54 protein-coding genes, 1 tRNA gene and 2 riboswitches (1 of these 57 running past the window's edge) are annotated in these 55,578 nt (G+C 64.1%); of the genes, 26 read left to right on the top strand and 29 right to left on the bottom strand.

The annotated features are described in order from the left end of the window. Nucleotides 1-17 precede the first annotated feature (17 nt). The 4 genes from ACFVSJ_RS17530 to ACFVSJ_RS17515 form a co-directional block, all read right to left on the bottom strand. Nucleotides 18-500 carry a carboxymuconolactone decarboxylase family protein gene (locus ACFVSJ_RS17530; protein ID WP_387438219.1) on the bottom strand — a complete coding sequence of 161 codons (483 nt, stop codon included), beginning with the start codon at nt 498-500 and terminating at the stop codon, nt 18-20. Between the two features lie 101 nt (nt 501-601). Next, nucleotides 602-1,666 carry a PLP-dependent cysteine synthase family protein gene (locus ACFVSJ_RS17525; protein ID WP_387438218.1) on the bottom strand — a complete coding sequence of 355 codons (1,065 nt, stop codon included), beginning with the start codon at nt 1,664-1,666 and terminating at the stop codon, nt 602-604. Next, nucleotides 1,660-3,231 (bottom strand): aromatic amino acid ammonia-lyase, encoded by a 1,572-nt coding sequence (locus tag ACFVSJ_RS17520; RefSeq protein ID WP_387438217.1) that lies wholly within the window; start codon nt 3,229-3,231, stop codon nt 1,660-1,662. The genes ACFVSJ_RS17525 and ACFVSJ_RS17520 overlap by 7 nt, the downstream gene beginning before the upstream one ends. 2 nt (nt 3,232-3,233) lie before the next feature. Beyond that, nucleotides 3,234-4,562 carry an NtaA/DmoA family FMN-dependent monooxygenase gene (locus ACFVSJ_RS17515; RefSeq protein WP_387438216.1) on the bottom strand — a complete coding sequence of 443 codons (1,329 nt, stop codon included), beginning with the start codon at nt 4,560-4,562 and terminating at the stop codon, nt 3,234-3,236. Nucleotides 4,563-4,737: 175 nt separating this feature from the next. Then, a riboswitch (SAM riboswitch) is annotated at nt 4,738-4,851 on the top strand. Between the two features lie 13 nt (nt 4,852-4,864). On the opposite strand from ACFVSJ_RS17515, the gene ACFVSJ_RS17510 reads away from it, so the two are divergent. Genes ACFVSJ_RS17510 through ACFVSJ_RS17495 form a run of 4 tightly spaced genes read left to right on the top strand, consistent with a single transcriptional unit; the run spans nt 4,865 to nt 7,362 of the window. Continuing rightward, complete coding sequence (locus ACFVSJ_RS17510; protein ID WP_387438215.1) at nt 4,865-5,125, top strand: DUF1737 domain-containing protein; 261 nt, start codon at nt 4,865-4,867, stop codon at nt 5,123-5,125. Next, nucleotides 5,122-5,532: a rhodanese-like domain-containing protein gene (locus ACFVSJ_RS17505; protein WP_387438214.1), complete on the top strand. Its 411-nt coding sequence runs from the start codon at nt 5,122-5,124 to the stop codon at nt 5,530-5,532. Before ACFVSJ_RS17510 ends, ACFVSJ_RS17505 begins: the two co-directional genes overlap by 4 nt. Nucleotides 5,533-5,534: 2 nt before the next feature. Continuing rightward, on the top strand, nt 5,535-6,743 hold the full coding sequence (locus ACFVSJ_RS17500) for an O-succinylhomoserine sulfhydrylase (RefSeq protein WP_387438213.1): 1,209 nt from the start codon (nt 5,535-5,537) through the stop codon (nt 6,741-6,743). Between the two features lie 10 nt (nt 6,744-6,753). Beyond that, entirely contained in the window at nt 6,754-7,362 is a 609-nt protein-coding gene (locus ACFVSJ_RS17495; RefSeq protein WP_387438212.1) for a hypothetical protein, read from the top strand. On the opposite strand, the gene ACFVSJ_RS17490 is transcribed toward ACFVSJ_RS17495, so the two are convergent. Next, complete coding sequence (locus ACFVSJ_RS17490) at nt 7,359-8,546, bottom strand: glutamate--cysteine ligase (protein ID WP_387438211.1); 1,188 nt, start codon at nt 8,544-8,546, stop codon at nt 7,359-7,361. The two genes, ACFVSJ_RS17495 and ACFVSJ_RS17490, sit on opposite strands and share 4 nt — an antisense overlap. 236 nt (nt 8,547-8,782) lie before the next feature. Between ACFVSJ_RS17490 and ACFVSJ_RS17485 the strand changes: the two genes are divergently transcribed. Beyond that, nucleotides 8,783-9,607: an endonuclease domain-containing protein gene (locus tag ACFVSJ_RS17485; RefSeq protein ID WP_387438210.1), complete on the top strand. Its 825-nt coding sequence runs from the start codon at nt 8,783-8,785 to the stop codon at nt 9,605-9,607. A 107-nt stretch (nt 9,608-9,714) separates the two neighbouring features. On the opposite strand, the gene ACFVSJ_RS17480 is transcribed toward ACFVSJ_RS17485, so the two are convergent. Both ACFVSJ_RS17480 and ACFVSJ_RS17475 read right to left on the bottom strand, forming a co-directional pair. Continuing rightward, on the bottom strand, nt 9,715-11,238 hold the full coding sequence (locus ACFVSJ_RS17480; RefSeq protein WP_387438209.1) for a UDP-N-acetylglucosamine 1-carboxyvinyltransferase: 1,524 nt from the start codon (nt 11,236-11,238) through the stop codon (nt 9,715-9,717). A 126-nt stretch (nt 11,239-11,364) separates the two neighbouring features. Next, complete coding sequence (locus tag ACFVSJ_RS17475) at nt 11,365-12,093, bottom strand: siderophore-interacting protein (RefSeq protein WP_387438208.1); 729 nt, start codon at nt 12,091-12,093, stop codon at nt 11,365-11,367. 102 nt (nt 12,094-12,195) lie between these two features. On the opposite strand from ACFVSJ_RS17475, the gene ACFVSJ_RS17470 reads away from it, so the two are divergent. Together ACFVSJ_RS17470 and ACFVSJ_RS17465 are read left to right on the top strand one after the other, a co-directional pair. Next, nucleotides 12,196-14,319 carry a penicillin acylase family protein gene (locus ACFVSJ_RS17470; RefSeq protein WP_387438207.1) on the top strand — a complete coding sequence of 708 codons (2,124 nt, stop codon included), beginning with the start codon at nt 12,196-12,198 and terminating at the stop codon, nt 14,317-14,319. 56 nt (nt 14,320-14,375) lie between these two features. After that, the gene (locus ACFVSJ_RS17465) at nt 14,376-14,969 is read left to right on the top strand and encodes a GNAT family N-acetyltransferase (RefSeq protein WP_387438206.1); all 594 of its coding nucleotides are present in this window, start codon (nt 14,376-14,378) and stop codon (nt 14,967-14,969) included. A 6-nt stretch (nt 14,970-14,975) separates the two neighbouring features. Here the strand turns inward: ACFVSJ_RS17465 and ACFVSJ_RS17460 are convergent, their stop codons facing one another. The 3 genes from ACFVSJ_RS17460 to ACFVSJ_RS17450 are packed head-to-tail and all read right to left on the bottom strand — an operon-like array spanning nt 14,976 to nt 17,937. Further along, entirely contained in the window at nt 14,976-15,770 is a 795-nt protein-coding gene (locus tag ACFVSJ_RS17460) for an energy-coupling factor transporter transmembrane component T family protein (RefSeq protein ID WP_387438205.1), read from the bottom strand. Beyond that, a complete protein-coding gene (locus ACFVSJ_RS17455; RefSeq protein ID WP_387438204.1) occupies nt 15,767-17,317 on the bottom strand; it encodes an ABC transporter ATP-binding protein in 1,551 nt (516 codons plus the stop codon). Before ACFVSJ_RS17455 ends, ACFVSJ_RS17460 begins: the two co-directional genes overlap by 4 nt. Then, nucleotides 17,317-17,937: an ECF transporter S component gene (locus tag ACFVSJ_RS17450; protein ID WP_387438203.1), complete on the bottom strand. Its 621-nt coding sequence runs from the start codon at nt 17,935-17,937 to the stop codon at nt 17,317-17,319. Before ACFVSJ_RS17450 ends, ACFVSJ_RS17455 begins: the two co-directional genes overlap by 1 nt. Before the next feature lie 78 nt (nt 17,938-18,015). After that, nucleotides 18,016-18,151: riboswitch (TPP riboswitch) on the bottom strand. 229 nt (nt 18,152-18,380) lie between these two features. Here ACFVSJ_RS17450 and ACFVSJ_RS17445 point away from each other — a divergent pair. Together ACFVSJ_RS17445 and ACFVSJ_RS17440 are read left to right on the top strand one after the other, a co-directional pair. After that, entirely contained in the window at nt 18,381-19,067 is a 687-nt protein-coding gene (locus tag ACFVSJ_RS17445) for an NUDIX domain-containing protein (RefSeq protein WP_387438202.1), read from the top strand. Between the two features lie 36 nt (nt 19,068-19,103). Further along, on the top strand, nt 19,104-19,364 hold the full coding sequence (locus tag ACFVSJ_RS17440; protein WP_387438201.1) for a DUF4235 domain-containing protein: 261 nt from the start codon (nt 19,104-19,106) through the stop codon (nt 19,362-19,364). Nucleotides 19,365-19,451: 87 nt separating this feature from the next. Here ACFVSJ_RS17440 and mnhG read toward each other — a convergent pair whose 3' ends face one another. From mnhG to ACFVSJ_RS17410, 6 genes are read right to left on the bottom strand one after another with little or no spacing between them, the layout of a single operon-like run. Beyond that, nucleotides 19,452-19,835, bottom strand: coding sequence for a monovalent cation/H(+) antiporter subunit G (gene mnhG, locus ACFVSJ_RS17435; RefSeq protein ID WP_387438200.1), 384 nt, complete (start codon nt 19,833-19,835; stop codon nt 19,452-19,454). After that, on the bottom strand, nt 19,825-20,103 hold the full coding sequence (locus ACFVSJ_RS17430; protein WP_387438199.1) for a monovalent cation/H+ antiporter complex subunit F: 279 nt from the start codon (nt 20,101-20,103) through the stop codon (nt 19,825-19,827). The genes mnhG and ACFVSJ_RS17430 overlap by 11 nt, the downstream gene beginning before the upstream one ends. Then, complete coding sequence (locus ACFVSJ_RS17425; RefSeq protein WP_387438198.1) at nt 20,100-20,663, bottom strand: Na+/H+ antiporter subunit E; 564 nt, start codon at nt 20,661-20,663, stop codon at nt 20,100-20,102. Before ACFVSJ_RS17425 ends, ACFVSJ_RS17430 begins: the two co-directional genes overlap by 4 nt. Then, the gene (locus ACFVSJ_RS17420) at nt 20,660-22,228 is read right to left on the bottom strand and encodes a Na+/H+ antiporter subunit D (RefSeq protein ID WP_387438197.1); all 1,569 of its coding nucleotides are present in this window, start codon (nt 22,226-22,228) and stop codon (nt 20,660-20,662) included. The genes ACFVSJ_RS17425 and ACFVSJ_RS17420 overlap by 4 nt, the downstream gene beginning before the upstream one ends. Then, nucleotides 22,225-22,725 (bottom strand): Na(+)/H(+) antiporter subunit C, encoded by a 501-nt coding sequence (locus ACFVSJ_RS17415; RefSeq protein ID WP_387438196.1) that lies wholly within the window; start codon nt 22,723-22,725, stop codon nt 22,225-22,227. Before ACFVSJ_RS17415 ends, ACFVSJ_RS17420 begins: the two co-directional genes overlap by 4 nt. Continuing rightward, nucleotides 22,722-25,709 (bottom strand): Na+/H+ antiporter subunit A, encoded by a 2,988-nt coding sequence (locus ACFVSJ_RS17410; RefSeq protein ID WP_387438195.1) that lies wholly within the window; start codon nt 25,707-25,709, stop codon nt 22,722-22,724. Before ACFVSJ_RS17410 ends, ACFVSJ_RS17415 begins: the two co-directional genes overlap by 4 nt. Nucleotides 25,710-25,906: 197 nt before the next feature. Here ACFVSJ_RS17410 and ACFVSJ_RS17405 point away from each other — a divergent pair, with 197 nt between their 5' ends. The 3 genes from ACFVSJ_RS17405 (at nt 25,907) to ACFVSJ_RS17395 (ending at nt 29,061) form a co-directional block, all read left to right on the top strand. Then, nucleotides 25,907-27,310 carry an MFS transporter gene (locus tag ACFVSJ_RS17405; RefSeq protein ID WP_387438194.1) on the top strand — a complete coding sequence of 468 codons (1,404 nt, stop codon included), beginning with the start codon at nt 25,907-25,909 and terminating at the stop codon, nt 27,308-27,310. 65 nt (nt 27,311-27,375) lie between these two features. Next, nucleotides 27,376-27,858, top strand: a complete 483-nt coding sequence (locus ACFVSJ_RS17400; RefSeq protein WP_387438193.1) for a cation:proton antiporter regulatory subunit — start codon at nt 27,376-27,378, stop codon at nt 27,856-27,858. Nucleotides 27,859-27,861: 3 nt separating this feature from the next. Further along, a complete protein-coding gene (locus ACFVSJ_RS17395) occupies nt 27,862-29,061 on the top strand; it encodes a cation:proton antiporter (protein WP_387438192.1) in 1,200 nt (399 codons plus the stop codon). Between the two features lie 132 nt (nt 29,062-29,193). On the opposite strand, the gene ACFVSJ_RS17390 is transcribed toward ACFVSJ_RS17395, so the two are convergent. Both ACFVSJ_RS17390 and dcd read right to left on the bottom strand, forming a co-directional pair. Continuing rightward, nucleotides 29,194-29,793: a hypothetical protein gene (locus tag ACFVSJ_RS17390; protein WP_387438191.1), complete on the bottom strand. Its 600-nt coding sequence runs from the start codon at nt 29,791-29,793 to the stop codon at nt 29,194-29,196. 490 nt (nt 29,794-30,283) lie between these two features. Next, nucleotides 30,284-30,859, bottom strand: a complete 576-nt coding sequence (gene dcd / locus ACFVSJ_RS17385) for a dCTP deaminase (protein ID WP_387438190.1) — start codon at nt 30,857-30,859, stop codon at nt 30,284-30,286. A 119-nt stretch (nt 30,860-30,978) separates the two neighbouring features. Between dcd and ACFVSJ_RS17380 the strand changes: the two genes are divergently transcribed. Beyond that, entirely contained in the window at nt 30,979-32,889 is a 1,911-nt protein-coding gene (locus ACFVSJ_RS17380; RefSeq protein ID WP_387438189.1) for a CAP domain-containing protein, read from the top strand. Nucleotides 32,890-32,892: 3 nt separating this feature from the next. On the opposite strand, the gene ACFVSJ_RS17375 is transcribed toward ACFVSJ_RS17380, so the two are convergent. Next, nucleotides 32,893-33,336, bottom strand: a complete 444-nt coding sequence (locus tag ACFVSJ_RS17375) for an SRPBCC family protein (RefSeq protein WP_387438188.1) — start codon at nt 33,334-33,336, stop codon at nt 32,893-32,895. A gap of 194 nt (nt 33,337-33,530) precedes the next feature. Between ACFVSJ_RS17375 and ACFVSJ_RS17370 the strand changes: the two genes are divergently transcribed. The 3 genes from ACFVSJ_RS17370 to ACFVSJ_RS17360 all read left to right on the top strand — a co-directional run bounded on the left by ACFVSJ_RS17370 (nt 33,531) and on the right by ACFVSJ_RS17360 (nt 35,800). Further along, on the top strand, nt 33,531-35,078 hold the full coding sequence (locus ACFVSJ_RS17370) for a D-alanyl-D-alanine carboxypeptidase family protein (RefSeq protein ID WP_387438187.1): 1,548 nt from the start codon (nt 33,531-33,533) through the stop codon (nt 35,076-35,078). A 69-nt stretch (nt 35,079-35,147) separates the two neighbouring features. Further along, nucleotides 35,148-35,221 (top strand) — tRNA-Gly (locus ACFVSJ_RS17365). Between the two features lie 105 nt (nt 35,222-35,326). Further along, on the top strand, nt 35,327-35,800 hold the full coding sequence (locus ACFVSJ_RS17360; RefSeq protein WP_387438186.1) for a nuclear transport factor 2 family protein: 474 nt from the start codon (nt 35,327-35,329) through the stop codon (nt 35,798-35,800). A gap of 23 nt (nt 35,801-35,823) precedes the next feature. Here ACFVSJ_RS17360 and ACFVSJ_RS17355 read toward each other — a convergent pair whose 3' ends face one another. Further along, nucleotides 35,824-37,209: an MFS transporter gene (locus ACFVSJ_RS17355; protein WP_387438185.1), complete on the bottom strand. Its 1,386-nt coding sequence runs from the start codon at nt 37,207-37,209 to the stop codon at nt 35,824-35,826. 157 nt (nt 37,210-37,366) lie between these two features. On the opposite strand from ACFVSJ_RS17355, the gene ACFVSJ_RS17350 reads away from it, so the two are divergent. From ACFVSJ_RS17350 to ACFVSJ_RS17340, 3 genes are all read left to right on the top strand, one after another. Next, nucleotides 37,367-38,221, top strand: a complete 855-nt coding sequence (locus tag ACFVSJ_RS17350; protein ID WP_387438184.1) for a LysR substrate-binding domain-containing protein — start codon at nt 37,367-37,369, stop codon at nt 38,219-38,221. Between the two features lie 104 nt (nt 38,222-38,325). Next, on the top strand, nt 38,326-38,892 hold the full coding sequence (locus tag ACFVSJ_RS17345; protein ID WP_387438183.1) for a GNAT family N-acetyltransferase: 567 nt from the start codon (nt 38,326-38,328) through the stop codon (nt 38,890-38,892). Between the two features lie 87 nt (nt 38,893-38,979). Continuing rightward, on the top strand, nt 38,980-39,753 hold the full coding sequence (locus ACFVSJ_RS17340; protein WP_387438182.1) for a sugar phosphate isomerase/epimerase family protein: 774 nt from the start codon (nt 38,980-38,982) through the stop codon (nt 39,751-39,753). Nucleotides 39,754-40,160: 407 nt separating this feature from the next. On the opposite strand, the gene ACFVSJ_RS17335 is transcribed toward ACFVSJ_RS17340, so the two are convergent. From ACFVSJ_RS17335 to ACFVSJ_RS17315, 5 genes are all read right to left on the bottom strand, one after another. Then, on the bottom strand, nt 40,161-40,604 hold the full coding sequence (locus ACFVSJ_RS17335) for a hypothetical protein (RefSeq protein ID WP_387438181.1): 444 nt from the start codon (nt 40,602-40,604) through the stop codon (nt 40,161-40,163). A gap of 110 nt (nt 40,605-40,714) precedes the next feature. Continuing rightward, the gene (locus tag ACFVSJ_RS17330; RefSeq protein WP_387438180.1) at nt 40,715-41,230 is read right to left on the bottom strand and encodes a DUF4265 domain-containing protein; all 516 of its coding nucleotides are present in this window, start codon (nt 41,228-41,230) and stop codon (nt 40,715-40,717) included. Nucleotides 41,231-41,326: 96 nt separating this feature from the next. Next, entirely contained in the window at nt 41,327-41,884 is a 558-nt protein-coding gene (locus ACFVSJ_RS17325) for an ankyrin repeat domain-containing protein (RefSeq protein WP_387438277.1), read from the bottom strand. A gap of 530 nt (nt 41,885-42,414) precedes the next feature. Beyond that, on the bottom strand, nt 42,415-43,128 hold the full coding sequence (locus tag ACFVSJ_RS17320) for an alpha/beta hydrolase (RefSeq protein ID WP_387438276.1): 714 nt from the start codon (nt 43,126-43,128) through the stop codon (nt 42,415-42,417). Nucleotides 43,129-43,210: 82 nt separating this feature from the next. Next, nucleotides 43,211-44,248, bottom strand: coding sequence for a LacI family DNA-binding transcriptional regulator (locus ACFVSJ_RS17315; protein WP_387438179.1), 1,038 nt, complete (start codon nt 44,246-44,248; stop codon nt 43,211-43,213). Between the two features lie 195 nt (nt 44,249-44,443). On the opposite strand from ACFVSJ_RS17315, the gene ACFVSJ_RS17310 reads away from it, so the two are divergent. The 4 genes from ACFVSJ_RS17310 to ACFVSJ_RS17295 all read left to right on the top strand — a co-directional run bounded on the left by ACFVSJ_RS17310 (nt 44,444) and on the right by ACFVSJ_RS17295 (nt 48,226). Beyond that, entirely contained in the window at nt 44,444-45,613 is a 1,170-nt protein-coding gene (locus ACFVSJ_RS17310; RefSeq protein ID WP_387438178.1) for a Gfo/Idh/MocA family protein, read from the top strand. Beyond that, on the top strand, nt 45,613-46,827 hold the full coding sequence (locus tag ACFVSJ_RS17305; protein WP_387438177.1) for a dihydrodipicolinate synthase family protein: 1,215 nt from the start codon (nt 45,613-45,615) through the stop codon (nt 46,825-46,827). The genes ACFVSJ_RS17310 and ACFVSJ_RS17305 overlap by 1 nt, the downstream gene beginning before the upstream one ends. Next, nucleotides 46,824-47,666, top strand: coding sequence for a sugar phosphate isomerase/epimerase family protein (locus ACFVSJ_RS17300; RefSeq protein ID WP_387438176.1), 843 nt, complete (start codon nt 46,824-46,826; stop codon nt 47,664-47,666). Before ACFVSJ_RS17305 ends, ACFVSJ_RS17300 begins: the two co-directional genes overlap by 4 nt. A 386-nt stretch (nt 47,667-48,052) precedes the next feature. Next, nucleotides 48,053-48,226 (top strand): hypothetical protein, encoded by a 174-nt coding sequence (locus tag ACFVSJ_RS17295; protein ID WP_387438175.1) that lies wholly within the window; start codon nt 48,053-48,055, stop codon nt 48,224-48,226. 21 nt (nt 48,227-48,247) lie between these two features. Here ACFVSJ_RS17295 and ACFVSJ_RS17290 read toward each other — a convergent pair whose 3' ends face one another. From ACFVSJ_RS17290 to ACFVSJ_RS17280, 3 genes are all read right to left on the bottom strand, one after another. Then, nucleotides 48,248-48,451 carry a hypothetical protein gene (locus ACFVSJ_RS17290; protein ID WP_387438174.1) on the bottom strand — a complete coding sequence of 68 codons (204 nt, stop codon included), beginning with the start codon at nt 48,449-48,451 and terminating at the stop codon, nt 48,248-48,250. Next, entirely contained in the window at nt 48,435-49,532 is a 1,098-nt protein-coding gene (locus ACFVSJ_RS17285; protein ID WP_387438173.1) for a YihY/virulence factor BrkB family protein, read from the bottom strand. Before ACFVSJ_RS17285 ends, ACFVSJ_RS17290 begins: the two co-directional genes overlap by 17 nt. A gap of 87 nt (nt 49,533-49,619) precedes the next feature. Continuing rightward, nucleotides 49,620-50,834 (bottom strand): ROK family protein, encoded by a 1,215-nt coding sequence (locus ACFVSJ_RS17280; RefSeq protein ID WP_387438172.1) that lies wholly within the window; start codon nt 50,832-50,834, stop codon nt 49,620-49,622. 138 nt (nt 50,835-50,972) lie between these two features. Between ACFVSJ_RS17280 and xylA the strand changes: the two genes are divergently transcribed. The 3 genes from xylA (at nt 50,973) to ACFVSJ_RS17265 (ending at nt 54,724) form a co-directional block, all read left to right on the top strand. Next, nucleotides 50,973-52,160, top strand: coding sequence for a xylose isomerase (xylA, locus tag ACFVSJ_RS17275; protein WP_387438171.1), 1,188 nt, complete (start codon nt 50,973-50,975; stop codon nt 52,158-52,160). Nucleotides 52,161-52,240: 80 nt separating this feature from the next. Next, nucleotides 52,241-53,671: a xylulokinase gene (locus tag ACFVSJ_RS17270; protein ID WP_387438170.1), complete on the top strand. Its 1,431-nt coding sequence runs from the start codon at nt 52,241-52,243 to the stop codon at nt 53,669-53,671. A 69-nt stretch (nt 53,672-53,740) separates the two neighbouring features. Beyond that, the gene (locus ACFVSJ_RS17265) at nt 53,741-54,724 is read left to right on the top strand and encodes a LacI family DNA-binding transcriptional regulator (RefSeq protein WP_387438275.1); all 984 of its coding nucleotides are present in this window, start codon (nt 53,741-53,743) and stop codon (nt 54,722-54,724) included. Nucleotides 54,725-54,748: 24 nt separating this feature from the next. Here the strand turns inward: ACFVSJ_RS17265 and ACFVSJ_RS17260 are convergent, their stop codons facing one another. Beyond that, nucleotides 54,749-55,578, bottom strand: partial view of a LacI family DNA-binding transcriptional regulator gene (locus ACFVSJ_RS17260; protein ID WP_387438274.1) — the 3' portion only. 163 nt of this gene lie beyond the right edge of the window; the window shows 830 of its 993 coding nt (coding positions 164-993); the start codon falls outside the window, past its right edge — the gene reads right to left on this strand; the stop codon is at nt 54,749-54,751.

Here is a 55,578-nt window from a genome sequence, read left to right as displayed (position 1 = left end):
CGTCCTCGGCGTGTCAGCTACTGCTTGGCCGCACGGACCGGGTGCTCACTCAGGATAGAGAGCCGGTTGAAGGCGTTGATCCCGATGGCCGCCATGCAAATCACGCTGATTTGTTCGTCCGAGTAGTACAGGCGGGCTTCGGCGAAGAGCTCCGCACTGGGTCGCGACGAGCTCATCCGGGTGATCTGTTCGGCGATCTTCATGGCCACCACTTCCGGGGCCTCGAACAACTCCACTTCCCGGTACACGGCAACCAAAGACAGCCGTTGTTCAGTCTCGCCAAACTTCAAGGCCCGGCGGTGGTGCAGGTCCAGGCAGAACGCGCAGCCGTTGATCTGTGAGCACAGATAGTTGATGAGTTCCAAGGTCCTGCGGGGGATGCCGTGGCGGTCTGCTTCATCTACCAATTGCTGGGAATACTGTGTGAGAGTCGCATAAAGGTCGGGCTGTTGTTTGTCCAGATAACCGGCAAGGCGGGGCGTTGATTCCTGTTGGGGCATGTTTGGAGCCTAACGCAACGAACAGTGAGAGAGCGTCCCCACCAAACCGGCCATACGTGAGAGAGCGTCCGCACCAAAGGGGCGATACGTGAGAGAGCGTCCTACTCGCGGGGGCCGGGGGTGTCGGCGGCGAGGTGGATGTGGTTCTCGGCCAGCCAGTGCGGGTTGAAGGCCTTGCTTAAGTAGTTGGTGCCGGCGTCGGGGGCTATGGCCACCACCACGGAACCCTGCGGCGCCGCCCGCGCCACCCGCAAAGCCGCGGCCACGGTCAGCCCTGAGGACGGACCCAGGGACAGCCCCTCCTCATCAAGGAGCCGGTGAACCACGGTGTAAACCTCGTCGTTGGGGATCCGCAGGAAGCGGTCCACGATCGAACGGTCGAAGATCTTGGGCCACTCAGCCTGCGGCCACGAGTTGCCAACGCCGTCCACCAGGATTTCCCCGGGGTGTCCGCCACTGTAGGCAGAGCCATAGGGATCGGCGCCCACCACTTCAACATGGCCACCAGGACGCAAAGCCGCCACTTGCTCCTTCAGATACCGTCCGTTGCCGCTGATGGTCCCGCCCGTACCTATCCCCGCTACGAAGTGCGTGATCAGGCCACCCGTCTGTTCCCAGATCTCCGGCCCTGTGCCCTCAAAGTGCGCCAAAGGATTCGCCGGGTTGTCGAACTGCATGGGCCGCCAGGCACCGGGCGTCTCAGCCGTGATGCGGGCAGCCACGGCACGAGCGTTCTCCGGAGATTCGGACGGGGCGTTCCAGTCCGTCAGGATCACGCGGGCACCGTAATTGTGCAGCGCCGCAAGCTTTTCCTGCGAGATGGTGTCGCCCGTAACCACCACCACCGGGTGCCCGGTGAGATGCCCGATCAGCGCCAGGCCGATCCCGGTGTTGCCCGACGTGCTCTCCACGATGGTGGCCCCGGGTTTCAGTTCCCCGGAACGCTCGGCCGCCCGGACCATGCTCAATGCTGTCCGGTCCTTGATGGACCCTCCGGGGTTCTCCGATTCGAGCTTGACGTGGATGCTGCTGCCCAGGCCCCTGCCCAGGTTCTCCAGCCTCACCAGAGGAGTGTTGCCCACTCTGTCCAACACGGACGCGTCGAGCCCATCGGGCGCGGTCTCCGCTGCGTGCACGCCATGCTTCCGTGCAGTGATGGTCACCATGCCGCGTCTCCTTCCTCAAACTCCCCCGGTACCCCGGGCCCGACCAGCAGTTCCAGCTCCCGACGCGCGCTCTCCACGAGTTCAGAAGCGGACGGCCGGTCAGCGAGCACGTCGGCCAGGCGACCCACGACGGCGGCAGTCCCCTTCCCGAGCGGTTGCGCGGCCCCCGCTTCGAGCAGCAGGTACGACGCCGTCAGGGCCTCGATCGCCAGCAGTTTTTCGACGGCGTCCAGCGACTTTTCGAGTTGCTGCAGCGCGAGCGGCGCGAGAGTCGAATGGTCCTCGACGTCGGCGGACAGGGTGGGCGCCCCGAGGGTGGCCGGCGCTGCAAGAAACTTGAGTTCGGCCAGCAACCCGGCGGCCGAGTACCAAAGCAGCCCGGGCAGCTCTTCCTGTGCCAGACCCGAGCCCGCTGCCGCAGCGGCCAGGTGCTTTGCCCTGATGGCTCGCTGCGGCGGATACAGCTTGGCGATCCGGCGTTCGCTGGAAATCCCCACGTGGGCCAGTGCCAAGCGAAGCCCCTCAAAGGACAATGCCAGCTGCATCGGCTGGAAGTTCCCGCCGGACACCATCTGTCCCGACTCAACGTCAACCAGGGGATTGTCACCGCGGCCGTTCAACTCCACATCGAGCGCCGAACGAAGCTGCGAAACAAGGGACCGGAATGCCCCGTGTGTTTGCGGCGCCGCCCGGAAGGACAACGCATCCTGCACGGATACCTCGGGGCGAACATCTTCGAGCCACCCACCGCTCAGAAGGCCACGGACAGCGGCAGCCGATTCCCGCTGCCCGTCCACCGCCTTGGCCGCCTGGATGGCCGGCGAAAAGGGGCTGAGGTTGCCGCCGCCGTCGTACCTTGCAGTGGTCTCCAGTGACAAGGCGAGGGCGACGTCGGACAACGTGGCCATCCGCTGCAGCCGCACCAAAGCCAGCGCTCCGGCTCCGACGGAATAGCTGTTGGCGCTCACCAGGGGCAGGGCCTCTCCGGCCGCGAGCGTGAGCGGTTGCAGGCCGGCGTCGGCGAGCGCTTTTGCGCCGGGAACTACGGTGCCGTCAGCGTCCAGGGCTTCGCCCTCACCGATGGCGACGGCGGCGACGGCGGCAAGCTGGGTGAGGTCCGACGATCCCACTGAGCCCACGGCCGGGATGGCCGGGTGGACACCGCGGTTCAGGAGTTCGGCGTAGAAAGCTGCCGTCTCCGGGCGCACGCCGGAACCTCCGCGCGTGAAGCCGATCAACCGGGCGAGGATCACGGCACGGGCGGCACTACGGTCCAGAAACGTACCCACACCACTGTTGTGGTACCTGACCACTTGCACTTGGTAGGCGAGGACTGACTCTTCCTCCACAACGGTGTCCCGGCCTGAGCCAAGGAGGGTGTTGAGTCCGTATACCCGCTGTCCGGACGCTGCTGTCGCTTCTACGATCTCGCGTGATCGGCCGATCAAAGTCAACGCATCATGGTTGAGTTTCACGTGAAACGCAGGATCCGCAGCCACCTGTGCCACGCGTTCGATCGGGACGGCCGCCGTCCCGATCACCAGCGTTTTCGGCTCGGGAGTCATGGTCAGAAGTCCAGGAGGTTTTGGCGGAAACCTCCGTTGCCGTAGCTGGTCCTCAGCAGCCCGCGGCGCCGCAGCTCCGGGGTCAGCTTGTCCAGCACGCCGTGGACCGTCACGGGATCGACGAATCCGGAGAACAGGAAACCATCGCCGCCCACCGCCGAACCGGTCTCCTCCAGGTAGTCGGCGATCTCCCCAACCGTGCCGATGATGGAGTCGCCCGCACCGCCGCTGCGTGCCTGCAGGATCTGGCGCAGCGTGGACCCGGGAGGGGCTGCCTTGGAGAAGTGCTCAAGGGTGCCCTGGTTGCTGTTGGTACTCAAGGTGGGGAGCGGCTCGTCGAGGTCGAACTGCTTGAAGTCGATCACCGAGAGGTAGGAGATCGAGTTGAGCTGGCTGTCGATGTCCCGCTGCGTGAGCTCACGCCGCTGGGCGCGCAGTTCCTCCGCCTCCGCCGTGGAACCCACCACGGTGGGCTTCAACACGAAAAGGACCTTCACGTCGTCGGGGTTCCTCCCCGCCTTCGCCGCCTCCTCCCGGATGGAGTCACGGTAGGCCTTCATGCCGTCCACGCCGCGGGCCAACGCGATCGCTACGTCCGCGTTTCCCCCGGCGAACGCCTTGCCGCGGGGCGAGGCGCCTGCCTGCACCAGCACGGGCTCCTCCGGCAACGGCGCGGTGTTGAGCGGTCCCCGGACTTTGAAGAAGTCCCCCTGATGGTTGATGGGGTGCACTTTGGTGTGGTCGGCGAACCGCCCGGCCTCGACGTCTTCGAGCACCGCGCCCGGTTCCCAGCTCCGCCACAGCCGCCTAACGACGTCGACGAACTCCTCGGCCTTCTCGTACCGCAAGTCGTGTTCGATCTGCTGGTCAAGCCCGTAATTCTGCGCGGCGAGGTCGCTGCCGGACGTGACCACGTTCCAGCCAAGCTGGCCCTCGGAGAAGTGCTGCAGCGTCGCCAGCAGGCGCGCCGCGGTGAAGGGCGGGTAGAAGGACGCGCTGACGGTCGGCACAATTCCGAGGTGTTCGGTGGCGGAAAGCAAATATGGCACCAGCGCCAGGGGATCGTGCTTGGGAGCGAAGGACGCGTGCGCCAAGGACACTTCGGCGGTACCTCCGTAGGTGTCCGGAACAGTCAGGGAGTCCTCGATGATGAACAAGTCCAGGCCGGATCGCTCGAACGCCCTCACGGCTTCCTGGTACAACGCGGGCTTCTTCCAGTCATAACCCAGCCCGTAGCCGGGAGTCCCCCAACCCTGGACTCCGAAGCCGTGGCCCACGAACCATCCAAAATGAAGCATGGGCTTGAGTGTAGAACTGCTGTGTCCGTTCACCGCGACCTGATTTCATGCGAAGTTACAGGGGGTCGTACTGCGTCAATTATGCTCCCCGGAGGTCACATTTGGGTCCCGTCTTCAGCGGCCCTGCAGGGTACCGGTTACGCAACATGACGACGGCGGCGCAGTCCCCAAATGCGGCGATGGCGCCACGGATGTTACGTTTTTCTTGAGTAATGAGCACCAGCGTTAAGCCCTGACTTGCTGGTCGGCAACCCTCTCCCGCGGCGGGGTGCCTCAGGTGACTACTCGGCGTATTCGACACTTCGAACTGCAAGCGTGACTGAGGAGCACCACGAATGCCTGAACCCACTGAAGAAAAGCTTTCCTACCGCCTGATCACGGGTCCCGACACCCGTGAATTCTGCGAGCGCATCAGCAATGCCCTGGCCGAGGGCTACGTACTGCACGGCAATCCCGCGGCCACCTTCAACGGCACCGACGTCATCGTCGCCCAGGCCGTGATCCTGCCTGCCGCCGTCGCCAGTTCCGACGCCGCAGTAGCCAGCGCCGTGGACGAGTTGGAGAATTACGAGGAAGTATTCGAGGGCCACGCATGAGCTACGCCGGTGACCTGACCCCGCAGGATGCGTGGGCAAAGCTTGAAGACGGCGCCATCCTGGTGGACGTCCGGACCGAGGGCGAATGGGCCCACATTGGCATTCCCGACACCAAGGCCACAGAGAACGATCCGTTGTTCATCCAGTGGAACCTGGCTGGTGGCATCCCGAACTCCCGCTTCATCGAGGACCTGCAGCAGCAGGCTCCCGAAGGCGACGGCGTGGAACTTGTTTTCATCTGCCGCTCGGGCCAGCGCTCCATCGCAGCCGCCATCGCCGCCACCCAGGCCGGATTCACGGCCTACAACGTCCTTGAAGGCTTCGAGGGGGAACCTGACCGTTACGGCGAACGAACCGTGAATGGCTGGAAGAACCGTGGCCTGCCCACCAACCTGGGGAACGACTAAAAGTGACTTTCAACCCTGACGCCGCCGGCTGGAGCCCAGACACCCAGGCCGTTCGCGGTGGCCTTGACCGTACCAATTTCCAGGAAACAGCCGAGCCTGTTTTCCTGAACTCAGGCTTCGTCTACGAATCAGCCGCCGCAGCCGAACGCGCCTTCACAGGCGAGGACGAACGCTTCGTCTACTCCCGTTACGGCAACCCGACCGTCGCCACGTTCCAGGAGCGCCTGCGCCTGCTTGAGGGCACCGAAGCATGCTTTGCGACGGCGTCCGGCATGTCCGCAGTGTTCACGGCCCTGGGTGCCCTGCTGGCTGCCGGCGACCGCGTGGTTGCCGCCCGCTCACTCTTTGGCTCCTGCTTCGTCATCCTCAACGAGATCCTGCCGCGCTGGGGCGTGGAGACTGTCTTCGTTGACGGACCGGACCTTGAGCAGTGGCGTGCAGCGCTCTCCGAGCCGACCACCGCCGTCTTCTTCGAATCGCCCTCCAACCCGATGCAGGAAATCGTGGACATCGCGGCCGTCAGCGAACTGGCGCATGCCGCGGGGGCGACCGTCGTCGTCGACAATGTCTTTGCCACTCCCCTGCTGCAGCGCTGTGGAGACCTGGGCGCCGACGTCATTGTGTACTCCGGGACCAAGCACATCGACGGCCAGGGACGCGTCATGGGCGGCGCGATCCTGGGCACCAAGGAATTCATCGACGGCCCGGTCAAGCAGCTCATGCGGCACACCGGTCCCTCGCTGTCCTCGTTCAACGCCTGGGTCCTCACCAAGGGACTGGAGACCATCGGGCTCCGCGTGAACCACAGCTCCGCTTCGGCGTTGAAGATCGCCGAATGGCTGGAACAGCAGCCTGCCATCAGCTGGGTCAAGTACCCGCTGCTGAGATCCCACCCGCAGTACGAGCTCGCCACCAAGCAAATGAAGGCCGGCGGCACCGTGCTGACCTTCGAACTCTCGCCGTCCGGCGGCCGTACTGCCAAGGAATCCGCGTTCGCGCTCCTCGATGGACTCAGCGTCATCGACATCTCCAACAACCTGGGCGACTCCAAGTCCCTCATCACCCACCCGGCCACCACCACTCACCGTGCCATGGGTCCGGAAGGTCGCGCGGCCATTGGGCTCTCTGATGGAGTGGTCCGTTTGTCCGTGGGCCTCGAGGACGTGGACGACCTCATCCTGGATCTGGAGAAGGCCCTCAAACAGGTCTAACCTTCATGCCATGAGCGGGAAGTATCCCTATCGCCGTGCCGGAGCGGTCATCGTCGCCGGCACGGTGGTGTGGTTCGTGGGAATCTCGCCGGTCAGCCGCGTCTACCTCACGCCCGATGCCGCAGACCGGCTGCGTATGCTCCAGGCCGGCCGACGCGGTTGGATCGTGGGGCAACACCTGGCAGCTGCGGGAACCGTCGCAGTGCCCTTCGGTTTCATGGCGTTCGCGCGTGCTGTCCGGGGCACGGTTGCTTCACGCCGTGCGGCCAGGAAGTGGGCCGTTGCCGCGGCCGCCGCATTGCTCGCGGGAGCACCGGCCTTTGTCTACAGCCTCTCGCGGCGGGCCTCCGATCTGGAGCGCTTTGCTCGTTACGAGGGATCAAACGCGCCGTTCCTGGTGTACTCCGGGCTGCACGTTGTGGCCCTCGCCGCCCTCGGGGGCAGCCTGCTTTCCGCACCTGCAAAGCGCTGGATCGGCCTCACGGCTGCGGCCAGCGCCCCCGTTTTCGGCGGCATCCTCCTCGCCAAGAAGGACATCCCACCCTTGGTGTTCTACCTCGTTGAAGGAGCCACGGGTGCCTATCTGATGACCTGGGAAGACCCGGAAACCCAGAGCTAGGGCCGGCGGACCCGGGTCAGTATCGGCGCCGGATCCCGGCGGGCCTCCGCCGATGATCCTCGAACCGTCGCCCTCGCGGCATGTCCGACGACGGCGGCCAACGCCTCGGGTGAAGGCGGACTTCCGGTCTGGTTACGGTGTTGCCGGTGGAAACGGACTGCTGCTTCGCGCTGCTCGTGAGCGCCGTTTCCCCGTTCCAGGATGTCCGCTACCCCGGACTTGACCAAGCCCAGCTCGCCTTGGTCATCAAGGACCGGGCTCAGGTAATCGACCAAAGCCCACACCACCTCGGCAGCAGGTTCCGGACGGAATTCGCCAAAATCCAGCAGCTCGCCGCGGAGGCCAACGTTGCTGGCTTGCCAACTGGCCATGCGCAGCAAGGCCGTCGGCACTGAGGAAGGCTCCACGCCGTCGAGCATTTCCAGCGACGCCGTCTCCACCAAGGCCCGCACCAGCACGGCGATCAGGGCTGCGTCCTCGGCCCGGAGGCAAACGTCGGCAACGCGCACTTCAACAGTGGGATGGTTGCGGGAGATACGGGCATCGAAGTAGATCATGCCCTCATCCAGCAGCACGCCCGTGTCCAACAGCCTGTTGACCATGCGCCGGTAGGCCGTCAACGAACCGAACACGGCGGAGGGGCCGGACGTGGGCCATCTGTTCCAGGCCTGGATCCGGTAACTGTCGAACCCCGTATGGCGTCCCTGCCAATAGGGCGAATTCGCACTCAGGGCCGTCAAGACCGCGAGCTTGTCCCGGATATGGTCCAGGACCACCACCCCTTCTTCCGGGGATTCCACCGAGGTGTGGACATGGAAGCCGCACGTCAGTTGCTCGTGGGCCGTCAGGCCGTACCGTTCCAGCATTTCGGCGTAGCGGGGGTCGGGCGTGGTGTGCGTGGTCGACGCCAAGGGCGAAGTTGCCAGGGCGGCCACCCGGGCACCGTGCTTCCGGGCAGCCTCGTTCGCCATGGCCCGGCCGCGCCGGATCTGGTGGAGGAGCTCCGCGTAGCTGTGGCACGGCCGGGTTTGGGTCTCGATCTGTTCAAGCTTGAGCTCGTAGCTGAGTCCAGTGCCCGCTGGCTGGGGTTGGTTCCCGTTGAGCAAGGCATCCGCGAGGGCCAAGGGCTCGCCCGTCACGGGATCGACGATGAGCAGTTCTTCCTCAACCCCGAATGTCCGCATGCTCCATTCTGCGCCTCGGAGAGGTCGGGGCACAGGCCCGTTGTTCCCTTGAAACAGCGTCAAAACAGGCCGCACGCAGATTTTGCTGGATCATTCGACTCGCTCCCGCCTAGACCCGCGGAATGACGGGACTCCCACAGAGCAGCAGACGAATGATCCAGCAAAATTTCCGGCCACTATCCACATAGCGCGATCGACCCGCGCAGGTGGAAGCCCGGACATGGCTAGCTGGCTGTATGAACGCGCTGGAATTCATGAGAGCAGTGGGCGGAGTGGCCAGAGTCGGCCTGATCAGGGCCCAGGGTTTCAAACTTTTGGAGGTTGCCAAGCTTGATGGCGCTTATCAGCCGCGACAGGGTCTATGGGCTCTCCCGTCTGCAGACCCGGACTTCCTGGCGGCTCTGTCCAACAACAGCTATCTGACCTGTGCAAGCGCGGCAGTCCGCTACGGGCTGTGGCTGAGGAACAAGCCTCAAAAGCTCCATCTGGCGACCAAGCACAACCGGGGCAACGGATTCGTACGGCACAGCGGTCTGCGGTTTGGGCCGGAAGCACAATTCCCCATGGCTTCCGTAGAAGACACGGTCTTGCACGCTCTAACCTGTCTGTCCACCGAAGATGCAATCGCCGCAGCCCAGTCGGCGATAAAGAAATTTGGCCTGTCGCGGGATGTGCTCCGAAGCGAGCTGACGGCAAAGTACTTCGGCACTGCGCGGGACAGACTGGACATGGCGGACGGGCTCTCGGAATCGTTGCCTGAAATCAGCGCCCGGCTGCTTTTCGAATCCGAGGGTCTGACCTTCAGGCGCCAGGTCCGCATAGAAGGCGTAGGGCGGGTGGATGCGCTGATCGACGAATGGCTGATCGTGGAGGTCAATGGCTACCAGTTCCACAGTTCACGGGAGGCTTGGCGGAAGGACATGGCCCGGCTCAACGCTGCCCAAGCGCTTGGCTACCACGTCCTGAGCTACGCCCCGGAGCAGATCTGGCATGCGCCGGATTACGTCATGGCGGAAATCCGGGGATTCCTGGCCCGTGGAAGGCCGTACCACTACAAGTAGGGCGAACATTTTGCTGGATCATTCGCCTCGCTCCCGCATGGACCCGCGGAATAACAGGCCTCTCCCAAGGCAGCAGATTAATGATCCAGCAAAATCTCGGGGCCAAGCTAGTCCTGGAAGTACTCCACCTTCGCGCCGATCGTGTTCAAACGCTCGGCCAGGTCCTCGTAGCCGCGCTCGATCACGTAGATGTTGCGCAGTTCCGAGGTACCCCGCGCGGCTAGCATGGCCAGGAGCAGGCAGGCGGCCGGACGGAGGGCAGGCGGGCAGCCAATCTCCGCAGCACGCCACTTGGTGGGTCCGTTGACGTAGATCCTGTGCGGGTCAAGGAGCTGCACCTGGGCGCCAAGCTTGTTGAGTTCCGTCAGGTAGATCGCCCGGTTTTCGTAGACCCAGTCGTGGATCATGGTCTGGCCCTCGGCGTTGCCCGCGATCACGGCGAAGAACGGCAGGTTGTCGATGTTCAGGCCGGGGAAGGGCATGGGGTGGATCTTGTCCTGCGGAGCACGGAGTTCCGAGGGCTTGGTGGTGACGTCCACCAAGCGGGTACGGCCATTGCGGGCCTTGTACTCGCCGGAGATCTCCAGCTTTTGGCCCATCTGTTCCAGGGTAGCCAGCTCGATTTCCATGAACTCGATGGGCACGCGGCGGATGGTTACCTCGGAGTTGGTGACGATGCCCGCGGTGATCAGGGACATGGCCTCGATGGGGTCCTCGGACGGGAAGTATTCGATGTCAACATCTATGGCAGGCCGCCCGGTGATCCGCAGGGTGGTGGTGCCGATGCCCTCGATGCCCACGCCAAGTCCCTGCAGGTAGAAGCAGAGATCCTGGACCATGTAGTTGGGGCTGGCGTTGCGGATCACAGTGGTGCCCTCGCGGTGCGCGGCGGCCATGATCGCGTTCTCCGTCACGGTATCGCCTCGTTCGGTCAGCACGAACGAGCGGTGGTGCGCGTCAGCGGGAGGTGCCGCCACGGAGTAGAAACCGGACTTGGCCTCGACCGTGAGTCCGAACTCGCGGAGCGCCTGCATGTGGGGTTCCACGGTGCGCGTTCCGAGGTCGCAACCGCCGGCGTAGGGCAGTTGGTATTCGCTGGTTTCATCCAGGAGCGGGCCCAGCAGCATGATCACGCTGCGCGTGCGGCGGGCCGCGTCCACGTCCATGGATCCAAGGTCCAGGACCTCGGGCCGCCGGATCCGCAGGTCGCTGCCGTTGAGCCAGGTGCATTCGACGCCGATGGACGTCAGCACCTCGACGATGCGGTTGACCTCTTCGATCCGTGCCAGGCGCCGGAGCGTGGTGGTGCCGCGGTTGATGAGGCTGGCACACAAAAGCGCGACGCCCGCGTTCTTGCTGCTGTTGACGTCCACTTCTCCGGAGAGTGTGCGGCCACCCTCCACCCGGAGGTGGGTCATCTGGGGCCGGCCCACTTTGACGATGGACCGTCCGAAGATTGCTTCCAGTCTTTCGATCATCCGGAGGCTCAGGTTTTGCCTGCCTTGTTCCATCCGGGCAATGGCGCTCTGGCTGGTTCCCAGCTCTGAAGCGAGTTGTCCTTGCGTCCAGCCTTTTTCGCTGCGGGCATTGCGGAGCAGGAGGCCTACGTGTTCTGGCGTAGCTTGCGTCATACCCAAGAAATATCACAAATGATCTATGCACCGCGTTCAAAACGCCGATTCAAGGACAAACATCACACCGTACCCGGCTCGTGCGATATGAAGCACGACGGCGGTAGTCACCACGGCGTGCAGGCGTCAGGCCCGCCAGTACCCCAACGCATCAATCCGGTGCTTGTCCACGCCTACCACCTTACGCAGATGCTTCACGATCGCCCTGGTGCTGGAGGCTTCAGAGGCTATCCAGAAGAAGTCCTCCGGGGACGTAGTCTCTGCCGTCAACGAATCACAAACTTCCGCTACCAGCGCCGCACCGTCACCTTTGCGCGGAACCCAGGTGACGACGTCGGGCCCTGCCGTACGCACCTCCAGCGAGGTGTCGGCGTCGTGCTGGTATTCAAGCCACAACGTCGCGCGCGAGTTGGCGCCGGATGCGGACCGGGCGTCGAGAAGAGAGTTGATGGCCGGGATGGACGCGGGGTCGCCCACCACCCAAAGGCGCCGCGGCGGGGGTGCCGGGAACGCGAAGGAACTGCCCTGGACCGTCGCTTCAATGGTGGAACCCGGCTGCACGGAACGGGCCCAATGGGCGGCGATGCCATCATGCATGGCGAAGTCCATGCTGAACGTTCCGGCGCGGGAGTCCGGATTCACCAAGGTGTAGGCGCGCTGGTGTCCCTTGCCGGCGTCGTCGAACCACAAGCGGATCCACATGGTGGGGTGCGGTTCGCTGTCGATCAACAACCCACCGTCGAGGACGTGGATGCGCAGGAAATCCGGAGTGATTTCCTCGCGCCCGGTGACCTCCAGCGTGAAGTCCTTGGCGCCCATCACTTTGAGGACGACGCCTTCCCAACTGCGCTTCACGCAACACTCCTTCACGAACGCCGCCGATTTTGATGAACCCGACGCAAGCACCTATCTTGAACTTAAGTAAGCCTAACCTAAGCTCGAAAGCAGTCCCTGATTATGACGTCTGCCCCGACGCACATCCCGGCCCCGGCAGGCGGCACCGGCATCTACCGCGATGAGTGGGGAATCCCGCATCTGTGGGCCGAGTCCGCCGACGAGCTTGCGTTCCTCCAGGGGTACAACGCAGCGACGGACCGCTCGTGGCAGATCGAACTGGAGCGGTGGCGTTCTGAGGGCCGCACAGCTGAGGTGCTCGGAGCCGAGGCTGTGGCGTGGGACCGATTCGCCAGGCAAGCCCGTCTGGAAAGGACCGCCCGCCGCTGCTTCGAGCGCCTGGATACGGGGACGCAGCGTTGGTGCGGCGAATACGTCGCAGGAGTTAATCAAGCCCTGGCCGACGGTTCGCGTGGCGGCCCGGAGTTCGAGGAAGCCGGTTGCGCCCCGGAACTGTGGAACCCGTGGACGCCGCTCGGGGTCTTCCTGGTCCACCACATCCTGTTCTCCACGTTTCCCAACAAGCTCTTCCGGGCCCACGTCGCGCGGACGCTCGGCCAGGAGGCAGTGGACCTCTTCAGCATCGAGGCTCCCGTGTGGTCCGGAAGCAACGCGTGGGCGGCACACGGTTCCCTGACGGAGAACGGTGCGCCGTTGATCGCCGGGGACCCGCACCGGCTCATGGAACTGCCGGGCGTCTACCAGCAGATCCGCCTTGCGTGCCCCGACTTCGATGCCGTGGGTTTTGCCTTCCCCGGAGTTCCCGGGCTGCCGCATTTCGGACACACGGGCCACACCGCCTGGGCCATCACCAATGCCATGGCCGATTACCAGGACCTTTTCGAGGAACACCTGCGGCGGGTTCCGCTGCGTGACATGCCCGGCGAACGAGTCCTCGCCCGGGGAGCGGAGGGCTGGGAGCCCGTAACTGTGAGCACGGAGACCATCACCGTCCGCGGTTCCGGTCCGATCTATGTGGTGGTCCTGGAGACGGCACGCGGTCCGGTCATCTCGGAAACGCCCGACGGCGGCGCCTTGAGTTTGCGCTTCCCGGCGTATGTTGAGGGGCGCTTGGGATTTGAGGCCTTCCTTCCGCTGCTGCGGAGCCGTCGCGTTGCCGACGTGGAGGCGGCCTTCGACTCGTGGGTGGAGCCGGTGAACAGTGTGATCACGGCCGATTCTGCTGGATCCGTGAGGCATTTTGTCGCCGGCCTGGTGCCACAGCGCAACCCCGCCAACCGTCGGCTTCCCGTGCCCGGCTTGTCTGCCCGTCACGCGTGGGATGGCCAGTATGTTGCCCTGCCCCGCACGGAGATTACCGGGTTCGCGGTCAGCGCCAACGATCGTGCGGCCGGGGGCGGCGACGCGGTAGCCATGGAATTCGCCCCGGCGCACAGGGCCCGGCGGATCCGCGAGCTGTTGGAATCGTCCCGGGGTCCCCTTTCCGTTGAGCGCATGCAGGCCATCCACTCGGACACACTCCTCGGCCCCTGGCCGCTTTTCCGCGAACTCCTGGATGGCCTCGACCCGGATGACCTTTCTCCGCTGGCGCATACCTTGCGCGCCCTGTTGCTTGTCTGGGACGGCCGCATGGAAGTCGACAGCCATCCCGCGGCGGTCTTCGCCGCGTGGCGCGGAGCCTTGGTGCAGCGGATTGCCAGGCACCCTTCGTTGTCCCGTTTAATTGGATCGACCGGATACTCCCCGCTGTTCGGTCCGTGGTTGTCAGTCGGTTCGCGGGTGGGATTCGCGCTGGAGACCCTTGCCGTCCGAGGATCCGAGTTGGGTATCGATGTCCCGGTTGAGGCTGCCGCGGCCCTCGAGGACGTGGCCCTGGAAGAGTCGTTCATGAACGGGGCCACGTGGGGCGACCGGCATACGCTCCTTCCTGTCCACGCACTTCCGGAGCGTTGGGCCGCCTCCGCGTCCGAAGGCAGGCTCAGTGGAGACACGGGCTGCGTCCTGTGTACTGAAAGCCTCCCCGGCGTGGACGATCGGAGCTTCCGCGGACCCGTTGCCCGCTACGTCTGGGACTTGTCCGAGCGCAGCAACAGCCGGTGGATCGTCCCGTTCGGGTCAGCGGGCAAGCCGGACCACCCACATTTCGCCGATCAGCTGCCGCTGTGGACCGCTGGACAGTTGGTCCAGGTGGTCACTGACTGGGAACAGCTCACCAAAGACGCCTGACTTTTGTTTTTCACCGCCGCATCGCGCCAGTTCACACTCGCACACAAAGGAAGCCCATGACTGCCACCACCCAGGACTTCGCCGTCCGCACCACCATCTACGCCGAAGAGCTCGACGGCTGGGGCTCGCTGCGGATTGTTCCCCTGGTCCCCGCCGAGGACATCGACTTGATCCACGAGTGGGTTTCGCAGCCCCGGGCCAAGTTCTGGGGCATGCTGGAGAAGCCGCGCGAGGAAGTCCTGGGCATCTACGAGTTCCTCGACTCCCTGGACACCCACCACGCGTTCCTGGTGATCCTCGACGGCGAGCCGCTGGCCCTCTTCCAGACCTACGAGCCCCTCCACGATCCCGTGGGCGAGGCCTACCCTGCCCGCGAGGAGGACATCGGCATGCACCTGCTGCTGGCTCCTGCCACGCGGCCGATCCCGCATTTCACGCCGCGGCTGGCAACCTCGCTCATCAAGTACATGTTCTCGGTGCCGGGCAAGGACAGGATCATCGTGGAGCCGGATGCCCGCAACGCCAAGGCCCTTCGCCGGTTGGAAGCCACGTGCTTCGAGCTGGGTCCGCTCGTCCAACTGGAGGAAAAGGAAGCCCAACTCGGATTCCTCACGCGTGCCGGATTCGAGGAGATCGAAGGCCGGCGCTAGCGAGCGTCAACGCCAGACGAAGCTCCACGTTCCGGCACCCACGGCGGTCAGCACAGCCGCAGCGGCAATCAGCAGCCCACCGAGGAGTACCCAGGCGTCCAGCAAGGAGTACGTGGACTCACGAGCCCACGTGCGCCGGCCACCGCCGAAGCCCCTGGCCTCCATGGTCACGGCCAGCCGTGAAGCGCGCCGGACGGCCTGGACCAGCAGGCCAAAGCTCTGCCCCAACGTGGCCTTCAGCCTTTGCACGGGGCTGCCTTGGGAGCCCACTCCGCGCGCCCGCCGGGCCATGCCAATGGTCTGCCATTCCTCCGCCATCAAGCCCACCAGCCGCATCGCCGCAAGCGAACCCAGCACAAAGCGGTGCGGCAGCCGGGCCTTTTGCGCCAAGGCGTCCGCAAGGTCCGTGGGATCTGTACAGGTCATCAGGAGGATCGCAGGGAGCGCGATCGCCAAACCGCGGAGCATGAAACCCACTCCCAGCTGAAGGGAGCCTTCGCTGATGGACCAGAGTCCGACGTCGAGCAGTACCGAACCGCTGTCAGGCGCCACGATCGCGGTACTCCAGCCGCCGATCGCTGCCGCAATGATGAGCGGCCAGGCCCGGACCCACAGGAGCCGCAGCGTCAGCCCGGCGAGCGGGAAGAGCGCAAGTTCGGCCGCGAGGGCGATCGATGCCGAGACCCAGTCGATTGACAACGCCAGCACCAGCGAAATCAGGAAGACAGCCACAAACTTCACCAACGGATTGGCGCGCGTCAGCAGCGCATGGTTGCCGCCCAAGCTCAACGTGTCCCTCATGCCGCACCAGCTTCCTGTTTCTCGGCCTGGTTCGCCGGAGCAAGCCGCAGTTCCGTGCCGCCCAGCACGGCACTGAATTCCTCGTCATGGGTCACCGAGACCACGGCGGTTCCCTGGTCCAGCAACTCCGAGAGGAACGACGCCAGTTCGGCCCACGTGTTGGCGTCCTGTCCGAACGTCGGCTCGTCGAGCACCAGCACCTTGGGGTGGGCGGCGAGGACCGTCGCAACAGAAAGCCTGCGTTTCTCGCCGCCGGACAGAGTGTACGGATTCGCGTCCACCAAGTGGGTCAAACGAAGCCGTTCCAGCAATTCATCCACGCGTTCTTCGCCATGGCCAAGGTGCTTGGGGCCGAACATGAGCTCATCCAGGACCTTGCCTGTCACGAACTGGTGCTCGGGCTCCTGGAAGACAGTGCCGATGCGGGAGATCAGCTGATCGGCTTTCCACTTGAAGGGATCAATCCCGGCACCTTGGGAAAGCTCGACGGCGGCAGAGACCTTTCCGTCCACCGGCGCCAAAAGGCCGGCCACTGTGAGGGCGAACGTGGACTTCCCGGCACCGTTCGGACCCGTGATGGTCAGCGCCGTGCCTTCCCGGACCTGGGCGCTGACGCCAGCTTGGACGGGGGCCGGTGGGATGGTCTTGAAGCCGCGGCGCCGGGGCTTTTCCCGGGAGACCGCGAGGTCCTGTGCCGCGAGCAGGAGCTGGCCCGTGTCCGGCCTGCTGTTCCGGCCCCGCGTCCGCGTCCGCGGAACATAGCCGGGAACCCACACACCGGCATCCATGAGCATGGTGCGTGCCTCAGAGAGCACCTGGTCCGGTGGCCCATCCAGGAGCACACCGCCGCCCGCCGCCCCGGGTTGCAGGACCACGATCCTGTCCACGAGGTCCTTCCAGACGGACACCCGGTGCTCCACCACAACCAACGTGGCACTGGTCTTGTCCAGGCAGCGGCGCACGGCATCACGGACTTCCAGCACGCCCGCCGGGTCCAGGTTGGCCGTGGGTTCGTCCAACAGGATCAGGCCGGGCCGCATCGCCAGGATCCCGGCCAGCGCAAGGCGTTGCTTCTGGCCGCCGGAAAGTGCCGCCGTCGGGTGGTCCAGCGCCAAGCCGCCCCCGGCAGCGGTACGCAACCCGACGTCGTCGAGCGCTTCATGGACGCGCGCCCAAATCTCTTCCCGCGGGACGGCAAGGTTCTCGGCACCAAACGCGACATCGTCGCCTACCCGTGACAGGACTACCTGCGTTTCGGGGTCTTGCTGCATCAGCCCGGCGCGGCCCCGCTGTTCACGCGGAGGCGCGCCGTCGATCAGCAGCGATCCGGTCTCGTCCGAGTCGTCTTCCTCGTCGCCCAGCACACCGGCCAGGGCATGCAGGAGCGTCGACTTGCCGGCACCGGAAGGCCCCAGCAGCATCACACGTTCGCCGGGCTCGATCCGAAGGTCGAGGCCGTGGATGGCAGGGGTGGAACGGCCGGCATGCCGCCACCCCCAGCCCTCGGCGGAGATGGCGGCAGGCTGGCCGCTGTTGGTGGCGGCCATCAGTTGAAGACGGGCTCCGACGCAGCCTTGCGGGATGCGAAAGCGCTCAGCACGCCGGTGGAGGCGAGTCCGCGGGTTGCAACCCAGGAGAGGGCGCCGGCGATGATCGCGCCGGACACTGTGCAGAACGCGATGTAGGCCAGCTTGTCGACGGCTTCGTAGGCGATGTTCCAGCCCCAGGGGAGGAACGAGTCGTTGAGGCCGCAGAAAAGCCCGGCGCCCGCACCTGCAAGGAGTGAGGTGGGCAGGTTGAACTTCTTGTAACGGAACGCCGCGAAGATCAACTCTGCTCCGAGGCCCTGGAGGATGCCGGAGATGAGCACCGTGGTGCCGTACTGGGAGCCCATGATGAGCTCACCCGTCGCGGCCACGGCCTCGCAGAACAGCGCGGCGCCAGGCTTGCGGATGATGAGCATGCCCAGCACTGCGGGGATCATCCATCCGCCGGCGATGAGGCCGGTCAAGGGTGGGTAAGCCGCATTCATGGGAATGGATACAATCGCGGCGCCCTGGGACCAGGCCCAGAAAATCACGCCGCCGGCGATGGCGATCAGCGCTGCCACCACGATGTCTACAACACGCCAGTTATAACTGGTCTTCTTCACGCTTGCCGTGGTCATTTCTTTGCCTCCTGAGGTTACAGGAGGGGAAAGTGCTCCCCGGATCCCCCGGCCGGCCTGCGCCGCCCGGGTCCGGACACTCTGAGAAGCTCGACTCCCTTGCGCCGGTACTAACCGGATCAGGTTCGAGGGTCTGCGGCTGTCCGCACTCTCAGCGCCCTCGCGTCTCCTGCATCGCTGCAGGTTCGACGGCGGCGCTCCCCTGTCGTTATCAATCTGCCCTTGTGGGCGTGGTTCAGTTTACACCTGAAGGGGTTTGTGGGGTCATGGACTTGGTCATAATCCCGTTGCGAGGCCCGCACTACGCCCTATCACCGCGGCAGAAGGCGCACAGCAGGCCCCACAAGATCACACTCCCCCGTTGCGAGGCCCGCACAACGCCCTATGATGCGGGCATAGCGCGCAAGGCGGGCCCCACAACGCGTAGCTGAGAGAATGACTCCATGACGGATCTACCCGATTCCAAGCCCACCGTGGCCGAGCCGCGCCTCGCTGCCAGCGTGATCCTGCTCCGTGATGCCCCGGATGGTTTGGAGGCCTTCGTCCAGCACAGGGTTTCCACCATGGATTTCGCGGCCGGCATGGTGGTGTTTCCTGGCGGCCGGGTGGACGCGGCGGATTCCGAAGGGTGGGATTACGCCCGGGACGTGCTGGACCGGCACGCCCACGACTGGCACCAGAGTTCCATTGCGAACGGATCGGGCTCAGCCGCAGACGTCCAGAAGAACGCCGGCACCGTCTTGGCAGCGGCCATTCGCGAGGTCCAGGAGGAAGCCGGCCTCACGCTGGATCCTGCCGAACTCCGTCCATGGGCCAACTGGATCACCCCGGTGGACATGCCCAAGCGTTTCGACACTTACTTCTATGTGGCCAAGCCGAGTGCCGAGGCCACTCCCCGGCACCAAACCACGGAGGCTTGGCAGTCGCTGTGGATGCCGGTCAGCACCATCTTGTCCGACGAAGCCGAAGGCCGCTTGCAGCTCATGCCGCCTACGTATTACCTGCTCAAGGAAATCTCCGGCTTCGACTCCGTAACTGCCATATGGACCGCGGAGCACCAGGTGGTTCCCGTGCTGGCGCCGCCGGGCTCCCTGGCCGCCTTCCTTGAAGAGAGGGCGAGCCGGCGCTAAGCGGGTTCAGCAGGATTGTGAGGTTAGGCTGAGGGCATGAACTTCTTCCTCAAGCTTCTGGGCGCCGGCGTGAGCCTCGGCGCGGGTTTCCTTGGTACCAAACTGGTCAACAAGGGGTGGGAAAAGGCCACGGGCAACAAGCCACCCAAGGGCAACGACGACATGGAGACCAGCCTCCGCTCAGCCCTGACCTTCGCCTTGATCTCGGCGTTCGTCAGCACCCTCATCCAGGTTCTGGCCAGCCGGGGCACGCAGCGCGCGATCGCCCGTTTCGCCAAGTCCCAGGACATCGTCTAGTTCCGACGCGGGGTCACTTACGGCCCATCCCTCCCGGGATTATGGGCCGTAAGTGACCCCGCGTTGTGTTTAAGGCTCGGGTTGCGTTTAACGCTCGGAGTGTTCCTCGGCAGCCCGTTGCACCACGGCTTCCAGCTCGTCCTTGGTCAGCAATTCACGATGCCCGTGCTTGGTGCGGTAGGCCGAACGCCCCACCATATGGGCCGCTACCGGCGCGGTGAGCAACTGGAAGATCCAGGCAACCAGCAACACGGGCCACACCCACCAGGTGCGCATCTGCAGCCCGATCGCAGCGAGCATGAGGAACAAACCCAATACCTGCGGTTTGGTGGCTGCGTGCATGCGGCTCATGAGGTCCGGGAACCTCAACAGGCCAATGGCGGCCCCCAGGGACATGAGGGCGCCCACAACCAGGAACACGGCCGTCACCGCATCTATGACGACGTCTACCCCACTTGCGTCAGGAGTCATTGGCCTGTCCCCTTCGTTCAGCCACGAACCGGGCAACTGTCACAGATCCGATGAACCCGATAACCGCGAGGGCAACCAGGAGCATGAGATTGTTCAGGTGGCGGTTTACCGCCATGTCTACGGCAAGCGCGGCGCCGAGGATCGCCAAGAGTACGTCGGAGGCGAGCACCCGGTCCAGCAAGGAGGGGCCGACGGCGATCCGGATGATCGCGCCGGCCGCAGCGAGGCTGAGGATCACCGCGGTGACTACCAGAACCAGTTCCTTCACAGTGATGCTCCTTCCATGCCGGCGGTTTCGGCCCGCAGGGCTTCCAATTCCGCGGGGGTACCCATGATTCTGATCAACCCGGCCTCGATGTTTTGCACTTCGTGACGGATCTTCTGCACGTCCTCTTCTCCGTAAATGTTGAGCGCGTGGAGGTAGAGCGTGGAGGTCGAGCGGTCCACTTCCACCACCAGCGAGCCCGGGATCAGGGAGATAACGTGCCCGGTGGCCGTGACCATCAGGTCGGCGTGGCTCCGCAACGGAACGGCGACGACGGCGCTACGCACCTTGGGTCCTTTGACCACAGCCAGGTAGAGGACCAGGAAGCTCGCTGCCACGACTTTGCCGAGGAACACCAAGGCGAAGGGAATGGCCCGGAGGACGTTGAAGCGGCCACTCAGTTCAACGGGTGGCAGGTAGAACAGCTTGGCCACCACGATCGCAATGAGTGCGCCAAACAGCAGGTTGCCTGGGCTGAAGTCACGCCACAGAGCACCCCAAACAATCACCAGCCAGATGAGCAGTGGCAGTTCAGTGCGGAAGGAAATGGGTTTGCGGCTCATTTGGCATCACCCGTCTGCGCCAGCGCGGGGACCTGTGCGCCGTCACCCAGGACCGAATGGATATAGGCCGAGCGGTCGAGCATGATTTCGGCCGAGCCACCTGCCAGCTGGAACAGGGGTCCGGCGAAGACGGTCAGCGCTACGCCGAAAACCACCAGCGCGGCGGTGGAACCCACCATGGTCCGGGGCAGCACTCCTGCGCGGCCCGGGGTCTGGAGGACGGGGTCCGGGTACTCGGCGTCCTCGGGCTTCCGCCAAAAGGCCCTGTTCCATACGCGGGCGATCGCCAACAGTGTCAGCAAGCTCGTGACCACGCCGCCCACCACCAGGATGATGGCCAAAGGCGTGCCCAGCTCGACGCCTGCTTGCAGGAGGCCCAATTTGCCCAGGAACCCGGAGAACGGCGGTATGCCGGCAAGGTTCATGGCCGGAACAAAGAACAACAGGGCAAGCAGCGGCGAGAGCTTGGCGAGTCCACCCAGCCGGTCGATCGACGACGATCCACCGCGGCGTTCGATCAAGCCCGTGACCAGGAACAAACTGGTCTGGACCGTAATGTGGTGGGCCACGTAGAACACCGCGGCCCCAAGCCCCGTCACGGAGGACATCGCCAAGCCGAACACCATGTAACCGATGTGGCTGACCAAGGTAAAGGAGAGCAGACGTTTGATATCGCTCTGGGCCAGCGCGCCGAGGATGCCAACCACCATTGTCAGCAACGCCACGATCATCAGTGGGGTGTTCAGGGTGTCGCCAGGGAACAGGAGCGTCTCGGTGCGGACCATCGCGTACACGCCCACCTTGGTGAGCAGGCCGGCGAACACGGCCGTAACCGGTGCTGGGGCCGTTGGATAGGAGTCGGGCAACCAGAAGGACAGTGGGAACACAGCTGCCTTGATTCCGAACGCCACCAGCAGCATCACGTGCAGGAGGTTCTGCGTGCCCTGGTCGAGTTCAGCCAGCTTGATGGCCAGGTCAGCCATGGTGATGGTTCCGGTGGCGCCATAGATCATGGCAATTGCGATCAGGAACAGCACGGACGACACTACCGAGACCACCACGTACGTCACGCCGGCCCGGATGCGGGGTCCCGTTCCGCCGAGGGTCATCAGGACGTAGCTCGCGGTCAGCAGGATCTCGAAGCCGACGTACAGGTTGAAAAGGTCGCCGGTGAGGAAGGCATTGGAAACGCCAGCCACCAGGATCAGGTACGTCGGGTGGAAGATCGAAACGGGTGCTTCCTGGTCGCCGTCGGCCATGCCCTGGCCGGTTGCGTAGATCAGGACGGCGAGGCTCACCACGGTGGACACCACGAGCATCAGCGAGGAGAACTGGTCCACCACCAGGACGACGCCCCATGGGGGCAACCAGCCGCCCAGTGTGACGGATGTGGTTCCACCGTCCCAAACCGAAATCAGAAGGAACGACTCCAGCAACAGGGTAAGGCTCAGGATACCGATGCTCACGGCACGCTGGGCAGCCGTGTGCCTGATGAGCACGAACGCCAGCGCGGCACCAAGGATGGGCAGGAGGACAGCGAGCGGTGACAGGTTTGCGAGGTTCACGCGCTGCCTCCTTCCCGGCTTTGCGCCGTTTTGGGGGTTTCCGTTTCTTCCGGGTGGAGCCGTTCTTCCGGAGTGGACGGCGTGATGGCGAACTCCGAGGTTTCCAACGGCACAATGGCGTCGTCTTCGGCGTCGAAGCTCGGCGTCTTCGCGACGCGGCGGTCTTCAAGGTCGTCCTGGATCTCGTCCTGGCGCGCCAGCGCCCAGGTCCGGTAGATGATGCCCAGCATGAATGCCGTGACGGCGAAGGAGATCACAATCGAAGTCAGGATCAGGGCCTGCGGCAGGGGATCGTTGTAGGATCCCGGATCCGTCTCTTTGTTGAACAGCGGCGCCAACCCGGCGTACCCGCCCGTGGACAGGATGAGGATGTTGGTGGCGTTCGCCAGGAGCATCAGCCCCAACAGCACCCTGGTCAGGCTGCGTTCAAGGATGAGGTAGATTCCGCAGGCGTACAGGACGCCCATGACGATCAGCAGGGTCAGGTTGATGCTCATGCGTTACCCTTCCCGGCCGCAGTGGTTTCGGCTGTCTCGGCTTCGGCTGCAGGTGCGCCTTTGCCTTCGAAGTGCTCATCGATTTCCGCTCCGAGGCTTCGCAGCACATCCAGCGCCAAACCGACCACCACGATGTAGACGCCGATATCGAAGATGGTTGAGGTGACGAACTTGATGTCGCCGAACACCGGCAGCCAGAACTCGATAATGGCGCTCTGGAACACCTGGCCACCCAGGAACAGCGGCACCAAACCGGAGGCTGCCGCCGTCGCGAGTCCTGTCCCCAAGAGTGTTCCGGCGCTTACTGTCGCGGCTTCGCTCAGCTCGAACCGTCCACCCGCAAGGTAGCGGATGGTCAGCGCCAGGCCGGCCGTCAGGCCGCCAGCGAAACCACCGCCCGGCAGGTTGTGGCCTGCCAGCAGGAGGTAGATGGAGAAGACGATCATCGAGTGGAAGATCAGTCTGGTGACCACTTCGAAGATGATGGAGCGGCGCTCGGGGGCGAGCGTACGTCCAGCCACAAGCCAGGCATCGCGGGTCACGTCACTGAATTTCCGCGCGACCGCCAGCGTGGCTCCGTCGCGCGCATCGCGTCCGACGTCGGAGCGGCGCCCTACGCTGCCTTCCGGCACTTCGGCTGAGGTTCTGATGCGGTCGCCGCGGCTGCGCACGAAGATCAGGCTGGCCACACCGGTTGCGGCAACGGCCAGCACCGAGATCTCACCGAAGGTGTCCCAGGCACGGATGTCCACCAGGGTCACGTTGACCACGTTCAAACCGCCGCCGCCCTCGTAGGCCAGGCGCGGGAAGTCCAGGGAGATCGGCGTGGCCACGCGGGCACCCATGGCGTAGATCGCAACGAAGATCATGGTGACGCCGAACGCCGCCCCGATGATCACGCGGATCACGCGAAGCCGTCCGCCGGTGCGGTCCCTCAGTTCGGCAGGCAGGCTGCGCATGGCCAGCACGAAGGCCACCAGCACGATGGTTTCCACAAGCATCTGCGTCAGGGCAAGGTCCGGTGCGCCCTGCAGCGCGAACACCAGGGCAATGCCGTAGCCCGTAACCGACACCATGAGCACGGCAAGGAAGCGCTTGTTGGCCCGGACGGCTGCCAACGCACCAACAATGATCCCGATCCCCACGATGATCTGCAGCGGAGAGTTGGGATCGATGAAGTAGACACCCTCGGGTATGGGCTTGTTCGCCGCGATCAGGGCCGTGAGCGGAACCGCAAAGGCAACCGTCAGGATGACCGTCAGGTAGAAATACAGCGAACCACGTTGGGTGCGGCCAGTGACCCATACAGCGATGTCATCCAGCGCGCCGATCGTGTGCTGGTAGGTCCGGTCGCCGTCGATCCAGTCGGGAACCAGGCCTTGGGCCCGGGAAACTGCGTTGCGGCCGTAGAACATGGCCGCGCCCACCACGAACGTCAGCGCTGTCAGGCCCAAAGCGGGAGTGAGGCCGTGCCACAAGGCGAGGTGGCCGGCGTCGACCGCTCCTTCGCGGTCCGCAAACAGCGCAGCGTAAGGCTGTATCCACGTATCCACGGGGACTGGCCAAAGCCCGTAGGCGATGGTCAGGAAGCTCAGGATGGCGGGAGCGGCGAGGAAAGCCGGCTTGATGGGCTTGAAAGGAGTGGGTTCCACGCCCGGTTTGGTGGCGAACGCACCCCACATGAAGCGCGCACTGTACGCGAACGTGAGGATTGATCCGATCACCAGGCCAAGCAGGATCCAGATGCCCCACGCCGGCGCGTCATGCCCGGTGGCGTAGTGAACGAACGTCTCGAACACGGACTCCTTCGCCACGAACCCGGCCAGCGGCGGAACGCCCGCCATGGACGCCGCAGCAATCGCAGCGACCACGCCGAGTGCGCGCGAGGAACGGAAAACACCGGACAGTTTGCGGATATCGCGTGTGCCGGATTGGTGGTCGATGATGCCCACTACCAGGAACAACGTCGCCTTGAACAAGCCGTGGGCCAGCAGGAGGGCAAGTCCGGCAAGTGCGGCATCAGGCTGCCCCAGCCCCACCACCATGGTGAGGAAGCCAAGCTGCGAAACCGTACCGTAGGCCAGGATGAGCTTGATGTCCGTCTGCCGCAGGGCCCGGTAGCCGCCGATCAGCATAGTGGCCAGGCCCAGCCCCAGGACCAGCGGAAGCCAGAAGTCCGACTCCGAGAAGCCCGGCGCCAAGCGGGCGACGATGTAGATGCCGGCCTTCACCATCGCTGCGGCGTGCAGGTAGGCGCTCACGGGAGTCGGCGCCGCCATGGCTCCGGGGAGCCAGAAGTGGAACGGGACCAGCGCAGATTTGGTAATGGCGCCCACCAGGACAAGCACGACGGCGGCAGTCACCGCATCTTGCATGGGTCCGGCCATGAGCGTCCCGGCGTGGTCGAGGATGGCCGAAATGCGGTAGGTCCCGGCAGCCTGGCCGAGGATGATGAGGCCCACGAGCATGGCGAGGCCACCGGCGGTGGTGACCATGAGGGCTTGCAGGGCCGAGCGGCGTGCGGCCAGACGGGTCCGGGCGTAGCCGATGAGCAGGTAGGACAGGATGGTGGTGAGTTCCCAGAAGATGAACAACATCAGGAGGTCATCGGAGGTCACCAGGCCGAACATTGCGCCGGCGAACGCCAACAGCTGCGCCCCAAAGCCGCCGAGACCGGGGTCCTTGTCCTTGAAATAGCGCGCGCAATACACGAGCACCAACGTGCCGACGCCCAGGATCAGCAGGGACATCACCCACGCCAGGGCGTCCATCCTGAAGGCGAACTCAAGCTTCAGGTCAGGGATCCAAGGCAGGACTTCTTCGAGGCCGCCACCTGAATAGGCGGGTGCGTACTGGAGGACCAACCAGACAAAAGCGCCTGCCGGCACCGCCGCGAGGAGATAGAACGCGTTCCTGCCAAGTTTGCTGAAGATCAAGGGCGCCACAGTTGCCGCGACAAAGGTGATGGCGAGAACTGTGATCAATGTTGTCTCCGCAAAGTCAGGAAGGAATTGTCAAGAGTTGGAGCAGGCGGTGCATAAGTTGGGTTCGGTTGTTCCAGTTTATCAAGGGGTTAAGGGCGTTCCCGCCGGAAAGTGCGCTATGTGGACAACGTCCGGCGTTGTGCACATAGCGGTCTGTCGCCCCCGTCCTTTCACAGCGGCCCGATAGCATTCAGGCTATGAACGCGGCCGCAGTTCCCGAAGCTTCCCATCCCTCCTCCGAGCTCGCCTCCGGTCCGGCTGCCTCGAACAAGGGGCAGGTACTCGCCTGGGCTGCCTGGGACTGGGGCTCGGCAGCCTTCAACGCAGTCATGACCACCTTCGTCTTCACCGTGTACCTCACCTCGAACGCATTCGGCGGAGAGGACACTGCGTCGGCAGCCCTCGGCGCAGCCTTGGCCGTAGCCGGGCTGGCCATTGCCCTGTTGGCACCTGTGACCGGCCAGCGATCGGATGCCGGAGGCAGGCGGAAACTATGGCTTGGCGTGAATACCGCTGCCACGGCCTTCCTCACGGCTTTATGCTTCTTCGTCTTCCCCCAGCCAGGCTTCCTGTTGCTCGGCGTCTGCCTCATCGCTTTAGGCAACGTATTTTTCGAGTTCGCCGGCGTGAACTACAACGCCATGCTGGCCCAGATCTCCACGCCGAAGAACATCGGCAAGGTCAGCGGCTTCGGCTGGGGCATGGGGTATCTTGGCGGCATTGTTGCCCTGCTCCTGGTCCTGCAGTTGTTTGTCCAACCGTCCTTCGAGTGGTTTGGATCATCCACGCAGGACTCATTGAACATCAGGCTCGTCGCCGTCTTCTCAGCGTTGTGGTTCTTCATCTTTGCCCTGCCCGTGCTGTTCGCAGTGCCCGAACTCCCGGGCAGGAAGGGAGCCGCCTCCCTGGGCTTCTTCGCTTCCTACCGCCTGTTGTTCAAACGCATCGCGGCGATCTACCGCACCAGCCCGCACACCATCTTCTTCCTTCTTTCCAGCGCCATCTTCCGCGACGGCCTGGCCGCGGTTTTCACCTTCGGCGGAGTGATTGCGGCCGGCACGTTTGGTTTTGAACTCAAGGACGTCATTTTCTTTGCGATCTTCGGAAACGTCGTTGCTGCCGTGGGTGCCATCATTGGCGGTTTCCTCGACGACAGGATCGGTCCCAAGGCTGTGATCGTGATTTCCCTGGTTGGCCTGCTCGTCGCAGGAACGGCCATCCTGGTGCTGGGCAACGGCACCTACGTCATCTTCGGCAACGAATGGCCCGGGGCCAGCACCTTCTGGGTCTTCGGCCTCCTGCTCTGCCTGTTCGTGGGTCCGGCCCAATCGTCGTCGCGGGCCTACCTGGCGCGGCTCGCCCCCAGCGGCGAATCCGGCGAGCTGTTTGGCCTTTACGCCACCACCGGACGCGCCGTAAGCTTCCTGGCGCCCAGTCTCTTCACCCTGTGCATCACAATTGCCGCTCCGTTTGTTGAAGAAGGTGGAGCCCAACGATGGGGCATCCTCGGGATCATGGTGGTCCTGCTGGCGGGCCTCCTGGTGATCCTGCCTGTGAAGCCGCCCAGCAAGACCGAAATCGCCGTGGTCCCGGACAACTGAACGCCCGGCTACAGCCGAGCGCGAACGCTGCTTCCCAGCGCTTGCAAGAGAGTTAAGGTGTACGTATGAACGTGGAAGAGACCGAACTCCCGGGCCTTGGTGTCCGCAAGGATTTCGTCACGGCTTCTGGCCGTCGCATTGGCGTGGTTGAGCACCGCGAGGGCGAAACCGAGCTTTTCGTCTCGACGTGGGACGACCCCGATACCTGCCAGGCCTCCATCCCGCTGACCGCGGACGAAGCGTCCTGCCTGGGCAACCTCCTGAGCGGACAGCACGTCGCCATGCGCCTGGCCGAGGCACACCGGGAAATCCCCGGCATCGTCACCCGGCAGTTCTCCATCACCGCTGATTCCCCGTTCGTCAACCAACCCATGGGCAAAGCGCAGATCCGCACCCGCAGCGGCGTTTCCATCGTGGCGATCATGCGCGAAGGCGAGGTAGTCCCGTCGCCGGCACCCGACGTCGTCCTTCACATTGGCGATCTGCTGGTAGCAGTCGGCACGCAGGAAGGTCTTGACTCGGCCGCCGGCATCCTCCGCAACGGCTGACCCGTGGATCCGCTCGCGCTTGCCCTGGTGGAATTGGGCGCCGTCGTCTTCTGTCTGGGACTGCTGGCCCGGTTGGCGGGCCGGATCGGAATGTCGCCCATTCCGCTTTACCTCCTGGGCGGCTTGGCGTTCGGCGCCGGCGGGCTGGTGAAGCTTGACGGCATGCACGAGTTTGCGCATTTGTCGGGGGAAATCGGCGTGATCCTGCTGTTGCTGATGCTCGGCCTGGAATACACCGCTTCCGAGTTGGTCACCGGGCTGAGGCGCTCCTGGCAAGCCGGCGTCCTGGACTTCATCATGAACTTCATCCCGGGTGCAGGCATCGCCGTGCTCCTCGGTTGGGGCTTGGTAGGCGCGATAGTCATGGGCGGCGTGACGTATATTTCCTCATCCGGAATCGCGGCCAAAGTCATCACGGACCTCGGCCGGATCGGTAACCGCGAAACTCCGGTGATCCTCTCCATCTTGGTTTTCGAAGACCTCGCCATGGCCATCTACCTTCCAATCCTCACCGCGATCCTGGCCGGCGTTGGCTTCCTCGGCGGGCTTCAAACCGTGGGTATCGCATTGGCCGTTGTCACTGTGATCCTGGTGATCGCGCTGAAGCACGGCCACCGCGTCTCCCAGGCCATCCACAGCGAGAATTCCGAGGTGTTCCTGCTCAACGTCCTGGGCCTGGCACTGTTGGTTGCCGGCATCGCCTCGGCGCTGCAGGTTTCCGCCGCCGTGGGTGCCTTCATGTTGGGCATCGCGATTTCCGGTGCCACCGCCCACAACGCCACCCGGATCCTTGAACCGCTGCGGGACTTGTTCGCAGCGATTTTTTTCGTCGTCTTCGGCCTTAACACGGATCCCCGCTCCATTCCCCCTGTCCTCGGCGCGGCACTCCTGCTGGCTGTGCTCACCGCAGCCACCAAGATCCTGACCGGGTTCTGGGCAGCCAAACGTGCCGGGATCGCCGTGCCCGGACGTTTCCGTGCGGGTGCAGCCCTGATCGCGCGCGGCGAGTTCTCCATCGTCATCGCAGGCCTGGCAGTGGCGTCGGGCGCGGTGCCCCATGAACTCGCGGCCCTTGCTACCGCCTACGTCCTGATCATGGCCGTGATGGGACCACTCGCCGCGCGTTTCGTGGAGCCGGTGGTCAAGGCATTCCGCAAGTCTCCCAAAGCCCCGCCTCGCACACCCGAGCGCACCCCGGCCTAGCGGCCGCGTCACCGAGGGGTTAGCTTCCGGCACAAACCACACCCCAAAACCCCGAGACCTACCCCTTCGCACACGAGCCCGCCCGCCGAGGGGTGAGCTCCCGGCACGAACCACACCCCAAAACCCCGAGACCTAACCCTTCGGTGACCACCCACCACGAACGAGGGCGTCCCGCACCCGCACCGCGGCGAAGTCGAACCCTCCGGAACGGATGTGCGCAGCGGTGACGGTGATCGAAATCCAGCCGTTCTCAACCAGGGATTTGTCCCGCCTGATGTCGGACTCCTTCTGCGAGGCTGTGAGGTGATGGCCGCCGTCGTAATTAATGGCGACTTTGAACTCAGGAAAGGCGAGGTCCGGCCACGCCAGTTCTCTCCCGTCAGCAGAGCAGACCACGTAACTGAGCACGGGTTCAGGCAAGAATGCCCGGACCAACGCGAGCCGGAGCCTGGTCTCGGGCGCCGAATCTGCACCCACCCGGGCCAGTTCCAGTGCAGCCCGTGCTTTGCGAATGCCCCGCCGGCCAACGCCTGTTTCGAGCTGCGCACGCAGGTCATCCAGGGAGCACAGGGCCACGCGGTTGCGTCCGAAGCTCCGCTCCTGTTCGCAGATGAAGTGGTCCGCCGCTACGACGAGGTCCTCGAAAGGAAGCACCCCGGCCAAATCCAGCCACGTCCTGGCAGGCGTGGTTAAGGGAACACCGTCCAAGCAGGAGAAATCGGAATCAGGCAAGACCATACGGTGCCCACGGACACCGCGACGTTGCGGGCGGTGCGTTCCATCGCGACGGGTCAGGTGTATGAGGAAGCTGCGTTGGGCCCGGAGTGGCAACGGACAACCCCAGAGGAGTGCGGCCGTCTCCCGGCAGCAAACTGTTCCGTTCGAGACGGAGGTCAGGACCCGCGCAGTGTGCCAGATGTCCTGGGCTGCGCCCCACGGAACCCGCACTCCCCTGCTTGGAACGAGGAGGTCACCACCCCATGCACGATGTTCCGAAACTCCCGCAGCCCTTTGCTCGGACAAAGTGAATGATCGACCTTGCAATTCAAAGGGCAGTGTTTCCGGCTTCCGCATGAAACCATTCTTGGCACGCCGAAGGGACCAGGTGTGGGTTACCCACAGTGTGGAGGAGTAGTCCAAACTGGTGCCCTCCGCCGAGGGGTGAGCTTCCGGGGATAATCTCAGGCCAAAGCGCCGAGAGCCAACCCCTCGGCGCAAAAGCTCAGATAGATGTTCGGTGGAAGTTCTGGTGGCTGCGGCTGGCTGTCGGACCACGCTGGCCCTGGTAGCGGTTGCCGTATTCGCCGGATCCGTACGGGTGTTCCGCGGAGGACGTCAGGCGGAAGAAGCACAACTGGCCGATCTTCATGCCGGGCCACAGCTTGATGGGCAGCGTGGCGACGTTGGACAGCTCCAGGGTCACGTGCCCGGAGAAGCCGGGGTCAATGAAGCCTGCGGTGGAGTGCGTCAGCAGGCCGAGACGGCCCAGCGAAGACTTGCCTTCCAGCCGTGCAGCGATGTCGTCGGGCAGGCTCACGGTCTCGTAGGTGGAGCCAAGCACGAATTCGCCCGGGTGCAGGATGAAGGGCTCGTCGCCCTCTACCTCCACCAGGCGGGTCAGCTCAGGCTGTTCCTCGGAAGGGTCGATGTGGGCGTATTTGTGGTTGTCGAAGAGACGGAAAAACCGGTCGATCCGCACGTCCACGGAAGACGGCTGAACCATCGCGGGGTCGTACGGTTCAAGGGCGATCCGTTGGGAGTCAATTTCGGCACGAATATCGCGGTCAGAGATCAGCACAGCATCAAAAATACCGCATGCATTGTCCCCGCCGTCCCGTGCGACTATAGTTCCCGGACAGGTTAAGCCGCGCCCGGACTTTGGGGGCATCGAGCATTCGCGGGGTAATTGTGGGGAAATTGGCAGCGCCTGCGGCAATCGTCGTGGCCGGAGTACTGGCATTGGTGGTAGCCGGATCCAGTCAACTCCTGCCTGCCACGCAGGCAGTTCCGGACGGCGGAACCACTCCGTCCAGCAGCGCACCTTCCGGCCTCAAGGCTCCCGAACCAAGCACGACGGCGGTCGACTCGCCAACGGCGGAATCGCCCGCCCCCGGCGAGGAGCCAAGCGGCACCACAGCCACTGACCAGGGTCCAGCGACGGTTCCAGTTGCACCCACCCGGCCGGTCGCCGTCGAACCCACGGTCGAATCTCCCCCACCCGTTCCAAATATCGGCCCATCGTGGGGTCCTGACGCCCCGGCACTGGAGGCCACCACGCCGGAGGTTCCCGGCGGCGAAGTCGCTGGTCCGGCACCTGCAGATCCGGAACCATCGGTTGACCCAACCCCCTCCGCGCCGGCAGCTGGGCCACTACCGGACGTGACGCCGTCGGCCTCCGCAAGCGCAACGCCCACGGCAACCAGCACCACCCCCGCCACGCCAGCGGCAACGCCCACACCCACGGCAACCGCCCCCAGCCCAACCGCGAGCCAGAGCCCAATCCAAACCCCCTTCCCCGGCAAGGCCCCCAGCAGCAGTCCCACCACGGACAACGGCGCCCTCGCCCTGCTCCCGGACAACAACTCGGCCGCGATCCTGACCGTCTTCAACGCGATCAACAGCTACCGTGCCTCCCTTGGCCTGGCTCCGGTGAAGTACCACGCAACCGTGGCCAACCTTGCGCAGGAGTGGTCCAACAACATCGCAAGCCGGGAAGTGATCCAGCACCGGGCCAACTTCTGGACTGATCCGCGCGCGATGAACCCGAACAACGGCGCCGGCGAGGTCATTGCGGTCCGTTGGGACCGTGACGCTGCGCAGCTCGTGGAATGGTGGAAGGGCTCCCCCGGACACGATGCGCTGCTCCGGGACCCACGGTTCAACGTGATGGGCATCGGCATCACGTATACCGACGGCAATTGGCAGACCACCCCCAACCGCTACACGTTGTGGGGTGTGGTCAATTTCTTCGGCTACACCACGTTGCCGGCCGGGACCACCACACGCCCCGGCGGAACGGTGACGCCACCTACGGACCCTGTGGGCGCGTGCGAGCCCGGCGACAAGCACCAACCGCCAACCGTGGACTTGAAAGCTGCGTCCATCCGCAGCGCAGCAGACCTGGTGTCCGTTTCCCAGAACGGCACGGTGTACTCCTACCAGTCCCTGGGCAACGCCAAGTTCGGTTCGGCCAGGCAGATCGCCGCGGGCTTCACTGGCCTCAAGGAGTTGTTCGTCTCCGACTGGGACCGGGACGGCGTCTTCGACCTCATCGCGCAAAAAACCGACGGACAGCTGCTGGTGTACCCGGGCAAGGCGTCCGGGGGCTTCGGTTCTCCGGGGGTCCTGGGCCAGGGGTGGCAGTCGCTCACCATCTCCGTGGGCCAATGGTGCGCCAACAACCGGCTCCCCCAAATCGTTGCCATGGATGGTTCAGGCGGTTTGTGGCTCTATAAGAACTCCGGGCTTTCCTACATCCGGAGCCAGTCGGCCATTGGCACGGGGAACCCTGCCGTGCGCCTGAGCATGGTGGATTACAACGCGGACGGCTTCCAGGACCTGTTGACGGTCGAGGCCACCGGCAATCTCCGCCTGTACCGCGGCAGCGGGCTTGCGACGCCGCGGCAGGAAGCGCGGCCGATCGTCGGCGCGGCATGGACGGATTACAGCGGCATCCGCGCCCTGCAGGGCGTCGGCGGCCCGGGCACCACCGGCGTTGCCGGGTTGGGCACCAACGGCGTGCTTGAATACTGGGACCTCACCTCGGGACGACTCACTGCGCCGGTCACCGTGGGCGGCGGTTGGAGTGGTTTCAAGCTGGCCCAGTAAGCCTCAGGCGGCGGGCTCGGACTCAATCACGGTCTTGAGCTGCTCCAGTTGGGCGACTTCGGCTTCCATGGTCTTCTGGATCATGCCGTTCATCAGCTTCTGCAGGCCCTTGGGGTGGTACTCCAGCGCGAACCTGAGCCGCGTGGTCTTCCCTTCGGTGCTGAGGTAGTAGCCACCGCTGGGCCTTGCCGGTCCGGCCACTACCTCGAAGCGGACTTCCGCCCCCGGACGGGCCTCGGTGATCTCAAAGTCGGCGGCGATGGGACGGCCGCCGGGTCCAGTGAGGGTCTGCTGGTAAACAGCGCCCTTCTCGCCGCGCACACCGGAACGGAGTTCGATGCTGCGGATCCCGGAACGCCAGAGCGAGTTGTTCATCCCGTCCATGAGGAATGCGAACACGGTCATGGCGTCCCTGCTGATCACCACTTCATGGGCTGCAAATGCCATGGAAACCTCTTTCGGCGTACGGTCGAATGGTCGTAGCCCGGTTCCCCATACACTGCAGCTAACACCTTCAGAATAGTCAGCCGTAGCGGCCCGCGACACACGGCCACACGAGCCTTGACCGAATGGTTACCTGACACTCCTGCCCAAGCCCGGTAGAGTGCCTGCGGCTGGCAAAAACCGAAGTGGGGGATCAAATGCAGGTTCGCGTCCAACAACCATGGGCAGGAAAAGTACGACGGCGATTGGCCGGGTGCGCGGCTTTCCTCGCCATCGCCGTGGCCGGCAGTGTTGCCGTCGCAACCCCGGCGAGCGCCGCTCCGGCGGGCACCGCTCCGGCGAGTGCAGCCCCGCTGAGCGCCGCAGCCAACGCCGCCCCGGCGTCGTTATTCGCCCAAGCCGCAGTCCCTGCCACCGTCAACCCGCTCCCGAGCGTCGACCCGGTGGGCGATCCGGCAAGCTTCTCCGTGCTGGTCAACAAATCCAGGCCCCTGAACCCCGCAAGCTTCGCGCCGGGCGACCTCATCAACGCCCGCGGCTCAGGACAGTACCTGCGCGCAGAAGCCGCTGCGTGGCTCAACGGGCTGTTCCAGGGTGCCGCGGATGCCGGCACGGGTGGCCTCTCGATCGTGAGCGGCTACCGCTCCTATGCACAGCAGCAGCAGGTGTACTCCTACTACGTCAGCATTTATGGCCAGGCGTACGCGGACACCATCTCAGCCCGTCCGGGATACAGCGAGCACCAGACCGGCTTGGCCGTGGACGTGGGCAACCAGAACGGTTCGTGCGGGCTGAGCACGTGCTTCGGGGACACCGCGGCGGGCAAGTGGGTGGCGGCGAATGCCCACAAGTACGGCTTCATCGTCAGGTATCCCAACGGCTATACGGGTACCACTGGATACAGCTACGAACCCTGGCACCTCCGGTATGTGGGTGTTGCCTTGGCCACGGACATGAACCGCCGCGGGTACCCCACTCTGGAGCAGTACTTCGCCGGCAACACCGCCGCCGGTGCGAGCATCAAGTCGGGCGCAGACCTTGTTGCCGCAGACTCTTCCGGGCGCCTGCTTCGATTCCCGGCGACGGCGGTGGGCAGTTACGCGGCGCCGGTCCAGATCGGTTCGGGCTGGACAGGGCTCAAGCAAGGCTTCGTGGTGGACTGGGACATCGATGGTGTCTACGACATCCTGGCCCAGTGGAACAACGGCGTCCTGGGCGTTTTCCGGGGGCTTCCCGGTGGCGGCTTCGCGGGGCAGGTTGTGGTGGGCAACGGTGGTTGGGACCAGATGACCATCACTGTGGGCAAGTGGTCCCACGCGCATCCTAGGCCCAGCGTAGTGGGGTACTTCCCTGACGGCGTGCTCCGCTACTACCCCAACACCTTCGGCGGCGCCCTGAGCGGCCCGCAGATCATCGGCAAAGGCTGGAACGGCATGGAGCTGACCATGGCCGACTGGGAGGGAGACGGCGCCAACGACCTCATTGCCCGGACCGCCTCGGGTTCGCTGATCAACTACCGCGGCGACGGCTGGGCAGGCTTTTACGGACCAGCCATGACGGTAGGAACGGGTTGGCAGTACATGCGGGCCTTGGTTCCAAGCTTTGGACTGACCGGCGCTGGAACACGTGGCATCACGGCGCAGACCATGGAGGGCAACCTCTACAACTACGGTCTGGGCCGCAGCCAGTGGACCACCTACTTCCAAGTGGGCTCGGGGTGGAACAGTTTGAAGATCTTCAAGTAGCGCGCCTGTCCGGAGCACCCGCTGAACTGCGCTAAGCTGGGATTCGCTCCGGCGTACAACCGGGGCGATGCGGGCGTAGCTCAATGGTAGAGCGCTAGCTTCCCAAGCTCGATACGCGGGTTCGATTCCCGTCGCCCGCTCCAGCAAGACCCCTTGGCTGATGGACCAGTTCACCAGCCAAGGGGTCTTTTCTTGTGTGCTCCCGAGCCTAAAATCGTAGGTACATCACCTATCCGGGAGGTCCTCCAATGACTCTCACCGACGATGCTGGGGCGGGTCCACTCGCCGTCATCCACCGCCTGTTGGAAGCCACGAATAAGCACGATCTCGAAAGACTGGCCGAGTGCTTCTCGCCTGGCTACGTCAACGAAACCCCCGCCCACCCCACCCGGGGATTCACGGGCAGGGACACCATCCGCACCAATTGGGAACAGCTCTTTACCGGGGTTCCGGACATCAAGGTACGGATGGTCTCACACAGTGTGACCGCCAGCCAGGTATGGACGGAACTCCACATGCAGGGTTCCTGGCGCGATGGCACACCGCATGAGCTCACGGGCGTGGTCATTTTCGGCGTTGAAGAGGGTGCCATCAACACCGCCCGCTTCTACATGGAACCCGTGGAGCATCTGGTCCGTATGGACGACACTGCCGATCGCGTCAGCCACAGGGTCACCCACGGGCGGCTCCAAGAAGCTCCTGCCCAGGCGGCGTCGCAGTAACGCCACCTGAGCAGGGCCGCCCGTCAGGCTGTCCGGGTCCTGGCCACGATCCGCAGGACCCGGCGCCGGTCCCGCAGGTCCACCTTGAGTTGCAGCGATGACTTCCGTGCCAGTACGACGGCGACTACCGCAGCCGCCGCTGCCGGCACACCGCCGGCAATCAGGATGCCCACTTGCGGTCCGAAGTGCTCGGCCAGCCAGCCCATCACCGGTCCGCCGATGGCCTGCCCGCCGATGAGCACCACAAGGTAGAGGCTCATCACGCGTCCACGGATGCTCATGTTGGAGCTTGTCTGCACCATCTGGTTTGCGGCAGTCAGGAACATGAGGCACCAGAATCCCGCGAGGACCATCGCGACGCTGAACCAGACCATGGACGGCATCGCTGCCGAGAGGACCAGCATCAATCCGTACAGCCCGGCAGAAAGGACCACCGACCGCAACCGCAGCTCCCGGCGGCGGGTGGACGCCACTGCTCCGGTCAGTGCACCGAGCGCAACCATGGCGTTCAGCAGGCCGTAGCCTCCGGCACCGGCGTCGTACACGTGGTCCGCGAAGGCGGCCAGCAGCACAGGAAGGCTCATCGCGAAAACTGCCACGAAGCCTGCCATCAACCATGGCCAGTAAATGGTGGGCTTGCTGAGCGCGTAGTGCAGGCCTTCGCGGAGCATGCCCTTTTTGCGGGGCGTCGGCTGGCTGAGGTGGAGCTGGTCCTTGCGCAGGATCATCAGCATGGTCACGGTGGAGCAGCACGCAACCGCATTGGCAGCGAACGCCCAGCCTGCACCCACTGCAGTGAGCAGCCAGCCAGCCAAGGCAGGGCCAATCAGGCCGCCCAGTTGGAACGTTGTGGAGTTCAGGCTGATGGCGTTGCGCAGGTATTTGGGGCCGACGAGTTCGTTGACGAACACCTGCCGCGCAGGCTGGTCGAGGACCGTAACGAAACCCAAAACCAGGGCAATCACGTAAACGTGCCACACCTCCACGGTGTGGGTGAGTGACAGCGCCGCCAGGGCTGCCGCCAGGACCGCTGCCGCCGACTGGCAGATCATGAGGATCTTCCGTTTGGCGAAGCGGTCGGCCATCATGCCGCCCCACGGGCCGAGGAACAGGGAAGGCATGAACTGCAGCGCCACGGTGATTCCGACGGCGGTGACGGAACCGGACAGTTGGAGCACCATCCAGTCCTGCGCAATGCGCTGCATCCAGATGGCGATCACGGCGATGAAGTGGCCGATGGCGAAGATCCTGAAGTTCGGGACCTTCAACGAGATGAAGGTGTGCCGCCAGGGCAGCTTTTCGCTTACGACGGCGAGTGGCTCGGTGACGGTGTCCGGCACGTGTGGTGCGGACAGGGAATCGATGACGGGCTGGCTGACGTTTGCCGCTGAAGGCGGTGGGGGTGCCAAAAGTAGTCCTCGGATCGAGAGTTTCGGTGGAATGGCTTTAACGCTATGGTTGCCAGCAGCAATTATGGAAGCGTATTGGGATGATAACTAGGATTGCGGAATGCAATAGTGCCCCTGTCATCGCGCCTGGTCCGGCCGAACGCCTGAGGAGTTTTAGTTGTTTGAACCCGTCCAGCTCCGCTCGTTCCTGGCCGTCGCGGAGACGTTGAGCTTCACCAAGGCAGCTGAACGACTGGGGCTCGCCCAGCCCACCGTGAGCCAGCATGTCCGCAAACTCGAGACCGCCGCGAAGCGTATTCTCGTGGCCAGGGACACCCGCGAGGTCCGGCTCACTGACAACGGCGATGCCATGGCCGGCTTCGCTCGAAGCATCCTCGCCGCCCACGATTCCGCGGCGCGTTACTTCTCCGGTTCGGCCATGCGGGGTCGCCTTCGCTTTGGCACTGCGGACGACCTCGCCATCACCGGCCTCCCCCGGATCCTGCGCGAATTCCGGCAACTGTACCCGCAGATCAACCTGGAACTGACCGTCAGCCAGAGCGACCAGTTGTACAAACGGCTCAACGCCGGGCAGTTGGACCTGGTGTTCGTGAAATGGGTTGCCGGGGCCAAGGACGGCACAGTGGTCCGCCACGACAACTTTGCCTGGGTGGGACTTGAACAGACCGTACTGGAACCCGGCGCACCCGTGCCGCTGATTGCCTATCCTGCGCCGAGCCTGAGCCGGAAACTGGCCATCGACGCCCTCGAGGCCGCCGGACGGACATGGCGGATCACGTGCAGTACCAAGCAGATCAGCGGCGTCCTCGCAGCCGTTCGCGCAGGCATCGGAGTGGCTGTAATGCCCGCATCCCTGGTGCCCGAAGACCTCAAAGTGATCACCCAGCGCTTCGACCTCCCGCCAGTTGGCGACGTCGACTTCACCCTGATCCGCAACCCGCTGGCCAACGCGGAGGTCATTGATGCGCTGACGCAGGCAATCATGGGCAGGACGCTGAACAAGTCGACGTAGTGTTCGGAACATGCACACAGAGGAAATCCGGGATGATGGGAATGTTATCCACATGCCCCAGGAGGGATCGGATCCCGTCCGGATTTGTGTACTAGGCTCGCGAAATGACTGTTCCTTTCTTGGTAGCACCTTCCCCGCATTACAGAGAATCTTGGCTTGAAAGCCTGGAGGAATGGGGAACTCGTGACCAAGACGGCGCTTCCGTATTCCTGGCCGACCGTTATGGGCTGAACCTTCACGAAATTCACGGGTTCAATAAATGGGTAGATCTTCTGAACAACCTGGCCTTGGAAACCTTTCAACCGCTCGAAGGATTCTCAAACCAGACGTCATTGTGGGTTGTTGAAGGCAGTACCTACCTCGGCGCTGTGAGCCTAAGGCACGCACTCTCCAACAAGTATCTGGCCGATGTGGGAGGACACGTCGGATACGGAATCCGACCGAGCGCCAGACGCCGGGGATCGGCGAAGCTCGCCCTCAGGGGTGCCTTGGACGAGGCCCGTAGCCTTGGCCTGGACAGGGTTCTGGTGACCTGTCTCGACTCAAATCTTCCTTCCGCATTAACCATTGAGAGCTGTGGGGGTGCGCTGGAAAGCACCCGACCAGCGGAGAGTTTCGACCCAAGTTTCGGTGTCACTGAGCCGGTACGTCGTTACTGGATCCCGGTCTAGTCCCGCTCGTCGGTACCCAAGTGTTCGGATTTGTCCGAATGGATGTCACCACTTACTGGGTAAGCGCATTCCCGGTATCCTGTTTCAATGATCGACCTCACTACACTGGCGGACCTGACGCCCGGCATCTGTTCTGTCACGCTGCGCGCCAAGGGCATTGACGAGGTGGTTAGTATCGCCTCTGAGGCCGGACTCGCCGGGATCGAGTGGGGCACGGATGTGCATGTCAGCGATGCAGCCTCGGCACAGCACGCCAGGAACGCCTCAGAGGAAGCCGGCCTGACGGTTCTCTCCCTGGGTTCCTATTACCGGGCGGGATCCTTCGGCGATTTCGACCGCGATCTTGATCTCGCGGAAACCTTGGGCGCCCCCCGCATCCGGATCTGGGCGGGCGAGATTGGCAGCAACGGGGCCAGCGATGACCACTGGGAAGCCGTCGTGACCGATACCGTTCGCGTAGCCGACCTCGCGGCAGAACGCGGGATTGCCCTCGCTTTCGAGTACCACGGAAACACCCTCACGGACTCCCCCGAAACCACTCTTGAACTCCTGAAGCGCGTTGACCATGGCAACGTCGGCACCTACTGGCAGCCCGCCGTCGGGCTTTCCGACCAGCAGGCGCTGGACTCCCTTCACCAGGTCCTGCCGCACGTAGTGGGCGTCCACTGCTTCTCGTGGGGGCCGGAAGCGGAACGCCATCCGCTCCGGGCGCGGAAATTGCTCTGGCAGGCCGTGTCCGACGTGCTCCGCGGGAACGGCAAGGACCTGGACATCATGATGGAGTTCGTCGAGGACGACCTCCCGGAGAACGTCCTCAACGACGCCGCGTTCCTGCACGGCATCACCCTGGGCGAGGACTGACACAAATCTCCTAGCCGGCTACGCAACAGGTCCGACACCATGCGGGACCCACTCATTTGACTGAGCCTGGAGAACCCCTAAGACGGAGCATTCGGCACGTACGGAGGCCGATCTTTACAGGTCGGGTGGAGAATTGCACGCTTTGAGGCACAGGTACAGTGCACACTGCTCTTATGGCCGCTCAGTACTACCCAAGGCCGTGAAGCCAGCCCCGCGGAGACCAGCACTCCTCTTGCGGTTCCGCCACTTACTAGTTCGATGTGGGAGACGACGGCCGGCCGACTCGCCAGATCGATCACCTAGCCCTCTTGCGTGAACATGGGCGGGGCCTCGCAGATGCCGCGTCATAACGCGCCGGTTAGGGGATCCTTTACCGGGCGGGCCGGGGGTCTGCTGCGGACCCGCCTTCAATTCAGTGAAAAATGGTCCGTGGCAGTGGTGTAGCGAACGGCTGGCGCGCCGTTCGAGCCTTCGTCTCTCAGCACGACATCTCTACGAAGCGTTGTTCCGAGCCTTCTCATCAGGTCTGCTACTCCGTCTACTGTTGCCTGGCTGACAAGTTCCCGGAGGTCGACGTCGAATGTCACCGCATCCGGGGCGGGGAAGAAGTTGACGCGTACTCCATCGACGGGCCAGACAGCAAAGCTCTCAAATTCGGCAAGACCGTATCTGTTGGGCGGCAGAGGTGAATGGCCGTCACTGGTTGTCACTCGCCAGCCGCTGCCATGCAGCATCGCAAACACTGCATCCCAATCGTCGTCTGCACTCCCGAGTACCTCGCCATCAGGGAGCACGCCTGGGTCTTCCCCGAAGGCCCTATGGAAGTGCGTCCAATCAAGATCCGATGTCATGGCCACAATCATCGCTCAGATCGTGTAGGGGTACTGGACGTGCCCCGTTGCCAGAATCGAAGTGACTTCCGTAAGCCGGTCCTTTACCGGACAGCAGTTCCATCGGCTGCCTACTTCACCTGCTGTGTTCTTCCAGTTTCATAATGAAGGACGCCATCGCGGTCCAGTGCGAATAATCTGTCGGCGACTTCCTGCGCCTGGGGCTCGCCGCAAGATATGGCGAAGAACCGCGGAGAGATGAAATCGAGGAGGCAACCCTGCTCGGCAAGTTCAGAGGCCAGAGGCTGCCACGCGTTGGGGTCATCCGATTTCAGCAGCACTCTAAATGTGAAGTTCAGAGCGTCGCGCTCCACTCCGGTGGCAACAATTGCATCTTCCGCCGATCGCATCACGTTCACGCGGTCGCCAAAGTTGACGTCATAGAGATACGCAGGGACTGCCAAGACAGTCGCTGTGCCATCCTTTTCCAGGCGACCCCGAAGACCCTCCCACATCTGCTCGGCGTCAGGTTCAGCGGGCACCGCAAACCATAGGGTCTCTTCCGCTTCCTGAGCCTCCGGAAGCGGCTGGAGTGAACCATCGCGCCAATGTGCTACGACGCTGGGATGTTGCCGGTAGTCAGTCACCAGCTGAGACTACCCAATACACGCATCCATGAGAGCTCTCCGGCAGGCATACCTGCCCTATGTCGGAGGAGGGATCCACCACCGTACATGTTCTGGCTAACTCGTTGTATGTCGCTGCGTCCAGGCCTCGATCAAGTCCGCGATCAAGGTGTTGCCCACACGACGCGCGTAATCAGCAGCGGTCATCCCTACGAATTTTTCATCTGTTCCGTCGTCCACTATTCGAGGATCTGCGCCGGCCTTCAGAAGGACGCTTACCGCTTCCAGCCCGTCCGACGACTCCGCAGCCGTCATCAGAGCCGTGACACCGCGGGATTTGTCGTCGATGCGCGCTCCTGCATCGATAAGCAGTTGTGCGACTTCGACGTTTCCGTAGTCGGCCGCACGTAGCAAGGGCGTCTGAAGCAGTCGGTATTCCCTGACGTTAGGGTCCGCTCCAGCGGCAAGGAGGAGACTGATTGTCTCGGTCTTCCCCGGGCCAGCGGCGTTGAGCAATGGGGTAAAACCGGAATCGTCCATGACGTCGACCGGACACCCCGCATCGAGCAGTACCCGAATGATCTCAGCATAGTTTCGCGATGCAGCGGCGTGCAGCGCGGACCATCCGTCGGAATCGGCCTTGCAGGTGAAACGCCCTGGGCAAGCAGTGAACAGACCTCGCCGAGGTTTCCAGTTCGGGAAGCGCGCACTAATGGCGGGAGGCCTTCCAGAAATTCAATTCCATCAAGCTCATCTTCATCAAGATCGTCCATGCCGTACCTCCATGGTCTCTAGATGATCTAACCCTGCCATTATCGGTCCAGTCACAGAACATTCAGGCCCATGATGTGCCCGTAAGCCGGTCCTCCACCGGCCGCTTTCACTGCTGAGGAGCCCGGAGCCAAGTTCCTCGGGACTTCGCGGTACCCGGATTCCCGTAACACCCGCCCGCAAAACTGCCCGGTGAAGATGCCCTAAACGCTACACGTCCGCTCTGATCTTCGAGCTGGCCGCGTAACTCATACGTTTACAGCAAACGTGCTGCGACGATCGTTGAGGGCGCAAGCCTACGCTTGAAGATAAATGAGATCAGGAAAATGCCACTCCGCTGGGGTGGCATTTTTCATGCTATCCGTGCTGCCCGCGGCGCAGTAATCGCAGCATCCACTGCATGTGGAAGACCCCGCACAGGTAGTGTCCGGCCCCTAACCCCACACCCGGGACAGCCACGCGGCGCACAAATCTGGCCATTGCCCGGCGCCGGGCATGCCGCCAGCCAAACCAATTCCGTGGACGCCGTGCGGGAAGACGTGGAGTTCCACCGGGACCCGCGCCTTGGCCAGGGCGGCAGCGTACGAAAGGCTGTGGCTAACCGGCACGGCTTCGTCGTCCGCGGTGTGCCACAGGAACGCGGGTGGAGTGGACGCCTGGACCCGGCGCTCAAGCGAGAGTTGCTCCAAGAGGTCCGGAGGAGCGCCCTCGCCGGCAAGGTTGTCCACCGACCCATGATGCACGGAATCCACGAAGGAAATCACCGGGTAGCAAAGGACGCTGAGATCGGGGACGGCACCAGCTTGATCCAGCGTGGGGTCACCAGTCGGCAGCGCCACCGACAAGGAGCCGGCCAAGTGCCCACCGGCGGAAAAGCCCAAAACGCCCACGCGTTTGGAATCAACTGTGAGCCCATGAGCGCCGCTGCGGATCCACAGCATGGCTTCTTTGGCATGCGCCAGGGGCTCGGGATGGCGATGTGGCGCCACCTTGTAACGCAGCACGAACGCATGGACTCCGAGCGAGGCCAGCCATTCAGCCACGGGTTCGGCTTCATGGTCGGCCTGCCGGGCATAGCCTCCCCCGGGCAGGACCAGCATCGCCGGCGCCGGCACCGATGAAGGCCCGACGGCGGGAATCACCGCCAGCGCGGAAGGCTCCTTGAGCGTCGGAGTGGTAGGCGCAAAAGCCAGCCTGCCGTCGTCGTGAATTGCTCGGTCCACGGTCGCGTCAGGCGGGGTTGTCGGTTGGAACTTCGGTGCTCCGGCGCAGCTTGACGGAACCACTGACCGAGCCGCCATCCGGTGCGCCAGCGGCGAGACGGCCAATGTCTTCAAGGGGCAAGTAGACGGTGGAAAGCGCGGGACGGAAGTCGCGCAGGGTTTCGATATCGTCAAAACCGGCGATGGTCGCATCCCGGGGAATCCAGACGCCCTCGGACCGGAGCGCTGCGGTGACCCCGATGGCCATGACGTCGTTGACGGCGAAAATGCACAGGCGCTCCGTCGAGTTCTTGATGCGCCCGGCAAGATCCAGCCCTGCCTCGTATCCTCCTGAGCGGTTGAAGCCGCTGCGGACGACCTCGGCGGCGGGGCGGCCAGAGTCGGCGAGGCCACGCTGGAATCCCCTGACGCGGTCATCCGAGGTGAACAGCCCCTCAGGCCCGGCCACGATGAGGAAGGTGCCGTTGTGGGAGGCAGCCAGTTCCGTGGCGAGGCCCGCGGCAAGCTCCTCGTTGGGAACCTCCACCACGTGATATCCCTCGGCAGTGGTGGCACCAACGATCCCGTGGCCCACCACGCCCACGTGTCCGCCGTTGCGGCAGTACCGGTCCAACTCCGCAGCCAACTCCGCGTTGCCGCCCTGGTCCTCGGGCCGCGCCGAACGCGAACCGGCGATGACGATGGAATCCGCCCTGCGCGCGGCGAACGCCGCCACGGCTTCCCGTTCGTCGGCGGGCGCGCCGGAAGTGCTGGCCAGCAACACCATCCGGTTCTGTTCGCGGGCCGCGTCCTGCACCCCGCGTGCGATGGCAGAGAAGTAGGGGTCGGCAATGTCGTGGACGATCAGGCCAATCAGGCCGGAACTGGACTTCGCCAGCGCCTGGGCCTGGGCGTTGGGAACGTATCCGAGCTTGTCGGCGGCCTCACGGACGCGCTCGGCGATGCCTTCGGCCGGCTTCCGGGACGAGCCGTTGAGGACACGGGACGCCGTGGCAAGGGAAACCCCCGCCAAACGGGCTACTTCACTGAGTGTGCTGGCGGCCACGGGGCCCTCCTTGTCTGTAAGCGTCGGGGCTGGCGCTAGGGAAATTATGTCAGGATCCATGGAGTTTTGGGAAAGCGCTTGCCAAGTAAGCGGGGCGTGGTGCATTATCGAAGCAATGGGAATGCGCTTTCCCACTCAGTATTCGCAATTGCTGCCCGCACTGCTGCGGGCAGTACACAAGGCACTGGAGAAAACATGGGCTTCGAAACAAAGACGATCCGCATCGCCATGAACGGCATCACCGGCCGGATGGGCTACCGCCAGCACTTGCTGCGGTCCATCCTCCCCATCCGCGATGCCGGCGGCTTCACCCTTGAAGACGGCACCAAGGTCCAAGTTGAACCGATCCTGGTGGGCCGGAACGAAGCCAAGATCCGCGAGCTCGCCGAGCTGCACAAAGTCTCCGAATGGTCCACCGACCTGGATGCAGTCATCGCCGACCCCACCGTGGACATCGTCTTTGACGCTTCCATGACCAGCCTCCGCGCCGCCACCCTGAAGAAGGCAATGCGCGCCGGTAAGCACATCTTCACCGAGAAGCCCACGGCCGAAACCCTGGAAGAAGCCATCGAACTGGCACAGATCGGCAAGGAAGCCGGCGTCACCGCTGGCGTCGTGCACGACAAGCTGTACCTCCCCGGCCTGGTCAAGCTCCGCCGCCTGGTGGACGAGGGCTTCTTCGGCCGCATCCTCTCCATCCGTGGCGAATTCGGCTACTGGGTGTTCGAAGGCGACGTGCAGGCTGCCCAGCGCCCGTCCTGGAACTACCGCAAGGAAGACGGCGGCGGAATGACCACGGACATGTTCTGCCACTGGAACTACGTCCTTGAAGGCATCATCGGCAAGGTCAAGAGCGTCAACGCCAAGACCGCCACGCACATCCCCGCACGCTGGGACGAGGCCGGCAAGGAATACAAGGCAACTGCCGACGACGCTTCCTACGGCATCTTCGAACTCGAAACCCCGGGCGGCGACGACGTCATCGGCCAGATCAACTCCTCCTGGGCCGTTCGCGTCTACCGTGACGAACTGGTTGAGTTCCAGATCGACGGCACGCACGGTTCCGCCGTCGCCGGTTTGAACAAGTGCGTTGCGCAGCAGCGCGCCCACACCCCCAAGCCCGTCTGGAACCCGGATCTGCCCGTCACCGAGTCGTTCCGCAGCCAGTGGCAGGAAGTCCCCGCCAACGCTGAACTGGACAACGGCTTCAAGCTGCAGTGGGAAGAATTCCTGCGCGACGTCGTCGCCGGCCGCGAGCACCGCTTCGGCCTCCTCTCCGCAGCCCGCGGCGTTCAGCTGGCCGAGCTCGGCCTGCAGTCCTCGGCAGAACGCCGCACCATCGACATCCCGGAGATCACCCTCTAATGACGTCACTGATTCTTCCCACCAACGACGGCGGCACACGCGAGTACCGCCTCCAGCCCGCCACCTCGTGGGCCAAGCCGACCGCTCCCCTGACGGCCCGCCGCGCCTACGCAGCGGCCCACGTCATCCCCGAGGTCGCTGCGGACAACACCCCCGGCGCCCCGGCGCAGCTCGACTGGGACGCCACCCTGGCCTACCGCCACGAGCTCTGGTCCTACGGCCTGGGCGTCGCCGACGCCATGGACACCGCACAGCGCGGCATGGGCCTTGATTGGGCCGCCACCCAGCAGCTCATCAAGCGCACCGGTGCAGAAGCCGCCTCCGTGGTGGCCGGGAGCAACGCGGCGACGGCGGGCAAGTCCGTCCGCGACCTCGTTTCCTGCGGCGCGGGCACCGACCAGCTGGACATCGCTGCCCTTCCCGACGGCGCAGCGGGCATCCAGGCCGTGATCGACGCGTACCGTGAGCAGATCGCCGTCGTCAGCGAAGCCGGTCCCAAGGTCATCCTCATGGCGTCCCGCGCACTGGCCAAGGTTGCGAACGGCGCCGATGACTACCTGCACGTCTACTCCACCCTCCTTCAGGAGGTGGACCAGCCCGTCATCCTGCACTGGCTCGGCACCATGTTCGATCCCGCGCTGGCCGGCTACTGGGGCTCCGACGACGTCTCGGTGGCCACCGAGACGTTCCTCAGCCAGATCCGCGAACACGCGGACAAGGTGGACGGCGTGAAGGTTTCCCTGCTGGACGCCTCGCACGAGGTCGCCCTGCGCGCTGCCCTGCCTTCCGGTGTGCGCTTGTACACGGGCGATGACTTCAACTACCCGGAGCTGATCGACGGCGACGAGACCCACCACTCGGACGCCCTGCTGGGCATCTTCGCGGCCATCTATCCGGCTGCTTCGGTCGCCTTGCAAAAGTACGACGCCGGTAACGCCGCCGATGCGCGTGCCATCCTGGACTCCACGCGTGAGCTCGGAAAGCACATCTTCAGCGCCCCGACGTTCTACTACAAGACCGGCATCGCGTTCATGTCCTGGCTCAACGGCAAGCAGCCCGGTTTCCAGATGGTGGGCGGTTTGCACTCCGGCCGCTCGGTCCTGCACCTGGCCAAGACCTTCGAACTGGCGGACCAGGCAGGCTTGCTGAAGGATCCTTCGCTGGCTGCCTTCCGGATGTCCGATTACCTGCGGATCAACGGAGTGGGCGCATGAGCACGGATTTCTCACGACTTTCGCTGAACAGTGCCACCACCAAAAAGTGGACCCTGGCCGAGGCTGTGGACGGTTGCGCCCGAGCCGGCATCCCTGCGATCGGCCCGTGGCGTGACCGCGTTGCCGAGGCCGGCCTGGACAAGGCCGCCAAGCTCATCAAGGACGCCGGACTGCGGGTTTCGTCTCTGTGCCGTGGCGGATTCCTGACCGCAGCCGATGCCGAGGGACAGGCCGCCGCACTGGCTGACAACTTCGAAGCCGTCCGCGAGGCTGTAGCCCTCGACACCCAGGAATTGTTCCTGGTGGTTGGCGGGCTGGCTCCCGGCGAGAAGGACGTGGTGGCAACCCGTCAGCGCGTCGCGGACCGCCTTGAGGAGCTGGTTCCGTTCGCTTCGGAGAATGGCATCCGCTTGGTCCTTGAACCCCTCCACCCGATGTACGCGGCTGACCGCGCGTTGATCTCCACCCTGGGCCAAGCCCTGGATCTCGCCGCGCCGTACGACGCAAAGGCCGTTGGCGTCGCCGTCGACACCTTCCACGTGTGGTGGGATCCGGAACTGAAGGCGCAGATCGAACGTGCCGGACGCGAGAACCGCATCGCGTCCTACCAGGTGTGCGACTTCAACCTGCCGATCGCCGCCGACGCGCTGCTCTCGCGCGGTATGATGGGCGACGGCGTCATCGACTTCGCGACCATTGGCACCTGGGTCAGGGATGCCGGGTACACGGGCGACATTGAGGTTGAAATCTTCAACCAGGAAATCTGGGACGCCGACGGCGACTCGGTCCTGGAAACCATGAAACAGCGCTATGCGGAGCTTGTCCTCCCGTATGCCTAAAGACTGGTCCTCCCGCAGATGCCCTAAGCTCCGCGGGAGGATCGCGCCACCAGCGGGTCCCTGCCAAGGTCACGGCAGGGGCCCGCTTTGTGTTTCGGAGAGCGGCGGCGTGCCGCTACCACCCACTTTGATCGCCCACATCGGCGGACACGCCGCAATCGTGGCGCCTCACCGCGCACTCTGGCGCAAAGTTGGTCGTGACGGCGCGGCTGCGGATATGGGCTTGTGCACCGTTGTGCCTTTCCTGTCCGCCGCAAGGCGCCGGATGGGCATGTGAGGGAAGTGGTACACGGCTGAAACATTGCGTCGACGTGAGGAAACAATGGCCTCCTACGCTGGATTCACCTGGACAAAGACGTCCACGAACCCACTGAAAGGACACCACCATGATGCTCTTGAAGACCCTGAACTTTTTCCTCGACGCCAGCGGCAGCCACAGCGGCCCGTCCGGCGATTCCACCAACGAACCCGCATCTGTCTTCACTACGGAACGCCTCACGTCCAGCGCTTGGGAGGGCTGGTGGGACGACGCCGATCAGGGCTTCCCCGGCGACGCTTAGGGAGCCACTTGGAGGCGACCGTCAGGCCGTTTGCGGGACCATCCGGACCTGGGCACCAGGCACGCCGATCAAGGTGAGAATGCCGCCGTCGTGATCCTCAAGATCCAGCCGGACACTATGGGTTTCCGCATCCGGTTCCGCTGAGGTGACCCTGAAAACTTCACCGCGGATCTCCAGCGAATCGCCACCTTTGACGGACTTCAGCTTCCTATACTTTCCGTTCATCCTCTTTGCCACTGTTCTCGCGTTCCCCGCTGTTCTCGCGGAGTTCCTCGCCGCGTCGAATGTCTTCTTCCTCTTGTTTCTGTGCTTTGTCGCTGCGTTTCGTGTCGCGGGGAGGCAGTTGGAGCGTTTCCTCAGCTTCGATTCCGGCCTGCAGTTGGCGACCGCGCTCCATTTCGGCATCGAACTCGGCTCCAAACAAGAGTGCCATGTTGAGGATCCAGAGCCACAGCAACATGATGATGACGCCGGCCAAGGTGCCATAGGTTTTGTTGTAGTTGCCAAAATTGGCCACATAGAAACCGAAACCCAGGGACGCAAGGGCAAACAGCGCCAGGGCTATGAAGGAACCCAGGCTCATCCAGCGGAACTTGGGCTGTTTCACGTTCGGTGTGAAGTAATAGAGCACGGCGATGATGGCCACCACGATCGCTATGAGCACGGGCCACTTCGCGATGTTCCAGACCGTCAGGAACACCTCCGACATGCCGATGGCGCTCCCGGCAGCCTCTGCCACGGGCCCGCTGAGGACCAGCATGGCCGCAACCAGCCCGGCACCAAGCACAGCCACCACCGTGACCGCGAGCATGGTGCCACGAAGCTTGACGAAGCCGCGGCCCTCATCCACTTCGTAGACGCGGTTCATGGCCCTGCCGAACGCCGTGGTGTACCCGGAGGCCGACCACAGCCCAACTACGATTCCGAAAATCAAGGTGAGTCCGGCCGCGCTGGAGCGGGTCAGCTCCTCGATCGGCTGGCGCATCGCTTCCACGCCCGGGCCCGGAGCGAACTTTTGGACGATGTCCAGCAAGGCGGCGGTGGTTTTGCCGGCATCTCCGAAGATGCCGAGAAGGGACACCAACGCCAGCAGCGCCGGGAAAAGGGACAGGACTGCGTAGTACGTCAGGCCCGCCGCGGCATCCGGACACTGGTCCTTGTTGAACTCGCGCAGCGTGCGTTTGAGGATGTACATCCACGTGGGCTTGACCAAATCATCCGGACTGTCCGGCTTGCGGGAGTCATCCGGTGACGGGGCCGTGGCGGCCTTGGCTGTGCTGGTCCGTGCTGATTCGTTTGTAGTCATGAGGCACCTGTTCGTGGGTGTAGGTTGCGCGAACAACTGACTCATCAATACTAAGCATACTGACGATTAGTAGGAAAGCCTGAATCTTCAGCTAGTCGGAGGAACCCCCAGGATCAATTCGCCAGGCGATTCGATCACCGCTCGGATCACTTGGCCTGCAGCACCGAGCAACGTGCCGGAGTGCTTCAACTCCGAGACACGAAGGTCCTCCGGGCGCAGCAGACCCGGCGCATGGCGGTTCAAACTCTCCAATACCGCCGGTTTGAGCCAATCCCCCAACTCCGCGAAGTGGCCACCCAGAACTACGCCCTTGAGGTCCATGAGCCGCGCCGACGAGGCGAGCGCCACGCCCAAGTACCGCCCGGCGTCGTGAACCGCTTTACCTGCCTCCGGCCCGTTGGCCGCCAAAGCTGCCAGCAACGCCGCCATGCGCTCCGACAACGGCCCGTCGGGAATCCGCGCGGCCTGGAAAATGGCCTCCTGGCCTGCGAAGGTTTCGAGGCACCCCGCACCGCCGCACGAACACCTGGGGCCATCGGGATGCACCACCATATGGCCAAGCTCGCCGGCGGAGCCGCCAGGCCCCATGAACAGGTCGGCGCCGATGATCACACCGCCACCCACACCAACCTCTCCCGAGACATACAGGAAGTCAGCCGGCCCGGCGCCGTACCAAAGCTCGCCCAGCGCCGCACTGTTCGCCTCGTTGGAAAGCCGGACGCCAAGTGGCGCGCCGTGCAACAAAGCGCCCGGGTCGAGTTGCTCATGGTCCCAGTGAAGGTTGGGGGCGGAGATCACAACGCTGCGGCGCTCGTCAACCAACCCAGGCACAGCGAGACCGCCACCGAGGATATCGATGTTCTCAGCGCCCGCGGCAGCTTTGGCCTCGTCGACAAGGCGCTTCAAGCCAGCCATGACGGCACCCGGCGCGAGTCCCCTGTTATGCGACTCGACGGTGGACGTAAAGCGAAGCGCACCACCAAGGTCCACCAGGCCAACAGCAAGGTAATCCACATTGATTTCCATGCCAATCACACCACGCCGCGTATTCAGCTCAAGGCCCTGGCCGGGCCGTCCGCGTTCACCGTCACGGTAGAGGCCCACCTCGGCGACGAGGCCGGAATACACGAGATCCGCAACGAGGCTGGAGACGGCAGCCTTGGTCAGCCCGGTGCCGGCAGCCACTTGGGCCCTGCTCGGCTTGGCGTCTCCAGTCTTGGCAATCGAATCGAGGACAAGCGAAAGGTTACGACGCCGGACATCGCCGACGCGGCCTGGCGCTGCTTGCTCATTCACTGACATGGACCATCCTCGCGGCTTGAAAGATTTTCTTGCTGCTTTCCATTGACCATCATCCATTATGGCCCATATAGTTCAGATTGAAAACTAATTGAGGCGTTCCCTTCCATGCCTCGTCCCACGCTTTGCAAAGGAGCAACCATGACCCCGCAACCAACCCCTCAGGACCGCTTCACCTTCGGGCTCTGGACCGTCGGGTGGACAGGTGCCGATCCCTTCGGCGTTGCGACGCGTGCCGCCCTGGATCCCGTGGAAGCCGTCCACAAGCTCAGCGGGCTCGGCGCCTACGGACTGACCTTCCACGACAACGACCTCGTTCCCTTCGACGCCTCCGCGTCGGAGCGTGACCTGATCCTGAAGAACTTCAAGGCTGCACTCGCTGAGACGGGCCTCAAGGTGCCCATGGTCACCACCAACCTGTTCAGCCACCCCGTCTTCAAGGATGGTGGCTTCACCTCCAACGATCGCTCCATCCGCCGTTTTGCCCTGAGCAAGGTGCTGCGCAATATCGACCTCGCGGCCGAGCTCGGTGCGGAAACGTTCGTCATGTGGGGTGGCCGCGAAGGCAGCGAGTACGACGGCTCCAAGGACCTGTCCGCCGCACTGGACCGCATGAAGGAGGGCGTGGACACCGCTGCCGGCTACATCAAGGAGAAGGGCTACGGACTGCGCATCGCCCTGGAACCCAAGCCGAACGAACCCCGAGGTGACATCTTCCTGCCGACCGTGGGCCACGGCCTGGCGTTCATTGCCCAGCTGGAACACGGGGACATCGTTGGCCTCAACCCGGAGACGGGCCACGAGCAGATGGCCGGCTTGAACTTTACCCACGGCATTGCCCAGGCACTGTGGGCCGGCAAGCTCTTCCACATCGACCTCAACGGCCAGCGCGGTATCAAGTACGACCAAGACCTGGTGTTCGGCCACGGCGATCTCACCAGCGCTTTCTTCACGGTGGACCTCCTGGAGAACGGCTTCCCGAACGGCGGTCCGAAGTACGACGGCCCCCGCCACTTCGACTACAAGCCCTCCCGGACCGACGGATACGACGGCGTGTGGGAATCGGCCAAGGCCAACATGGCGATGTACCTGCTCCTCAAGGAACGCGCCCTCGCTTTCCGCGCAGATCCCGAAGTACAGGAGGCTCTCGCAACCTCCGGCGTGTTCGAGCTCGGCGAAAGCACCCTGGCCGCAGGCGAATCAACCGCGGACCTGCTCGCCGACGCCACTGCGTTCGAGTCCTTCGACGCAGAAAAGGCCGCCGAACGCTCGTTCGCATTCGTCCGGCTCAACCAACTGGCCATCGAGCACCTCCTCGGCGCACGCTAAGCCAAACCGTAAAGAACATCCGCCGCCGGGCCCGGACCTGAACTCCAGGCCCGGCAGCCGCTTTAGAAAGACAAAAACCCATGCCCCTCGTCGCCGGCATCGACAGCTCCACCCAGTCCTGCAAGGTGGTCATCCGTGACTCAGAGACCGGCGCCCTGGTGCGCCAAGGACGCGCGTCCCACCCCCACGGCACAGAGGTCCACCCTGACCATTGGTGGACAGCGCTGCAGGAAGCGATCGCGCTGGCGGGAGGACTGGACGACGTCGCGGCCGTAGCCGTCGGCGGTCAGCAGCACGGCATGGTGTGCCTCGACGAATCCGGAGAGGTAGTGCGGCCCGCGTTGCTTTGGAATGACACCCGTTCGGCACGTGACGCCGAGGAACTGATTGGTGAGGCCGGCGAGGGGGACGCCGCCTCGGGCGGCTTGTACTGGGCCTCCCTTACCGGAACCGTGCCCGTCGCCTCGCTAACCGCCACCAAGCTCCGTTGGCTTGCGCGGAACGAACCGGAAAATGCCCGGCGCACGGCGGCCGTTTGCCTGCCGCATGACTGGCTGTCATGGCGTTTGGCCGGACACGGTCCTGGGTCCGGCCCTGCTTCCTTGGAACTTTTGCGTACCGACCGCTCCGATGCCTCCGGCACGGGTTACTTCTCCGCAGAACAGGGAGAGTATCTGCCCGAGGTACTCCAGGACACGCTCGGCCACGTGCCTGCTTTGCCTGCCGTTGTCGGTCCGCTGGATACCGCAGGGAAAACCCCGTCCGGAGCCCTGATTGGCCCGGGCGCCGGCGACAACGCTGCCGCAGGGCTGGGAGTCAGCGCCGCCGTCGGTGACGTTGTGGTATCGATCGGAACATCGGGTACGGTCTTTGCCGTCTCTGAGGTACCCGCCAAGGACGCAAGCGGGCTGGTGGCCGGCTTCGCCGATGCCACCGGCCACTTCCTGCCCCTGGCCTGCACACTCAATGCCACGCGGATCTTCGATGCTACGGCTTCCTTGCTGGGAGTGACCCTGAAGGAACTCGGCGAGCTGGCCTTGTCGGCCCCCAAAGGTGCCGAGGGCCTGACTCTCGTCCCCTACTTTGAAGGCGAACGGACTCCCAACCTTCCAGATGCCACGGGTTCCCTCCACGGGATAACAGTCTCCAACTACACCCCCGCAAACTTGGCCCGCGCCGCCGTCGAGGGCGTCCTGTGCTCCTTGGCCGATGGCCTGGCAGCGCTGCTAGCGCAAGGCGTGGCCGCCCGCCGCGTCATCCTCGTGGGCGGCGGAGCCCAATCCGAAGCGGTGCAGAAGGTGGCGGCAGCCGCCTTCGGACTGCCCGTGTTCGTCCCGGAGCCCGGTGAATACGTGGCTGACGGCGCGGCACGGCAAGCAGCGGGAGTCCTCACGGGATCACTTCCCGAGTGGCCTCTTGAGGGAGTCAAGCTCGATGCCGGCCAACAGGGCGTGGTTCCGGAGTTCCTGGCCAGGTACCGCCGTTACGCCGCGAAGGCCGCCATCGGCTGATCCACTGGCCGGGTGCTCTATCGTGACAGGGTGAGCACCGAACATTCCGCCCCGAACCGTCCTCCCGTCATGGAGGACGTCGCGCGCGTGGCAGGCGTGTCCCACCAGACCGTATCCCGTGTGTTGAACAGTCACCCGAACGTGAGCGCCAAGACCCGCGAACGCGTGGAGCAGGCAATCATCGAACTCGGCTATCGCCGCAACATCGCGGCGCGGAGCCTGGTCACGAGGCGTTCGCAAACCATCGGGGTCTTGGGAAGCGAGTTGGCACAATACGGGCCGTCCCATACGCTCCTGGGCGTGCAACAAGCGGCAAGGGACGCCGGGTACTTCGTCAGCGTGGCTGGACTGCGGGACGTCACGCCGGAGACCATCAAAGACGCGATTGCGCACTTCATGGACCAAGGAGTGGACGGGATCGTGGTGACGGTCCCCCACCCGGGAACCTTCGAGGTCCTCAAGGACGTAACCACACAAGTGCCCCTGGTTGCCGTCGGCGCGATCGGCGATGAACAGCTGAGCGGAGCCACCGTAGACCAACGGGAAGGAGCCCGCTTGGTGGTGGAGCACCTGGCCAAACTCGGCCATGAACGCATTGGACACCTGTCCGGCCCGTCGGACTGGATCGACGCGGCGGCCCGCATAGAAGGTTGGCGGGATGCGTTGGGGGATGCCGGACTGGGCGCCTCGGCGTTGATAGAGGGTGACTGGAGTGCCGAGTGCGGTTACCGCGAAGGATTGAAGATCGCGGCGGAGCGGTCCCTGACGGCACTGTTCGTAGCCAATGACCAGATGGCACTGGGCGTCCTCCGGGCCTTCCATGAAGCCGGAGTCCGGGTCCCCGAGGACATCAGCATTGTGGGCTTTGACGATCAGCCCGAATCCGCCTACTTCATCCCTCCGCTGACAACGGTGGCACAGGATTTCGAGGAACTGGGCAAGCGCTGCATCGGACTGCTTCTGGATCGGCTGGAAACAGGGGCGCCTGGCGCCCCCGTCACCGTGAGACCCCGCTTGGTGGTCAGATCCACGACGGCGGCAGTCCGCGCCTGAACGCTGCGCACCAGTTGCCGGACCTCACTGCCGCGAGGTTCCAGGCGGGCCAGTGGTGGAACGGATCACCAGCCCCGGGCCGACCATCTCCTGGACGGATTGTTCAGCCCCCTCCAGCAGCCCCAGAACGGCTACCATGCCCCGCCGTCCAAGCTGCTCGAAATCCTGTTTGACGGTGGTTAGAGGCGGCAGGACGAAGCCGGATTCAGGCTGGTCGTCGTGCCCTACGATGCTGATGTCGGCCGGAACCTTCAATCCCGCTTCGTGCACGGCCCTCAGGACGCCCATGGCCATCTGGTCGTTTGCCACAAACACGGCGGTGACGTGGTGCGACTGAAGGAGGGCCAGCCCGGCTCGATATCCCGATGCGGCACTCCAGTCGCCTCCGAGCAGTACGTCCGCCTGTAGCCCGGCTCGCGCCAGTGCTTCCTGCCACCCTTTGATGCGCTCGGCGGCGTCGATCCAATGGGGCGGCCCGGAGACATGGGCGATACGGCGGTGGCCAAGTCCGATCAGGTGTTCCACTGCCAAACGCGCGCCCAGCATCTGGTTCAAGGACGCACCAGTCAAGTAATTCGCGTCTCCGGAGCCAACTGCCACCATCGGCATCGGAACGCTGACTTCCTGGAGGACGGCAAGGATGTGGGGATGCGGCACCAGTATGACCATTCCGTCTACTGATTGATTCCGAAAGTGCGCGATTGCATCGTCAATGGTTTCGCGCGTTACTTCACGGAGGTTTGCGATGCTGACGAAGTAGCCGGCTTCCCGAGCAGCCTGCTCCACCCCCAACAAAACGCTTGCCGGTCCGTACTGGGCCGTCTCACATGCCAACACACCAATGGTCCGGGATT

Origin of the sequence: Paenarthrobacter sp. NPDC058040 (genome assembly GCF_042885775.1) — a bacterium.
In the GTDB taxonomy this organism is placed as follows: domain Bacteria; phylum Actinomycetota; class Actinomycetes; order Actinomycetales; family Micrococcaceae; genus Arthrobacter.
This window is presented reverse-complemented; position numbering and strand designations above follow the sequence as displayed.

Excerpts from the sequence above, each read along its gene's own strand:
- ACFVSJ_RS17530 (WP_387438219.1), bottom strand. The coding sequence starts at position 500 with ATGCCCCAACAGGAATCAACGCCCCGCCTTGCCGGTTATCTGGACAAA.
- ACFVSJ_RS17525 (WP_387438218.1), bottom strand. The coding sequence starts at position 1,666 with ATGGTGACCATCACTGCACGGAAGCATGGCGTGCACGCAGCGGAGACC.
- ACFVSJ_RS17520 (WP_387438217.1), bottom strand. The coding sequence starts at position 3,231 with ATGACTCCCGAGCCGAAAACGCTGGTGATCGGGACGGCGGCCGTCCCG.
- ACFVSJ_RS17510 (WP_387438215.1), top strand. The coding sequence starts at position 4,865 with ATGCCTGAACCCACTGAAGAAAAGCTTTCCTACCGCCTGATCACGGGT.
- ACFVSJ_RS17505 (WP_387438214.1), top strand. The coding sequence starts at position 5,122 with ATGAGCTACGCCGGTGACCTGACCCCGCAGGATGCGTGGGCAAAGCTT.
- ACFVSJ_RS17495 (WP_387438212.1), top strand. The coding sequence starts at position 6,754 with ATGAGCGGGAAGTATCCCTATCGCCGTGCCGGAGCGGTCATCGTCGCC.
- ACFVSJ_RS17490 (WP_387438211.1), bottom strand. The coding sequence starts at position 8,546 with ATGCGGACATTCGGGGTTGAGGAAGAACTGCTCATCGTCGATCCCGTG.
- ACFVSJ_RS17485 (WP_387438210.1), top strand. The coding sequence starts at position 8,783 with ATGAACGCGCTGGAATTCATGAGAGCAGTGGGCGGAGTGGCCAGAGTC.
- ACFVSJ_RS17480 (WP_387438209.1), bottom strand. The coding sequence starts at position 11,238 with ATGACGCAAGCTACGCCAGAACACGTAGGCCTCCTGCTCCGCAATGCC.
- ACFVSJ_RS17470 (WP_387438207.1), top strand. The coding sequence starts at position 12,196 with ATGACGTCTGCCCCGACGCACATCCCGGCCCCGGCAGGCGGCACCGGC.
- ACFVSJ_RS17465 (WP_387438206.1), top strand. The coding sequence starts at position 14,376 with ATGACTGCCACCACCCAGGACTTCGCCGTCCGCACCACCATCTACGCC.
- ACFVSJ_RS17460 (WP_387438205.1), bottom strand. The coding sequence starts at position 15,770 with ATGAGGGACACGTTGAGCTTGGGCGGCAACCATGCGCTGCTGACGCGC.
- ACFVSJ_RS17455 (WP_387438204.1), bottom strand. The coding sequence starts at position 17,317 with ATGGCCGCCACCAACAGCGGCCAGCCTGCCGCCATCTCCGCCGAGGGC.
- ACFVSJ_RS17450 (WP_387438203.1), bottom strand. The coding sequence starts at position 17,937 with ATGACCACGGCAAGCGTGAAGAAGACCAGTTATAACTGGCGTGTTGTA.
- ACFVSJ_RS17445 (WP_387438202.1), top strand. The coding sequence starts at position 18,381 with ATGACGGATCTACCCGATTCCAAGCCCACCGTGGCCGAGCCGCGCCTC.
- ACFVSJ_RS17440 (WP_387438201.1), top strand. The coding sequence starts at position 19,104 with ATGAACTTCTTCCTCAAGCTTCTGGGCGCCGGCGTGAGCCTCGGCGCG.
- mnhG (WP_387438200.1), bottom strand. The coding sequence starts at position 19,835 with ATGACTCCTGACGCAAGTGGGGTAGACGTCGTCATAGATGCGGTGACG.
- ACFVSJ_RS17425 (WP_387438198.1), bottom strand. The coding sequence starts at position 20,663 with ATGAGCCGCAAACCCATTTCCTTCCGCACTGAACTGCCACTGCTCATC.
- ACFVSJ_RS17415 (WP_387438196.1), bottom strand. The coding sequence starts at position 22,725 with ATGAGCATCAACCTGACCCTGCTGATCGTCATGGGCGTCCTGTACGCC.
- ACFVSJ_RS17405 (WP_387438194.1), top strand. The coding sequence starts at position 25,907 with ATGAACGCGGCCGCAGTTCCCGAAGCTTCCCATCCCTCCTCCGAGCTC.
- ACFVSJ_RS17400 (WP_387438193.1), top strand. The coding sequence starts at position 27,376 with ATGAACGTGGAAGAGACCGAACTCCCGGGCCTTGGTGTCCGCAAGGAT.
- ACFVSJ_RS17375 (WP_387438188.1), bottom strand. The coding sequence starts at position 33,336 with ATGGCATTTGCAGCCCATGAAGTGGTGATCAGCAGGGACGCCATGACC.
- ACFVSJ_RS17370 (WP_387438187.1), top strand. The coding sequence starts at position 33,531 with ATGCAGGTTCGCGTCCAACAACCATGGGCAGGAAAAGTACGACGGCGA.
- ACFVSJ_RS17360 (WP_387438186.1), top strand. The coding sequence starts at position 35,327 with ATGACTCTCACCGACGATGCTGGGGCGGGTCCACTCGCCGTCATCCAC.
- ACFVSJ_RS17345 (WP_387438183.1), top strand. The coding sequence starts at position 38,326 with ATGACTGTTCCTTTCTTGGTAGCACCTTCCCCGCATTACAGAGAATCT.
- ACFVSJ_RS17340 (WP_387438182.1), top strand. The coding sequence starts at position 38,980 with ATGATCGACCTCACTACACTGGCGGACCTGACGCCCGGCATCTGTTCT.
- ACFVSJ_RS17335 (WP_387438181.1), bottom strand. The coding sequence starts at position 40,604 with ATGACATCGGATCTTGATTGGACGCACTTCCATAGGGCCTTCGGGGAA.
- ACFVSJ_RS17310 (WP_387438178.1), top strand. The coding sequence starts at position 44,444 with ATGGGCTTCGAAACAAAGACGATCCGCATCGCCATGAACGGCATCACC.
- ACFVSJ_RS17305 (WP_387438177.1), top strand. The coding sequence starts at position 45,613 with ATGACGTCACTGATTCTTCCCACCAACGACGGCGGCACACGCGAGTAC.
- ACFVSJ_RS17300 (WP_387438176.1), top strand. The coding sequence starts at position 46,824 with ATGAGCACGGATTTCTCACGACTTTCGCTGAACAGTGCCACCACCAAA.
- ACFVSJ_RS17295 (WP_387438175.1), top strand. The coding sequence starts at position 48,053 with ATGATGCTCTTGAAGACCCTGAACTTTTTCCTCGACGCCAGCGGCAGC.
- ACFVSJ_RS17290 (WP_387438174.1), bottom strand. The coding sequence starts at position 48,451 with ATGAACGGAAAGTATAGGAAGCTGAAGTCCGTCAAAGGTGGCGATTCG.
- ACFVSJ_RS17285 (WP_387438173.1), bottom strand. The coding sequence starts at position 49,532 with ATGACTACAAACGAATCAGCACGGACCAGCACAGCCAAGGCCGCCACG.
- ACFVSJ_RS17280 (WP_387438172.1), bottom strand. The coding sequence starts at position 50,834 with ATGTCAGTGAATGAGCAAGCAGCGCCAGGCCGCGTCGGCGATGTCCGG.
- xylA (WP_387438171.1), top strand. The coding sequence starts at position 50,973 with ATGACCCCGCAACCAACCCCTCAGGACCGCTTCACCTTCGGGCTCTGG.
- ACFVSJ_RS17270 (WP_387438170.1), top strand. The coding sequence starts at position 52,241 with ATGCCCCTCGTCGCCGGCATCGACAGCTCCACCCAGTCCTGCAAGGTG.
- ACFVSJ_RS17265 (WP_387438275.1), top strand. The coding sequence starts at position 53,741 with ATGGAGGACGTCGCGCGCGTGGCAGGCGTGTCCCACCAGACCGTATCC.